Origin of the sequence: Streptomyces sp. NRRL S-350 (assembly GCF_000719705.1) — a bacterium.
In the GTDB taxonomy this organism is placed as follows: Bacteria; Actinomycetota; Actinomycetes; order Streptomycetales; family Streptomycetaceae; genus Kitasatospora.
Window position 1 is genome coordinate 461,374 of record NZ_JOHO01000002.1, and the last position, 56,774, is coordinate 518,147.

The 56,774-nt window shown below is 73.7% G+C and carries 48 protein-coding genes (2 of these 48 only partly in view); 26 read left to right on the plus strand and 22 right to left on the minus strand.

The annotated features are described in order from the left end of the window. Window positions 1–390, minus strand: the 5' portion of a protein-coding gene (locus IF30_RS0103425) for a GNAT family N-acetyltransferase (RefSeq protein ID WP_030231677.1). 237 nt of this gene lie to the left of the window's left edge; 390 of the gene's 627 nt are visible here — the first part of the coding sequence; its start codon is at window positions 388–390; its stop codon lies off the left edge, out of view. 25 nt (window positions 391–415) lie between these two features. Then, window positions 416–1,123, minus strand: coding sequence for a hypothetical protein (locus IF30_RS0103430; protein ID WP_030231681.1), 708 nt, complete (start codon window positions 1,121–1,123; stop codon window positions 416–418). A gap of 530 nt (window positions 1,124–1,653) precedes the next feature. Here IF30_RS0103430 and IF30_RS0103435 point away from each other — a divergent pair. The 7 genes from IF30_RS0103435 (at window position 1,654) to IF30_RS0103465 (ending at window position 8,523) form a co-directional block, all read left to right on the plus strand. Next, on the plus strand, window positions 1,654–2,073 hold the full coding sequence (locus IF30_RS0103435) for an STAS domain-containing protein (protein WP_051709114.1): 420 nt from the start codon (window positions 1,654–1,656) through the stop codon (window positions 2,071–2,073). Between the two features lie 12 nt (window positions 2,074–2,085). After that, window positions 2,086–2,589, plus strand: a complete 504-nt coding sequence (locus IF30_RS0103440; protein ID WP_051709116.1) for an ATP-binding protein — start codon at window positions 2,086–2,088, stop codon at window positions 2,587–2,589. A 146-nt stretch (window positions 2,590–2,735) separates the two neighbouring features. Next, window positions 2,736–3,107, plus strand: a complete 372-nt coding sequence (locus IF30_RS0103445; RefSeq protein WP_051709117.1) for an STAS domain-containing protein — start codon at window positions 2,736–2,738, stop codon at window positions 3,105–3,107. Between the two features lie 425 nt (window positions 3,108–3,532). Next, complete coding sequence (locus tag IF30_RS0103450) at window positions 3,533–5,947, plus strand: SpoIIE family protein phosphatase (RefSeq protein WP_030231690.1); 2,415 nt, start codon at window positions 3,533–3,535, stop codon at window positions 5,945–5,947. Between the two features lie 105 nt (window positions 5,948–6,052). Continuing rightward, window positions 6,053–6,682 (plus strand): hypothetical protein, encoded by a 630-nt coding sequence (locus tag IF30_RS48540; RefSeq protein WP_199807806.1) that lies wholly within the window; start codon window positions 6,053–6,055, stop codon window positions 6,680–6,682. Window positions 6,683–6,768: 86 nt separating this feature from the next. Next, window positions 6,769–7,152, plus strand: a complete 384-nt coding sequence (locus tag IF30_RS47495) for an ATP-binding protein (RefSeq protein ID WP_158834713.1) — start codon at window positions 6,769–6,771, stop codon at window positions 7,150–7,152. Between the two features lie 213 nt (window positions 7,153–7,365). Next, entirely contained in the window at window positions 7,366–8,523 is a 1,158-nt protein-coding gene (locus tag IF30_RS0103465) for a hypothetical protein (protein ID WP_030231696.1), read from the plus strand. 100 nt (window positions 8,524–8,623) lie between these two features. Here the strand turns inward: IF30_RS0103465 and tsaA are convergent, their stop codons facing one another. Continuing rightward, window positions 8,624–9,055 carry a tRNA (N6-threonylcarbamoyladenosine(37)-N6)-methyltransferase TrmO gene (tsaA, locus tag IF30_RS0103470; RefSeq protein ID WP_107054305.1) on the minus strand — a complete coding sequence of 144 codons (432 nt, stop codon included), beginning with the start codon at window positions 9,053–9,055 and terminating at the stop codon, window positions 8,624–8,626. A 220-nt stretch (window positions 9,056–9,275) separates the two neighbouring features. Between tsaA and IF30_RS0103475 the strand changes: the two genes are divergently transcribed. Then, on the plus strand, window positions 9,276–9,974 hold the full coding sequence (locus IF30_RS0103475) for a ribonuclease H family protein (RefSeq protein ID WP_030231701.1): 699 nt from the start codon (window positions 9,276–9,278) through the stop codon (window positions 9,972–9,974). Between the two features lie 121 nt (window positions 9,975–10,095). Further along, window positions 10,096–10,344: a hypothetical protein gene (locus IF30_RS0103480; RefSeq protein ID WP_158834716.1), complete on the plus strand. Its 249-nt coding sequence runs from the start codon at window positions 10,096–10,098 to the stop codon at window positions 10,342–10,344. A gap of 140 nt (window positions 10,345–10,484) precedes the next feature. Here the strand turns inward: IF30_RS0103480 and IF30_RS0103485 are convergent, their stop codons facing one another. Further along, window positions 10,485–11,876 carry a hypothetical protein gene (locus IF30_RS0103485; protein ID WP_030231707.1) on the minus strand — a complete coding sequence of 464 codons (1,392 nt, stop codon included), beginning with the start codon at window positions 11,874–11,876 and terminating at the stop codon, window positions 10,485–10,487. Window positions 11,877–12,135: 259 nt separating this feature from the next. On the opposite strand from IF30_RS0103485, the gene IF30_RS48545 reads away from it, so the two are divergent. After that, the gene (locus IF30_RS48545) at window positions 12,136–12,876 is read left to right on the plus strand and encodes a hypothetical protein (protein ID WP_051709119.1); all 741 of its coding nucleotides are present in this window, start codon (window positions 12,136–12,138) and stop codon (window positions 12,874–12,876) included. A 94-nt stretch (window positions 12,877–12,970) separates the two neighbouring features. Here IF30_RS48545 and IF30_RS0103495 read toward each other — a convergent pair whose 3' ends face one another. Next, window positions 12,971–13,534 (minus strand): hypothetical protein, encoded by a 564-nt coding sequence (locus tag IF30_RS0103495; protein ID WP_030231714.1) that lies wholly within the window; start codon window positions 13,532–13,534, stop codon window positions 12,971–12,973. A gap of 44 nt (window positions 13,535–13,578) precedes the next feature. Then, window positions 13,579–14,379, minus strand: a complete 801-nt coding sequence (locus tag IF30_RS0103500) for a hypothetical protein (protein WP_030231717.1) — start codon at window positions 14,377–14,379, stop codon at window positions 13,579–13,581. Window positions 14,380–14,671: 292 nt separating this feature from the next. Between IF30_RS0103500 and IF30_RS0103505 the strand changes: the two genes are divergently transcribed. Continuing rightward, window positions 14,672–15,475, plus strand: coding sequence for a thioesterase family protein (locus tag IF30_RS0103505; protein WP_030231720.1), 804 nt, complete (start codon window positions 14,672–14,674; stop codon window positions 15,473–15,475). Between the two features lie 124 nt (window positions 15,476–15,599). Here IF30_RS0103505 and IF30_RS0103510 read toward each other — a convergent pair whose 3' ends face one another. Beyond that, window positions 15,600–16,928 carry a radical SAM protein gene (locus IF30_RS0103510; RefSeq protein ID WP_030231722.1) on the minus strand — a complete coding sequence of 443 codons (1,329 nt, stop codon included), beginning with the start codon at window positions 16,926–16,928 and terminating at the stop codon, window positions 15,600–15,602. Between the two features lie 424 nt (window positions 16,929–17,352). Here IF30_RS0103510 and IF30_RS40920 point away from each other — a divergent pair, with 424 nt between their 5' ends. Together IF30_RS40920 and IF30_RS0103520 are read left to right on the plus strand one after the other, a co-directional pair. Beyond that, complete coding sequence (locus IF30_RS40920; RefSeq protein WP_420791115.1) at window positions 17,353–18,684, plus strand: family 2 encapsulin nanocompartment cargo protein terpene cyclase; 1,332 nt, start codon at window positions 17,353–17,355, stop codon at window positions 18,682–18,684. Window positions 18,685–18,744: 60 nt separating this feature from the next. Then, window positions 18,745–19,623, plus strand: a complete 879-nt coding sequence (locus IF30_RS0103520; protein ID WP_030231728.1) for a geranyl diphosphate 2-C-methyltransferase — start codon at window positions 18,745–18,747, stop codon at window positions 19,621–19,623. A 109-nt stretch (window positions 19,624–19,732) separates the two neighbouring features. On the opposite strand, the gene IF30_RS0103525 is transcribed toward IF30_RS0103520, so the two are convergent. Next, window positions 19,733–20,377, minus strand: a complete 645-nt coding sequence (locus IF30_RS0103525) for a dihydrofolate reductase family protein (RefSeq protein ID WP_030231730.1) — start codon at window positions 20,375–20,377, stop codon at window positions 19,733–19,735. A 317-nt stretch (window positions 20,378–20,694) separates the two neighbouring features. Between IF30_RS0103525 and IF30_RS0103530 the strand changes: the two genes are divergently transcribed. After that, window positions 20,695–21,765 (plus strand): phosphatidylinositol-specific phospholipase C domain-containing protein, encoded by a 1,071-nt coding sequence (locus IF30_RS0103530; RefSeq protein WP_030231733.1) that lies wholly within the window; start codon window positions 20,695–20,697, stop codon window positions 21,763–21,765. A gap of 128 nt (window positions 21,766–21,893) precedes the next feature. Then, the gene (locus IF30_RS0103535; RefSeq protein WP_030231736.1) at window positions 21,894–22,244 is read left to right on the plus strand and encodes a 5-carboxymethyl-2-hydroxymuconate Delta-isomerase; all 351 of its coding nucleotides are present in this window, start codon (window positions 21,894–21,896) and stop codon (window positions 22,242–22,244) included. Window positions 22,245–22,321: 77 nt separating this feature from the next. Here the strand turns inward: IF30_RS0103535 and IF30_RS0103540 are convergent, their stop codons facing one another. Further along, window positions 22,322–23,935: an alpha/beta hydrolase gene (locus IF30_RS0103540; protein WP_030231738.1), complete on the minus strand. Its 1,614-nt coding sequence runs from the start codon at window positions 23,933–23,935 to the stop codon at window positions 22,322–22,324. Window positions 23,936–24,084: 149 nt separating this feature from the next. On the opposite strand from IF30_RS0103540, the gene IF30_RS0103545 reads away from it, so the two are divergent. From IF30_RS0103545 to IF30_RS0103555, 3 genes are all read left to right on the plus strand, one after another. Beyond that, window positions 24,085–25,437, plus strand: coding sequence for an MFS transporter (locus IF30_RS0103545; protein ID WP_051709122.1), 1,353 nt, complete (start codon window positions 24,085–24,087; stop codon window positions 25,435–25,437). Window positions 25,438–25,495: 58 nt separating this feature from the next. Further along, on the plus strand, window positions 25,496–26,365 hold the full coding sequence (locus tag IF30_RS0103550) for an SAM-dependent methyltransferase (protein WP_107054306.1): 870 nt from the start codon (window positions 25,496–25,498) through the stop codon (window positions 26,363–26,365). 140 nt (window positions 26,366–26,505) lie between these two features. Next, window positions 26,506–28,140, plus strand: coding sequence for a purple acid phosphatase family protein (locus IF30_RS0103555; RefSeq protein ID WP_030231744.1), 1,635 nt, complete (start codon window positions 26,506–26,508; stop codon window positions 28,138–28,140). Window positions 28,141–28,182: 42 nt separating this feature from the next. Here the strand turns inward: IF30_RS0103555 and IF30_RS40925 are convergent, their stop codons facing one another. The 5 genes from IF30_RS40925 to IF30_RS40930 all read right to left on the minus strand — a co-directional run bounded on the left by IF30_RS40925 (window position 28,183) and on the right by IF30_RS40930 (window position 33,015). Continuing rightward, window positions 28,183–29,733, minus strand: a complete 1,551-nt coding sequence (locus tag IF30_RS40925; protein ID WP_199807808.1) for a cytochrome P450 — start codon at window positions 29,731–29,733, stop codon at window positions 28,183–28,185. A gap of 36 nt (window positions 29,734–29,769) precedes the next feature. After that, window positions 29,770–30,387: a GTP-binding protein gene (locus IF30_RS0103565; protein WP_030231748.1), complete on the minus strand. Its 618-nt coding sequence runs from the start codon at window positions 30,385–30,387 to the stop codon at window positions 29,770–29,772. Further along, window positions 30,368–30,727: a DUF742 domain-containing protein gene (locus IF30_RS0103570; RefSeq protein WP_030231750.1), complete on the minus strand. Its 360-nt coding sequence runs from the start codon at window positions 30,725–30,727 to the stop codon at window positions 30,368–30,370. Before IF30_RS0103570 ends, IF30_RS0103565 begins: the two co-directional genes overlap by 20 nt. A gap of 63 nt (window positions 30,728–30,790) precedes the next feature. Continuing rightward, window positions 30,791–31,177, minus strand: a complete 387-nt coding sequence (locus IF30_RS0103575; RefSeq protein WP_199807809.1) for a roadblock/LC7 domain-containing protein — start codon at window positions 31,175–31,177, stop codon at window positions 30,791–30,793. A 17-nt stretch (window positions 31,178–31,194) separates the two neighbouring features. Next, window positions 31,195–33,015, minus strand: a complete 1,821-nt coding sequence (locus tag IF30_RS40930; protein ID WP_420791116.1) for an ATP-binding protein — start codon at window positions 33,013–33,015, stop codon at window positions 31,195–31,197. Window positions 33,016–33,452: 437 nt separating this feature from the next. Here IF30_RS40930 and IF30_RS0103585 point away from each other — a divergent pair, with 437 nt between their 5' ends. From IF30_RS0103585 to IF30_RS0103595, 3 genes are all read left to right on the plus strand, one after another. Then, window positions 33,453–34,388 (plus strand): class I SAM-dependent methyltransferase, encoded by a 936-nt coding sequence (locus tag IF30_RS0103585; protein ID WP_078891094.1) that lies wholly within the window; start codon window positions 33,453–33,455, stop codon window positions 34,386–34,388. Further along, the gene (locus IF30_RS0103590; RefSeq protein WP_037898735.1) at window positions 34,372–34,929 is read left to right on the plus strand and encodes a GNAT family N-acetyltransferase; all 558 of its coding nucleotides are present in this window, start codon (window positions 34,372–34,374) and stop codon (window positions 34,927–34,929) included. The genes IF30_RS0103585 and IF30_RS0103590 overlap by 17 nt, the downstream gene beginning before the upstream one ends. Window positions 34,930–35,104: 175 nt before the next feature. Then, a complete protein-coding gene (locus tag IF30_RS0103595) occupies window positions 35,105–35,902 on the plus strand; it encodes an alpha/beta hydrolase (protein WP_107054307.1) in 798 nt (265 codons plus the stop codon). A 137-nt stretch (window positions 35,903–36,039) separates the two neighbouring features. Here IF30_RS0103595 and IF30_RS0103600 read toward each other — a convergent pair whose 3' ends face one another. From IF30_RS0103600 to IF30_RS0103635, 8 genes are all read right to left on the minus strand, one after another. Next, window positions 36,040–38,814: a helix-turn-helix transcriptional regulator gene (locus tag IF30_RS0103600; RefSeq protein ID WP_030231768.1), complete on the minus strand. Its 2,775-nt coding sequence runs from the start codon at window positions 38,812–38,814 to the stop codon at window positions 36,040–36,042. A gap of 289 nt (window positions 38,815–39,103) precedes the next feature. Next, window positions 39,104–40,123, minus strand: coding sequence for an NADP-dependent oxidoreductase (locus IF30_RS0103605; RefSeq protein WP_030231769.1), 1,020 nt, complete (start codon window positions 40,121–40,123; stop codon window positions 39,104–39,106). A gap of 185 nt (window positions 40,124–40,308) precedes the next feature. Next, a complete protein-coding gene (locus tag IF30_RS0103610) occupies window positions 40,309–40,932 on the minus strand; it encodes a hypothetical protein (protein WP_030231771.1) in 624 nt (207 codons plus the stop codon). 177 nt (window positions 40,933–41,109) lie between these two features. Further along, window positions 41,110–42,168: an LLM class flavin-dependent oxidoreductase gene (locus IF30_RS0103615; RefSeq protein ID WP_030231777.1), complete on the minus strand. Its 1,059-nt coding sequence runs from the start codon at window positions 42,166–42,168 to the stop codon at window positions 41,110–41,112. Window positions 42,169–42,455: 287 nt separating this feature from the next. Beyond that, window positions 42,456–42,845, minus strand: a complete 390-nt coding sequence (locus tag IF30_RS0103620) for an SCO5389 family protein (protein WP_030231778.1) — start codon at window positions 42,843–42,845, stop codon at window positions 42,456–42,458. A gap of 111 nt (window positions 42,846–42,956) precedes the next feature. Continuing rightward, window positions 42,957–44,501 (minus strand): MFS transporter, encoded by a 1,545-nt coding sequence (locus IF30_RS0103625; protein ID WP_051709124.1) that lies wholly within the window; start codon window positions 44,499–44,501, stop codon window positions 42,957–42,959. A 272-nt stretch (window positions 44,502–44,773) separates the two neighbouring features. Beyond that, a complete protein-coding gene (locus IF30_RS0103630; RefSeq protein ID WP_078891095.1) occupies window positions 44,774–46,405 on the minus strand; it encodes a ricin-type beta-trefoil lectin domain protein in 1,632 nt (543 codons plus the stop codon). Between the two features lie 119 nt (window positions 46,406–46,524). Beyond that, window positions 46,525–47,631: a ricin-type beta-trefoil lectin domain protein gene (locus IF30_RS0103635; protein WP_030231784.1), complete on the minus strand. Its 1,107-nt coding sequence runs from the start codon at window positions 47,629–47,631 to the stop codon at window positions 46,525–46,527. 523 nt (window positions 47,632–48,154) lie between these two features. Between IF30_RS0103635 and IF30_RS0103640 the strand changes: the two genes are divergently transcribed. The 5 genes from IF30_RS0103640 to IF30_RS0103660 form a co-directional block, all read left to right on the plus strand. Further along, window positions 48,155–50,389: an alpha-L-fucosidase gene (locus IF30_RS0103640; RefSeq protein WP_030231786.1), complete on the plus strand. Its 2,235-nt coding sequence runs from the start codon at window positions 48,155–48,157 to the stop codon at window positions 50,387–50,389. A gap of 273 nt (window positions 50,390–50,662) precedes the next feature. Beyond that, window positions 50,663–51,166, plus strand: a complete 504-nt coding sequence (locus IF30_RS0103645) for a peptidase inhibitor family I36 protein (protein ID WP_158834719.1) — start codon at window positions 50,663–50,665, stop codon at window positions 51,164–51,166. A 184-nt stretch (window positions 51,167–51,350) separates the two neighbouring features. Then, window positions 51,351–55,067, plus strand: a complete 3,717-nt coding sequence (locus tag IF30_RS46320; protein WP_158834722.1) for an RICIN domain-containing protein — start codon at window positions 51,351–51,353, stop codon at window positions 55,065–55,067. Window positions 55,068–55,271: 204 nt separating this feature from the next. Further along, the gene (locus tag IF30_RS0103655) at window positions 55,272–56,549 is read left to right on the plus strand and encodes an ABC transporter substrate-binding protein (RefSeq protein ID WP_051709126.1); all 1,278 of its coding nucleotides are present in this window, start codon (window positions 55,272–55,274) and stop codon (window positions 56,547–56,549) included. Window positions 56,550–56,635: 86 nt separating this feature from the next. Further along, a protein-coding gene (locus IF30_RS0103660; protein ID WP_234322575.1) for a carbohydrate ABC transporter permease crosses the window boundary here: on the plus strand, window positions 56,636–56,774 show its beginning. Its footprint extends 713 nt past the window's final position; the window shows 139 of its 852 coding nt (coding positions 1–139); it begins with the start codon at window positions 56,636–56,638; its stop codon lies off the right edge, out of view.

Genomic DNA, 56,774 nt, shown 5'->3' on the forward strand with positions numbered 1-56,774 from the left:
GACCAGCGCCGCGGCAGCCCGGGTGGCCAGGCCGCGCCCGGTGACGGCGGGATGGAGCCAGTAGCCGATCTCCAGGACGTCGTCCGGGCCGTCGTCGCGCCGGTACAGCCCGCAGGCGCCGACGATGGCACCGTCCAGCACCACCGCGAAGGCGAAGTCCCGGCCGTTCGCCCAGCACTGCGCCCGGGCGGCCAGGTACTCGGCGGTCTTGGCGCGGCTGTGCTCGGCCACCCAGGGCATCCACGGCCGCAGGTGCTCCTGCGACTCCTCGATGACGGTGAATAGCTCGGGCAGGTCCGCCTCCCCGGCGAACCGGCGCAGGGTCAGACCGTCCAGCACGATGACGGCTTGGGGGCGTGCCGGGGGTTCCGGCCGTTCCAGAGGTTCCATCAGCAGAGGATCGTCCGTACCCGGTTCACCCGGCAAGCGGATTAGGCGGCCGCGGCGGCCGGGACGGCGGGGGCGGCTGTGGGGGTTCGGCGGGCGGCGACGGCTGTCCGGGCGTCGGCGGCCAGGGCGGGCGGCAGGCGGCGCGGGTGCGGGCGAGGTGGAGCGCGGTCCCGATTCCGGCCGCAGAGGTGGCGACGACGACGAGAGCGGCGTCGAAGAAACCGACCATGGCGAGGTCGAAGCGACCGCCGGTGGCGGCCGCCGTGAACTCGGGGCCGACCAGGCCGCCCGGATCCTCGGTGACGCTGACCCGCTCGCCCACGGTGTCCCAGACGCCGCAGTCCAGCGACCCGCCGCGCCCCGGGGCGTCCTCGTAGCGCACCGAGCAGTGGTAGGCCGTCGTCTTGCCGTGGCTGACCCGTACCCCGGTGACCGTGCCCGGGTGGATGACCCCGCGCATGCCGAGCACCGTCGCCTGCGCGGTCCTCATGCTCAGCAGCGGCACGCCGATCACCGGGGCGAGCACCAGGGCCATGGCCAGCAGCCGCAGCCAACGCGCCTGGCAGAGGCTGAGCACGGCGTAGACCAGGCCGGCGAATCCGGTGAGCACCACGACGAGCGAGGGCACCAGCAGCCACGGCCCGAAGGCGCCGAGCGCTCCGCCGAGCGGCAGCAGGAGGGCGGCGGCCGGGATCCACAGGGCCGTCAGCAGCGGACGCCGGGGCCAGGGCACGTCGTCCGTCCGGCCCCGGGCGGCCGTTCCCGAGCGAGACGAGCCCGGGGCGGGTGATCCCGGACGGGGCGGCCCAGGGCGGGCCGGGCGCGGCGTGGCCCGCCCGGTCGTCCAGCGGGCCCTCCGGCCCGCCCCCTCCCGGCCGCGCCGGTGCCGGGGGCCGGGCGCGGGCGTCTGGCTGGATGTCATGGCGAGAGATCCTGCCAGGCCGCCCCGACGGTGGCGCCGCCCCCCTCGGGCCGGTGCGTCCCGACGCGCGGGGTGGTGGCGGCGCCGGGCCGGCGGCGCCCCGCCGGGATCGGCCGCAACGACTCCGGCGCCCGCGGATTCCATCCGCGGCGGCGGGGCAGACGTCGGGCATGGACGACCGGTGCACGGTGCTTCCGGCCGTACCCGGGCGGGTCGGCCCCGGTACGGCCGTCCGTGCGACCCGGCCGGGGGCGCGCGATCATGGTCACGACGGCGCCCCGCCGTCCCGAGCGGAGCGGGAGCGAGCCATGCCACGGCCATCCGAAGAACCTTGCGAGCCCATGCCGGAGGGCGAGGCGGACCCCCTGCACGTCGCGGTCGACGACGTCGTGCTCGACCAGGACGGGCCGGTGCGGGTCGTCACCGTGTCCGGGGAACTCGACCACGACACGGCGGACGGGCTGCGCACCGCGCTCGCCCGACCGCTGGAGGGCGGCGTCCGGCGGCTCGTCGTCGACCTCGCCGACCTGCGGTTCTGCGACTCGACCGGGCTGAACATCCTGCTCCGCGCCCACCTGGACACGGAGGCCGCCGGGCTGCGGCTGGACCTGGCGGGCCCCAGCGCCACCCTGCTGCGACTGCTGGCGATCACCGGCGCGGACACCGTGCTGCGCATCCACCCCGACCTCGCCTCGGCCCTGGCGGCACCCGAGGGCCCCGCCGGCCCGCTCGGCCCCGCCGCCCCGACCGAGCCGGAGTGAAGGAGGGCGGCCGTGGACGGTGCCGGGAGCGGTGCGCCACCCGGAGCGGAGCAGACCAGACGGCTCGTGCTCGCGGGCAGTGCCGGAGCGGTGCAGCGCAGCCGCGACTTCAGCCGCCAGGCCCTGCTGTCCTGGCACTGGCTCCCGGCCCTGGACGCGGACTGGCAGGCGGTGGTCGAGGACGTCCTGCTGATGGTCTCCGAGCTGGTCACCAACGCCTGCCTGCACGCCCCCGGCGGCCCGCGCGAGCTACGGCTGCGCTGGGACGGCGCCCGGCTCCGGGTCGAGGTGGCCGACGCCAGCCCCGTCCCGCCACGGCTGCGCCCGTACGCCGACCCCGGCCGACCGGGCGGGCACGGCCTGAGGGTGGTGGACCGGCTCGCCCGCGGCTGGGGATCCCAGCCCGACGACGGCGGGAAGCTGGTCTGGCTGGAGGTTCCGGCCCCGCGGGTTCCCGCCCCCGCGGACGGGCACGGGGAGCGGTCCGGCGGCCCCGAGGGCTTCGGCTGGGACTGACGGGCCCTTCCCCTCGACTTCGTCCCCCGACGGGCGTTTCCGGTTGCCCGTACGGGAAAGCCGTGCCCGCGAAGGCGTCGACGGGCGGGGGGCACCGGGTTCCCGCCGCCGTGAGGCCCCGGCCGGAGCGAGAGGAACCCGCCACCATGACGAAACGCCCGCCGACGCCCGGGGCTCCGCCCGCCGACCGGACCGAGGGGCTCACCGTCGAGGCCCGCCCCTGGGCGCTCGGCACCGCACTGGCCCTGTTCGGCGAACTGGACCTGGACTCGGTCGCCGACCTGCGGGCCGCCGTCGAGCGGGCGCTCGCCGGCCCGGCGACCGTGATCGTGATCGACTGCGCCGGGCTGGAGTTCTGCGACTCGACCGGGCTCAGCGCCCTGCTCCGGGCCAAGGCGCGGGCCGAGGCCGACGGCAGCCGGATCGAACTGGCCCGCCCCCGGCCGCTGGTCCTGCGCATGCTCGAACTCACCGGTGCCACCGACGCCTTCGCGATCCGCGAGAGCGTGCCGGACTGATCCGGGCCGGCCCGCGCGGGCCGGAGCGTCCGTGCCGGGCCGACCGCGCCGCCCGGCACGGCTCCCGCCTGCCGCGCCGGAGCCGGCGGTGGCACAGTGGGAGCAGGGCGACGGACCTGCCGCCCGCGGAGCCGAGGGTGCCCGGACGGCGCGCCCCGGCGGTCCGAGCGACCCGGGCGGTGGACGGATGGACGAGCACCCCGCAGCCGGTGCGGCGCCGGTTCGGGCCGTGACCACGGCGTGGGCCGCGCCCGGGGCCTGGGCCGTGCCACGGGCTGGGGCGTTCCCGCGCTCCGGGCTGTTTCCGCGCTCCGGGCCGTCCCCCCGGTGTGGGCCGTTCCCCCTATGTGGGCCGGGACCGCGGTGCCTGCCGTGACCGGCGGCCGCCGACTCGGGACGGCCGTGCCCCGGACGCCGGGGCCGTCGTGACCGCCCCGCAGGAGCCCGCCGACCGCACGGCCCGGGCCCTCGCCGAGACCGTCCGACGGCTGACCGGCGCCGCCGTCCGGGCGCACGCCGAGGCCCGGGCCAGGGCCGTCGTCGACCTCGCCACCGGCATCCTCGCCGAGCGGCTCGGCCTGCGGCCCGTCGAGGCCGCCGCGCACCTGGCCCGGCTGGCCCGGGAGGCGGGTGTGCCCGTGGTGGCGCTGGCGGCGGAGGTCGCGGGGCTGCCGGAACCGGACACGGGAGCCTCCGTGGTCGAGCCCGGCGCGAGCAGGTCCGTCGGGAACGGGTCCGTCGGGAACGGGTCCGGGGGGAACGGCCTCGGGGGGAGTGGGGTGGTCGGGGCGGGGCGGGCGCGGGCTTCCGACGCCGGGGCGCCGGTCTCGCCCGCACTCGCCGCCGTGCCCGACCTGCAGCGGGCCGTCGAAGCCGTCCTGGAGCAGACCGGCGCGGCCCTCGGCGCCCGGGCCGTCGCCGTCTGGCAGCGGCTGCCCGGCGGTGCGCTCGCCCTCGCCGCGCAGGCCGGGCTGCCCGCCGACGAGGCCGCCGCCTGGGCCCGGGTGCCGCCCGGCGTGCCCACCCCGGCGCAGCGGGTCGTCGTCGGCGGGGCGGACCTGTGGCCCGGCGAGCCCGGGACGGAAGACCCCTCCGTCGGATCCGGCGCGGCCAGGGCCGTCCTCCTGCTACTCGACCAGGGCCGGCGCCTCGGCGCGCTGGAACTGATCTGGACCGAACCCGCCCCCCAACTCGGCCCGCCCCAGCGCCGCGGGCTGTACGCGCTCGCCGACCTCTGCACGACCCTGCTCGCCCCACCCCCGGGCGGGGCGACGGACGCGGTGGCGGGCCGAGGGCCGGACCCGTCGGCCGACCCGCCGCCGGACGACGAGACCGCAGGCCTCCTGGCGGGGCTGCTCACCCCCGCCCTCCTCCTGGACCCCGTCGTCCGGGACGGCCGAGCCGTCGACTTCACGATCCGGCGGGTCAACGACCGCTTCCGGGACCGGCTCGACCGCCCCCGCGGCGCGCTGGAGGGCGCCTCACTGCTGGAGACCTTTCCGGTGGCCTGCGCCGCCGGCCTGCTCGACCGCCTGGCCCGCGCGTACGAGACCGGCACGCCGTCGCCCGCGGAACGGGTGCCGGTCTCGCACCCGCGGGACGCCGGACCCGTCACACCCCCGGCGGACGTGCTGCTCACCGTCGCCCCGCTCGGCGGCCGGCTGCTGGTGTGCTGGCAACCGGACGACGAACGCGCCGAGGAGGACGAGCGCACCGCCCTGCTGCGCCAGGCCCAGCGCCTCGTCCGGGTGGCCGGGTTCGAGGAACGCCCCGCCGAGGGCCTGATCCGCTGGGGTGACGGGCTGCGCGAGCTCTTCGGGCTGCCGCCGGAGGCTTCGCCGGTGCCGCTGGACCGGCTCGCGTGGCACGCCCACCCGGACGACCGGCCCGCGATCCGGCGCCTGCTGGACAGCGTCCGGCACCGCCACCGCACCGCCTCCGCGGTCGTCCGCCTGGACCGGCCGGACGGTACCCACCGCTTCACCCGGGTGATCGCCGAGCCCGTCGTGGACGGCGCCGGGCGGCTGACCGCGATCCGCGGCGCCTACCACGACGTGTCCGTCCAGCACTGGACGGAGGTCGCGCTCGGGGCCACCCGGGAGCGCCTGGCCGACAGCGAGCAGGAGTCCGCCGAGCGCGCGCAACTGGCGCTGCGGCTCCAGCAGGCCATCCTCCCGGCGGCGCCGCCCCCGCTCGGCGTCACCGGCCTGCACGCCGCCGTCCGCTACCGCCCCGCCGCCCAGCGCGACCGGGTCGGCGGCGACTGGTACGACGTGCTTCCGCTGCCCGACAAGCGGATCCTGCTCGCGGTCGGCGACGTGGCCGGGCACGGCGTCGGCGCCGCCACCGGGATGGTCGCGCTGCGGCACGCCCTGCGCGGCCTCGCGGTGACCGGCGCCGGACCGGCCCGACTGCTGGGGTGGGCCAACACCGTCGCCCTGCGCGAGCCCGGGCAGGTCACCGCGACCGCCGTCTGCGTGCTGCTCGACCCCGTCAGCGGCGAGCTGTGCTGGGCCCGGGCCGGCCATCTGCCGCCGATCCGGCTCGGCCCGGACGGCGCCCACGTGCTGCCGCTGCCGCACGGCGTGCTGCTGGGGGCCCTGGACGACGCCCGGTACGAGGAGCACACCGCCCGGCTCGCCCCCGGGGACGTCCTGCTGCTGTACACCGACGGGCTGGTCGAACGCCGGGACCGCCCGGTCGAGGAGTCGATGGACCAGCTGCTCCGCGCAGCCGGCGCCCCCGGCCCGGACCTGGAGCAGTACCTGGACCGGCTGCTCGACCTCAGCCCCGCCGACACCGACGACGACACCTGCCTGATCGCCGTCCAGACCGAGTAGCACCACGGGCCGTTACGGTCCGCCGGGCCCGGGTAGGCGCGACCCGTCGGGGGGCCTGGAACGGGATGGAAGGGATTCCCAATGGTGCTCCTAGGACTACTGCTGATGGCAGCGTCCGGTGCCTTCATCGGCCTGCTGATCGCGGACAACCTCTCCGGCGGACCCGACTACCAGGCGACGGTCCTGGGCCACGACCTGGTGACGCTGAACAGTCTGGGCGTCTTCCTCTCCGGGGTGGCGCTCGCGCTGCTCTTCTGCCTCGGCCTCGCGCTGATGAGGCCGTTCCGGCGGTCGGCACGGCTCTCGCGCGCGGCCGCGCCGGAGCGTTCGGCGCGTCCGGCCCGCCACCGGGCCGGCCACCGGGAGGCCGAGCCGGTCGAACCGGCGGAGCCCGTACGGCGTGCCGCCCCGGCGGAGGGCGCCACACCGGGCCGCCCGGACGCGTCCCCCGGCCAGCGGACCGCCGGCGATCGCGCCTACGACGACCGCGCTTACGAGGACCGCGCTTACGAGGACCGCGCGTACGACGAGCGGACGTACGACGAGCGGGCCTACGGCGAGCGCGCGTACGACGCCCGGGGGTACGACGCACCCCGGTCCGGTGCCCCGCTCTCCTCCGGCGCCCCGCTCTCCGACGAGGCGGGCGCGCGAGACGAGGACCAGGCCGCAGGCCCGACCGACCGGGAGACACCGACGGGGTGGGGAGGCCGGATCCGCCACCGGTTCGGACACTGACCCACCACCCGTGCAGCACGCGACGGAGGAGGAATGATCACATGGCCGGGGCCGGGGCTGGGGTCGGTGCACGGGCCGGACAGCGGGTGCCGCAGACACTGCGTCTGCCACTGGCGGACCGGCCCGGCGCGGCGGGCGAGGCGCGCGCCGTCACCGCCCGGTTCCTGGCCGACGTGCCGGACCGGGGCGTGGTCTCCGACGCCGTCTTGCTGGTCTCCGAACTCGTCGGCAACGCGCAGCGCCACACCGCCGGCCCCGGCGCCCTGCTGCTCGTCCGGGACACGGAGGCGCTGCGCATCGAGGTCACCGACACCAGCCCCCGGCCGCCGGTGCCCCGGATGCCTTACGAGTCGAGCGCACCGGGGGGCCTCGGGCTGTTCCTGGTGATCCGGCTCAGCCGCGCCTGGGGCTGGCGCCCGGACGGACCGGGCAAGACGGTCTGGTGCGAACTGCGGCTGCCCGCCCGGTGATCGCAAGCCGGGCCACGGACGGAAACCGGTCCTCCCCGTCCCGTCCCCCCGGTCCGCCCCGTCCCGTCCGCGCGCCGTCGGTGTCCGCGGTGCCCGGCCGGGTACCCGCCCCGAGCGAGCCGCCCACGCCAAGCGCCTTCCCGGCGACCGCCCCGCGCCAAGCCACCCTCGCCAAGCCGCCCCCGCCAAGCCCATCGACCACGGGAGGCCACCATGGACCTCGCGTTCCTCACGCCTCTGCTCGACCGGCCCGGACCCTGGGCCACCGTCTACCTCGACACCTCCCACACCACCGAGGACGCCGTCCGCCGCCGGGCCCTGATCGACCGCGCCGCCGTGCACCGGCTGGCCGAAGCTGGCGCCGACGAGGCCACCTGCGGGGCCGTCCGCGACCACCTGGCCGCCGAACCGGCCTCCGGCTCACCACCCGGGCGGGCCCTGTTCGCGGCGGACGGAGAGGTGGCCCTGGACGTCCCGCTCGCCGTCTCCCCGCCCGACGTCACCGCCACCTGGGCCCCACTGCCGCACACCGGCCCCCTGGTCGGCCTGGTCGACGACAACGCGCCCACCTGCCTCGTCGCCGCCATCGACCGCACCGGCGCCACGCTCGAACGCCACGAACTCGGCCGCCGCGCCCGCATCGACACGGTCGACACCCCGCAGTGGCAGGGCCGGGGCCACCGCGCCCCACCCGCCGACCGCTACGAATGGCACTACCGGCACCGGGTCGAGGACACCTGGGACCGCACCGCCGCCGTCATCGCCGACCACCTCGCCCGGGCCTGGCCGCAGAGCGACGCCCGCCTGCTCGTCCTCACCGGCGACGCCCGCGAACGCCGGGCCGTCCACGACCGGCTGCCCCGGCCGCTGCAAGCGCTCACCGTCGAACTCGACGGCGGAGCCCGGGGCGCCGGGGCCACCGGCGAAGCCTTCGACCGGCGCCTCGCCGAAGCCTGGGACGACCACCGCGGCCGCCACCTGGCCGAAGTCCTGGACGCCTACCACGCCGCCGTCGGCCGCCCCGGCGGACAGGGCACCGACGCCGCCGGCATCCGGACCGCGGCCGGCCCGGCGGCCCAGGGCATCCCCGCCGTCGTGAGCGCCGCCCAGCAGCATCAACTCGCCGCGCTGCTCCTCCAGCCGAGCGGCCACGACCCCGAACGCCCGGTGTGGACCGGCCCCGAACCCGACCACATCGGCGTCCACCGGGCCGACCTGCGCGGCATGGGCGTCGCCCACCCGGCCCAGGCCCCCGCCGCCGACGCCCTGCTGCGCACCGCCGCGGCCTCCGGCGCCGAGGCACTCGTCGTCCCGGACGCCCTCCCCGGCCCGCCCGGCGGCCTGGGCGCCCTGCTCCGCTGGGCGGCCTGACGCCGCCCTTCGGTGCGCCTTTCGGTGCGCCTGCCCACCGCACCGCCGTTACCGCGGCCGGTGCCACCGCTCGTCCCCCACTCGTGCCACCGCCCGCCCGCTACCGCTCGCCGACTCCCGGTAGGACCGGCTTCACGTCCAGCACCGGGGTGCCGTCGATCGCCTCCAGTCCGCTGACCCGCAACCGCAGCCCGTCCACCGCGAGGACGGTGACCCGGTGCAGGCCGATGGGGTTCGGCCGGTCCGGCGAGCGGGTGGCGAACACCCCGGTCTCCGGCCGGGAACGGTCCCCGCGCGGATGCACCGCCAACACCTCCCGGTCCGCCTGGTGGAGCCAGGTCAGCAGCAACACCTCCTGCCCGACCGCCAGGTCCGCCAGCGCCCGCCCCACCGACGCGTCGAACACCAGCCACGCCTCCGGCCCGCCCTCGTCCCCCTGCCGGGGCGCTCCCGCCCGCTCGACCAGCGGCGACTCCTCCCGCCCGATCACCCGCACGTCGAAGCCCTGCCGCTGCCGCCGTCCGTCCTGCATCGCGCCCTCCGTGCTTCCGAACCTCCGCCCGGCAAGCACCGTAGCGGGCTCCGATCGTCCGCACGCGCGGCTCTCCCGGGGCGGCTGGTACTGCGACACCACCGGCCGGGGCGCGCCGCTGCGGGCACGCCTGCCGTTGCTGCCGCCACCCCTGGGCGGCCGACCGGCGTCGGCTGACCGACTTTGGCTCCCGGCCGTCCGACCAGGCATGATCGGGGGCATGGTCGAACGAGTCATTGCAGCGTGTGACGGAGCAGCCAAGGGCAACCCCGGTCCGGCGGGCTGGGCCTACGTGGTGGCGGACGCCGCCGGGGTGCCCCAGCGCTGGCAGGCCGGTGCGCTCGGGCACAGCACCAACAACGTCGGCGAACTGACGGCGCTGCAGCGGCTGTTGGCGGCAACGGACCCGGCGGTGCCGTTGGAGGTGCGGCTGGACAGCACCTACACCCGCGACTCGGTGACCAAGTGGCTGAAGGGCTGGAAGCGAAACGGCTGGAAGACGGCGGCCGGGAAGCCGGTCGCCAACCAGGAGTTGATCCAGGCGATCGACGCGCTGCTGGAGGGGCGGGACGTCGTCTTCGTCTACGTACCGGCCCACCAGGTCGACGGTGACCCGCTGAACGCCATCGCCGACAAGGCCGCCAGTGACGCGGCCCGTACGCAGAAGGACGCCGCGGGCACCGCGGCGGACCTGCCCGAGCCCGACCCGGCCGCCACCCCGAAGGTGCGCAGCACCCGGTCCGCCGCCGCTGCCGCCACCGGCGGCGCCGCGAAGCGCACGTCCTCGGGCGGTTCCCGCACCCTGGCCGCCCGCTTCCCGGGCACCTGCCCGTGCAGCCGCCCGTACGCCAAGGGCGACAAGATCACCAAGGTGGGCGGCAGCTGGGGCCACCCGGAGTGCGCGGCCGCCCACGCCTGACGGGCCCGCCTGACCGGGCCCGGCCGACCGGCGCGGCCTGACCGGGCCGCGCTGAGTCGGCCGGGGTCCTCGTCCGTACACCCTGGTGTGAGGGCCCCGGGCGGGGCGGGAGGTGGTGGCGGTGATCATCTCGGAGACGGCGGAGTTCCATGTCGGGGACCAGGTGCGGGTCTACCGCGAGTCGTCCTACGCGTCGGTCGAGAGCGCCGTCGTGGTGGACGCCCCGGCCGACCGCAGCCTGCGGCTGGAGTTCGCCGACGGCCACCGCAGCCACCTCCGCTCCGGCCGGGTCGAACTGTCGACCGGCCGGCGTGCGCCCGCATCGGACACCTGCCCGGACTGCCGACCGCGCACCAGACCTGACGACTGACGTGGCAACTGACGTGGCAATTGCCCCGACAGCGGCGCCGACAGCCGACCCGGCACCCGGCCGAGCGCCGACCGAACGCCACCGGCCGACCGCTGAGGCGGCCGGCCGGTGGCGTCGGAGTCGGGCGGGGAGGTACGGGCTCAGCCCTCCTGCGTCAGCTCCTTGATGTCCTCGAAGCTCATGCCGAACGCGTTGAAGGAACGTGCCTGCTGCTCCGGCACGCCGAGCCTGGCGAGTTCCTTGAGCTGGGCGTCGGTCAGCGGCGCCGCGGTCGCGCCCGGCTGGGCGCCGCCCCCGTGCGCGGGGGCGCGGCCGCCGGGGCCGCCGGGGCCGCCGGGGCCGCCGGCGAGGCCGAGTACCGCCTTCATCAGGTCGTCGCTGGTCAGCTTGGCCGCGCCGGCTGGGGCCTGGACGTCCGGGGCGGACTGGTCGAAGGTGAGCTTCACCGGGAAGTTGACGCCCGGCTCGACCTTTTCCTGCAGCTGGGCGAGGTCGAAGGTGGCCGAGGAGAGCGAGCCGTTCTTCAGGTAGAGGTCGAGGCCGACGTTGCGGTCGGGGATGTCGCTCGGCGCCTTGGTCGGGAACTTCTCGAACTGCTGCGGGAACTTGTCCGCCACCGGCTTGACGGCCTTGAACACCTCGTCTGCCAGGCGGCGGGCCGGGGCGCTCATCCAGATGTGCTCGGTGCCGTCCTTCGTGCCCTTGTCCTCGTACGTGACGGTGCGGCCGAGCACGTCCTTCAGCGAGTTGAGCAACTGCCTGGCGGCCTCCGGGTCGGCGGTCGGCGCGGCACTCGGGGAGGCCTTGCCGCCCTGGTTCTTCTTCGCCGCGTCGGCGAGTTCCTGGAGGTCGAGCGCGACCCACTTGCCGGCCAGCACGTCCTTGACCGCGCCCATGTCGGCGGGCAGGCCGCGGGCGGCGTCGTCCACCTGGGACGGGTCCTCGCCGGTCAGCTTCACCAGGCCCTTGGCGTCGACGTGCAGGTAGCCCTGGGCGTCGACCTGGCGGTACTCCAGCAGCGCGGTGCCGTTGCGGTCGGAGAGCACGTAGGAGACGCGCACCGACTTGTCGAGCGTCAGGTCGTTGCTGCCGCCGTTGCCCGCGGCGCTCTTGAAGGCCTCGATGTCCTTGAGCGGCTTGTCGGCGGAGATCGCGACGGAGAGCGCGAGCCCGGACATCGCCTTGGCGCTCTTCTCGTCCATGCCGTGGTCGGCGCCCTTGCCCCCGGTGGCCTTCGTGAAGGCGACGATCTGCTCGGGGGTGGCGTCGACGGAGAGCCTGAATCCGGCCGACTTGCCGTCACCGACCTTGTGAAAGGCCTTGGAGACCTTCTGGGCGGCCGAAAGCTGTTCGACGGTGCCGCAGGCGGTGAGACCGGTGGCGAGGACGGAAGCGGTGACGACGACGGGCGTCGCGCCGCGAGCGGCCCGGCGGATGGCGGTGTTGATGGTGCAACTCCTGTATGACTGGGCCCGATCGGTCGACCGGGCCTTCCCTCCCCTGTGGCGAGCAGCGCCACAGCGCCCACACATGTGATCACATCATCAGCAAGACGGCATGCGATTATTTGCCCCGAGCTTTAACAGGTCTGGCCGAAAACGCCCGACAATGGCCGGATCCGTACCGATCCGCCGACGTCGGAAGTCAGCCGGGCGGCCCGGCGGAACATGGCAAAAGCTTTGCCGGGAGAAGCCGTTCGGGGCCCGTCGGCCTCATCGTCGGCTGCTAGCCTCAGCCGATTTCCCGCCGAGCAAGGTCGGCGGACACGATGGGGTAAGAGGTACCGAAAGCATGGCAATACGCCGGGCCAAACAGAAGGCGCAGGTCGTCGAGAAGCTCTCCCAGGTGGCTCCGCCGGGGGAGACCTTCATCGCGTGCGTGCACGTGGAGACCGGTCCGAGCCCGTGGCTCAACGCGGTCTTCGACGAGGTGCCGCTGCTGGGCCTGATCGTCGCACTCACCCGTCGGTTCTACTTCCTGACGCTCACCAACAGCTCGGTGGTGGTGAACTCGGCCAGCCGCTGGACCAACCGCCCCGGCGACGTGGTCGCGGTCTTCCCCCGGCACGCGTTCCCGGTCAGCCGGGTCAAGCGGGCCACCATCTGGAGCTCGATGTACCTGCAGCTGCCCAGCAGCGCCAAGCCGACCCGGCTGAACGTCCACCGCTACTGGCGGGCCGAGATGGACCAGCTCAGCGCGGCGTTCCCGCCCGGCTCGATCGACCCGACCTCGCAGCCCTTCGAGCTCGCACCGGCGGGCCAGCCCTACCCGGCGCAGCCGGGCCAGCCCTTCCCGCAGCAGGCCCAGCCCTATCCGCCCCAGGGCCAGCCCTATCCGCCCCAGGCCCAGCCCTACCCGCCGCAGCCCCAGCCGCAGGCCTACCCGGCGGCGCAGCCGTACCCGCAGCCTTACCCGCCGCAGGGACAGCCCCAGCCGTACCCGCCGCAGCAGGCCTACCCGGCCCCGCAGGCCCAGCCCTACCCGCCGCAGCAGCCGTACGGCGGCCGGGCGGGCTACCCGGGCCAGGGGTGACCAGGCCGCAGCCGGGCTGAGCGCGCGCCGGCCCCGGCTCCCGTTCGGGGAGCCGGGGCCGGGCCGTTCCCGTGCGGTGCCGCGGTTCGCGCGGCTACAGGACGATGACCACGAAGCCCACGGCGCAGATGACGACCGTGGCGAGCACGCCGATCACCATGGGCGTCAGCCGGTCCCGGAACTGCTTCGGCGGCTTCACCCGCTGCGTCGGGTGCGTGCTGTACTCCCACCAGTTCACCACCCGCTGGACGTTCACGTCGAAATCCGCGGCCGGGTAGATCGGGCTGGTCGCCAGGCCCGGCAGCGAGCGGCGCCGCCCGTCGGTGAGGAAGACCCGCGCCGCGTACGACGCCGTGCCGTTGGCCTTGGTCTCCCGCACGTCGACCCAGCGGACCTCGTGCCAGGGGTAGGTGCGGCCGGCGCCGACGCCCCAGCAGACGGTGACGCCGTCGGCGCCGACCCGGCTCCAGGACCGCCAGCTCAGCGTGAAGGCCAGGCCGGCGGCCGCGACCGTCCCGAGGACCAGCCAGACGGTGCTCAGGGTGCCCAACCTCCGGGTGCCCAGTACCAGTTGGACCGCGATGACGAGGAGCAGCGGGAGCAGGTTCGACCACGAGGGCCGGAACAGGTCTTTCCCCCGGAAGATCAGTTCGTTCACAGGCCGCACCCTACGCCCGCGCCACCGGAGCGGGTTTCCCCGTGCTACGTGCCGCCCTTCGCACCGCCCGCGACGCCGCCCTTCCCGCCCGCGACGCCGCCCTTCCCGCCCGTGACGCCGCCCTTCCCGCCCGTGACGCCGCCCTTCCCGCCGCCCTTCCGACCGGCCGTCCCCGCCGACTCCCGGAGGGTGCGCCGGGCGGCGCCCAGGGTGAGCAGGCCCCAGAGGACGGCGAGCACGGCGGTGGCGTAGACGCCGCTGCCGCGGAAGGAGAGGTCGTCGTCCAACGAGGCCGGTGGCGCCCAGCCCGCCGGGTCGACGAGCACGTTCATGGTCTGGCCGACGTCGTACGTGCCCGAGCAGCCGAAGCCGCCGACCTGGGGGTGGGGCAGCGGCTGCCCGTCGGCACGGCGCAGGTCGCAGGTCCAGCTGACCCTCCCGCTCCTGTCCTTGGCGCTGTGGGCGCCGGTGACCACCACCGCGGTCCGGACAGCGCGATGAGCCATGATCTGCGCGCGGATGCTGGTGGTGGGGAGCGCCAGCAGCAGCACGCCGACCAGGACGGCCGGCCAGATCACCCAGCCGCGGGCCCGGACGAACCCCATCCCGATGAAGCCCGCCGAGAGCACGAGGAACGCGGAGACCGTGCAGAGGACCTGGTAGTCCGGGTTGGTGGCGATCGCCAGCAGACCGACCATCAGCACCGGGGTGAGCAGCCCGACCAGCCAGGCCGTCCGGCGCACGGCCCGCGGCGACGACTGCGGCTCCGCCCGCCGCCGGACCCGCTTCGGCGGCCGGACCACTCCCTCCGCGAGCGGTCTCTTCTGCTTCTTGCGGCCTGCCATGGCGTTCCCCCGTCCGGTGGTGCGTCCCCGTGCCTGCGCCAGTGTGCCCCCGGGCCCCGACGCCCGGTAGGGCGGGTGCCGGATCTCCGCGCGGGATCACGCGGTTCACCGCGGTGCGCGGCGTCCCGGGCCCCCGCGCACCGACCGCCGGGGGCGGCGGGTGTGGAATGCGTCACCGTCACGTTCCGGAGGCGGTTCGGCCGCCTACGATCCTGAACGCCGAGGTCGGGCGCCGTCGTACCACGGCAGCGCCTCGCCCGGTGCCCAGCGATCGGCCCGAGGAGAAGCGCACGTGACCACCCCCAACGCCGCGCCCGACAGCTACTACCAGCGCACCGGCGAGCACAGCTACAAGCCCACCCTCCAGGCCCAGGGCGCCTGGCACCCCGACGAGCAGCACTTCAGCCCGCTGGGCGGCCTGATCGTCCACGCGATCGACCGGTACCGGGCCGGCCGCCCCGGCGAGGGCCTGGCGCTGGCCCGGATCAGCTTCGACATACTCGGCCTGATCGCCCTGGAGGAGTTCGAGATCACGGTGGAGACCGTCCGGCCCGGGCGCACCATCGAGCTGGTCGAGGCCACCGTGGTGCTCGGGGGACGCGCCGTCGTCCGGGCCCGGGCCTGGTTCCTCGCCGAACTCGACACCGCCGCCGTCGCCGGCACCCACGACGAACGGATCCCGGCGCCCGAGGAGTTCGAGCCCTGGGCGATGGACGGCGAGTGGGGCGGCGGCTACATCGCCTCGGTCGACGTCCGTCGCCGTGGGACGGCCCCCGGGCGGGCCGCCGCCTGGATCTCCACGGCGGTGGAGCTGGTCGCCGGGGAGCCGAGCAGCCCGCACGCGTCCTTCGTCGCCCTGGTGGACACCGCGAACGGCATCGCCGTCCGGCAGAGCCCGGCCGAGTGGATGTTCCCCAACACCGACCTGACGATCCACCTCCACCGCCGCCCCGAGGGCCGCTGGACCGGCCTGGACACCCGCGTCAGCTTCGGCCCGGCCGGGCACGGCGTCACCAGCACCGTCCTGCACGACCAGAACGGCCCGGTCGGCCGCGCCGAGCAGATCCTCACCGTCCGTCCGCAGCAGGGAAGTTGACGGCGCGGGCGGACGACGGCCAGGGCGCCTGAGAGCCCGGGCACCCGGCAGCCCAGGTGCCTGACGGTCCCGCCGCCCGGCGGCCCTGCCGCCGACTGCGGCGGGGCCGCCGGAGCCCGGCGCGTCAGCCGGGCAGCGAGTCCATGAAGGAGCTGACCGAGAAGACCGCCCGGCCCGGGCCGGGCGGTCCGTAGCCGGGCGGCGAGGAGAGGCCGAACTCCTCCAGGGTGGCGCGGTAGGTCCGCAGCAGCCGGATGTGGTACTCCAGCGGCGCGCCCTGCGGGTTGGCCTTGCCGAGCGGCGTGGTGGGCTCGGGGCACCAGGTGGTGAAGCGCGGGACCACGCCGTGGGACATGAAGAAGCGCAGCCCCTCCTCGGTGGAGGCGATCGCCTCGTCGACCGTGGTGAAGCCGAAGGGCTCGGCCATCTCCACGCCCGCGACGAAGTTGGGGATCACGTTCTCCGGGCCGAACACCTCGGTGGAGTCCAGGATCCGGCGGTGCCACTCGTCACGGCCGACGTAGCGCTCCTTGCCCGGGCAGTAGAGCTCGAAGAGCCGCCTGTCCCACACCTCGAAGTTGGGGTGGTAGATCCGCACGCCGTAGTCGTGGAAGCGCTGGACGTCGTCGCGCGGCAGCGCCTGCGCCACCACCTTGCCGATCCAGCGACCGGGGAAGCGCTCCTCGATGGCCTTGGCGTACTGGCCGTAGAAGTCGGCTTCGTCCCGGCCGCCGATGTGCGAGGTGATCGCGCCGCCGGTGAGGGTGTACGCCTGGGAGACGCGGGCGGTGTCGTGCTCGTCGATCAGCGCGAGTGCCTCCAGCACCTCCTCGACCGGCTTGACCCCGGTGTACGGGCGGCCGGCGGCCTTGTGCTGGCGCCAGTTGTGGTTGATGTCGCAGTACTGGCACTCCTCCTTGGCGCCGAAGTACTGGCAGACCCGGAACACGGTGAGGTAGATCAGGTAGCCCCACTGGATGGTCGGGGCGACCTCCATCACCGACTTCCCGTTGGCCAGCGTGTGCCGGTAGTAGTCGGGCATCGGCGGCAGGCCGATGTCGGCGATCCGGGTGCCGTCCAGGTGGAGGCCGAGCGTGCCGTCCTCCCCGGCGCCGACCCGGTAGGGCGAGTCGGGGTTCACCCGGACCGACACCACCGTGCGGCGCAGCCCGTACGGGCCGCCGGTCAGCACGATCTCCTCCGGCGGCCGGTTGAGAGCGGCGGCGCCCAGCTCCGGCAGGGTGCGGTGGTCGAAGGAGAAGATGAAGTACGACTTCGGCTTGACGTCGCCGCTCCCGGCCGCGCCACCGGCGGCGCCGCTGAGCGCGGACTCGTCGAAGGCCATGCCGCCGCGCAGCAGGTCCTCCTTGATCACCGCCTCCCGGGGTACCTCGGGATAGCGCTCCATGAGTTCCTCGACGAGTGCGGTGCGGCTGCGGGCCTGGCTCTCCATGCGATGGACTTCCTTCCTGGCCCCGGTCCCTTTCGGTGCCGAGCCCATTCTTCTCCCCCTTATGCGGCCGGTCGGGTACCGGTCCGTGCGCGTCGTGCACCGGTCCGTGCGCGGGTCGGGTACCGGTCCGGGGCGAGGCGGCCGGGCCCGGGACACGGGGGAGTGCGGAGGGTTGACGCGAGGCGCGGGGGGTGTCGGGCGGGCCGAGGGGGCCGATGCCGGGCGGGGAGCCCGGTGCGTGGGGGTGGATCGATGCATGACAGGGACGCCGCCAAACGCCGTCAGCCAAAACGTTCACCCTATCGGGTGTAGAAGATCGTCCGTTGCGATCCGGAACCGCCCCGCGCGCCTACGGTGGGGACCGAGCGAGTCGGTGCCGAGGCGCCTCGACTCCCCTTCGCGGCGGCCGGGATGACGAGCCGTCATGTCGACCGATCCATCTCAGAGGAGGCTTCATGCCCCTGCGTGTCAGACCGGACTCACCACCCGGGCCCGCGGCCGCCCCGGCGGTGGGCCCATGAGCTCCCCGGCGGTCGAGCGGCTCCTGGGCGGGCCGACCGGACTGGGCACCGCCGGGCTGCAGTTGAGGCCGCAGGCGCCGGTGCCGGAGGCCGTGGTCCCCGACGTCCAGGTGCCGCCCGTCAAGGCGCCGCCCGTCCAGGCGGCGCCCGCACTCCCCACACTGCCCGCGTTTTCCGTACCGCCTGCGCCGCCCGGGGCGGGCGTGCTCGGGGCGGCTGCGGCCGCCGACGCGCCGAGCAGCGGCAAGCCCAGGACCGGCGACCCCATCCCCGGTCTCTACCACCACCCGATCGCGGAGCCCGACCCGGCCCGGGTGGAGGCGCTCAGCGTGAAGATCAAGGCCTGGGCGATCGACGAGATCGAGCTCTACCCGCCGGAGTGGGAGAAGGACTTCGACGGGTTCTCCACCGGGCGCTACATGGTGGCCTGCCACCCCGACGCGCCGAGCATCGACCACCTGATGCTCGCGGCCCGCCTGATGGTGGCCGAGAACGCGGTGGACGACTGCTACTGCGAGGACCTCGGCGGCTCGCCGGTCGGCCTGGGCAGCCGCCTGCTGCTCGCGCACACCGCGCTCGACCCGCTGCACACCACGCCGGAGTACCAGCCGGCCTGGGAGGCCTCGCTGTCCGAGGACCCGCCCCGGCGGGCGTACCACTCGGCGATGCAGTACTTCACCCGTGCCTCCACGCCCTCGCAGGCGGACCGCTTCCGGCACGACATGGCGCGGCTGCACCTGGGGTACCTGGCCGAGGCCGCCTGGGACGAGACGGACCACGTGCCGGAGGTGTGGGAGTACCTGGCCATGCGCCAGTTCAACAACTTCCGCCCCTGCCCGACGATCACGGACACCGTCGGCGGTTACGAGCTGCCCGCCGAACTGCACGCGCTGCCCGCCATGCAGCGGGTGATCGCCTTGGCCGGCAACGCCACCACGATCGTCAACGACCTGTACTCGTACACCAAGGAGCTGTCCAGCCCCGGACTGCACCTGAACCTGCCCGTGGTGATCTCCGAACGCGAGGGCGTCTCGCGCAAGGAGGGCTACCTGAAGGCGGTCGGGGTCCACAACGACCTGATGCGTGCCTTCGAGGCCGCGGCGGCCGCGCTGGCCGTCGCCTGCCCGGTGCCGACCCTCGTACGGTTCCTGCGCGGTGTGGCCGCGTGGGTCGACGGCAACCACTACTGGCACCAGACCAACACCTACCGCTACACCCTGCCCGACTTCTGGTGACCGCCCCCGGTGGCGGCGCCCGTTCCCGGTAACCCTTCGTAAGAACTTTGGAGTTGAACCATGTCCCTGACCGACGACCTCACCACCCCCGGCAACGCCATCCCCGGCCCCGCGACTCCCTACCAGGGTGACATCGCACGCTACTGGGACCACGAGGCTCGCCCGGTCAACCTCCGCCTGGGTGACGTCGACGGCCTCTACCACCACCACTACGGCATCGGCGAGATCGACCAGGCCGCCCTCGGCGACCCGAGCGACAGCGAGCGCGAGAAGAAGGTCATCGCCGAGCTGCACCGCCTGGAGTCCGCCCAGGCCGACGTCCTGCTCGACCACCTCGGCGACATCAGGACCGAGCACACCCTGCTCGACGCCGGCTGCGGCCGCGGCGGCTCGATGGTCATGGCCCACCAGCGCTTCGGCTGCCGGGTCGAGGGCCTGACCCTCTCCACCCAGCAGGCCGAGTTCGGCAACAAGCGCGCCGCCGAGCTCGGCATCGGCGACTTCGTCCGCTCCCGGGTCGCCAACATGCTGGACATGCCGCTGGAGACCGGCTCCGTCGCGGGCTCCTGGAACAACGAGTCCAGCATGTACGTCGACCTGCACGACCTGTTCGCCGAGCACTCCCGGGTGCTGAGCGTCGGGGGCCGGTACGTGACCATCACCGGCTGCTGGAACCCGCGGTACGGCCAGCCCTCGAAGTGGGTCTCGCAGATCAACGCCCACTTCGAGTGCAACATCCACTCCCGCCGCGAGTACCTGCGGGCGATGGCCGACAACCGCCTGGTGCCGCAGGCCGTCATCGACCTGACCCCGGACACCCTGCCCTACTGGGAGCTGCGGAACACCACCTCGCTGGTCACCGGCATCGAAGAGGCGTTCATCGAGTCCTACAAGGACGGCTCGTTCCAGTACGTGCTGATCGCGGCCGACCGGGTCTGATCCGCCGGCGACGTGGGACGGCGGTGGAACGGCGGCCTCCTCGCACCCGCGAGGAGGCCGCCGCCGTCCGTCCCCCGCCGGGGCGCCGCCCGGCCTGGCGCCCGGGCGCCTAGCGCCGGGTGAAGGTGAGATGCGTGACGCCGCTCGGGCTGGTCACCGCCTCCGTGCGGAAACGCTGCTCCAGCCCTTCGAGCCCCGCCCAGAGCGGCTCGCCCCGGCCGAGGACGATCGGCACGACGACGACGTGCAGGTGATCGATCAGGTCGGCCTCCAGGAAGGCGCGGACGGTGCTCGGGCCGCCGCCGATCCGCACGTCCTTGCCGCCGGCTGCCTCCCGGGCCCTTCGCAGTGCCTCCTCGGGGGTGGCGTCGAGGAAGTGGAACGTCGTCCCGCCCTCCATCTCCACCGACGGGCGCGGGTGGTGGGTGAGCACGAACACCGGGGTGTGGAACGGCGGGTTGGACCCCCACCAGCCCTTCCACTGATCGTCCTGCCAGGGGCCGCGCTGCGGGCCGAACTTGTTGCGGCCCATGATCTCGGCCCCGATGCCGTCGCCCCAGGTGCGGGCCATCGCGTCGTCCACGCCGGTGTCGCCGCCCTCCCCGCCGTGCATCAGGCGGAACGTCCGGGTGGCGAAGAACCACTTGTGCAGCCGGTCGGTGGCGTGGCCGAACGGCGCGTCCAGGCTCTGCCCCTCGCCGGTGCCGTACCCGTCGAGGGAGATCGAGAAATTGTGGACCCGGACCAGGGACATGGGCTTCCTCCGCCGCTCGGCGCCTCGGTGCGGCCGGACCGCACCTCTTTCGCGGGCCACGCTAACCCGAGGGTCGGACACTCTGACGTTCCGGCATCGGCGCTGGCGTGGCGGAGGCGGGGCGGGCAGCGGCAGGGGGAAGCGTGGGGGGAACTGCGAGAGGTGGCTGCGACGGAGGAGGGGTACGGCGGAGAAAGCAGCGCAGCCGTCACGCTATCGTCGTGCCTTCTTCACGCGGAGCACGCCCTGGACGGCGATGCTCCGTCAGGCTGCCCGGGAGAGGGCGGCCGCCACGTTCCGAACCTCGGGGGGTTCCCATGAAAGCACGCCGTACCCTGACCGGATTCCTCGCTGCCGGGCTGCTCGCCGGCGCGACGGCGCTGTTCTCGACCGTCCCGGCGGACGCCGCCCCGAGCGGGACGGGCGACCTGCCGTTCGGCGGGGCCACCACGGTCGGCCTGCACAACACCTACGACCCGGCGGCCTTCCCGTACCTCGCCCAGGCGCTGGACACCGGCACCGGGATGATCGAGCTCGACCTCTGGCCGGACGTCGTGACCAAGGAGTGGAAGGTCAGCCACTCCAACCCGCTCGGCAACGCCAACAACTGCACGGCCGCGAGCACGCCCGCCCAGCTCTACGGCGGCGGCACCAACAAGAACCTGGAGAACTGCCTGGACGACGTCCGGGTCTGGCTCGCCGCGCACCCGGCCGCCGGGCCGCTGGTGATCAAGCTGGAGCTCAAGCCGGGCTTCTCCGCCAACCTGGGGATGGGCCCCGACCAGCTGGACACGCTGATCGCCCGGCACCTCGGCTCCGCCGTGCTGCGCCCGGCCGACCTGCTGGCCAAGCCCGGCGGCGGCTCGTACGCGAGCCTCGACGAGGCGGTGCGGGCGGGCAACTGGCCGAGCCGGTCGGCGCTGGCCGGCAAGGTGCTGCTGTACGCGATCCCGGGCACGGTCGAGCTGGGCAACCCCTTCGACACCCTGCACACCGACGTCGAGTACGGGCGGCACCTGCGCGACCTCGCGTCGGCGGGCCGGATCGGCCAGGCGCAGCTGTTCCCGTCCGTGCTCGGCGCCGCGGCAGGGGATCCGCGCGGCCGGTACACCGGCGCGGACGCCTCGATCCGCCCGTGGTTCGTGGTCTTCGACGGCGATGCCGCCACCTACGTCAACGGCGTCGACACCGCCTGGTACGACAGCGCGCACTACCTGCTGGTGATGACGGACGCCCACAAGGTGGCCCCGGAGATCAGCGGCACCGACCCGACGGCCGAGCAGGCGCGGGCCCGCACGGAGCTGCTGGCCGAGGCGCACGCGAGCATCGTGTCGAGCGACTGGCGCAAGGTGCCGGCGGTGCAGTCCCTGGTGCTGCCGCGCGGCTGACGCCGCCGAGGCCCGAGCGGGGGCTGCCAGGCCCGGCCCGGCAGCCCCCGCTCGGGCCCGGCCGGGCGGTCGGCGCCCGGGCGCGGTAGCGTTCGGCGCCGTACTGTCCGTCTCCCCGGGAGGTTCCCGTGCCGCAGATCCTGGTCGACCACTCGGCCGGACTCGACTTCGACCGGGCGGCCCTCGCCGCCGAGGTCCACCAGGCCGTCACCGAGGTGATCGACACCACCGTGGCCGACTGCAAGACCCTCTTCCGTACCGCCGCGCACCACCGGGCCGGGGACGGCACGACCGGGGAGGGCGTCGTCCTGGTCGAGGTCAAGATCCTGGCGGGCCGCACCACCGAGCAACGCGCCGAGCTGACGGCCCGGGTCCTCGGCGCGGTCCGCGCCCGGATCGCCGGGCCCGCCGCCATCGGCGTCCAGGTCACCGAACTCGACCGGGACACCTACCGGTTCGTCCACCACCCCGGGCACTGACGCCCGGGGCCCGGGCGTCAGTGCGCCGTGCACCCGGTTCGTCGGCCGGGTGCACGGCGCACGGGGTTCCGCGGGGATCAGTCCGTCGGGCAGTGCGTTCCCGCCGTCGGCACGGTGCCGTCCACCAGGAAGGTGTCGACGGAGGCGCGGATGCACTTGCTGGCGCGGTACGCGGTGTGGCCCTCGCCGTCACGGGTGAGCAGGACGGCGTTGCCCAGTTCGCCGGTGAGCTTCTCGGCCCACGCGTAGGGGGTGGCCGGGTCTCCGGTGCTGCCGACGACCACGATGGGCGCGGTGGCGGCGGACTTGACGGCGTGCGGCTTCTCGGTGGAGCGGAACGGCCAGATCCGGCAGTCCGGGTCGAACAGTGCCGAGAGCGGGTCGTGCCTGCTGACCAGCGGGGCCTTGGCGGCGAGGTCGGTCAGAGCGGCCTGCAGCTGGTCGCCGGCCGGGGCGTCGGTGGCGCCGTCGGCGCAGTGGATGGCGGTGTAGGCGTCCGGGGAGCCCTGGTAACGCCCGTCCGTGTCCCGGCCGTTGTAGCTGTCGGCGATGGCGAGCAGGTCGTCGCCCTTGCCGCGCACCATGGCCCAGCCGAGGGAGTTGCGCAGCCCGGCCCAGGCCTTCTCGCCGCCGTAGAGTCGGCTGATCACGCTGGTCCAGGCCGCGCTGGAGGTGAGGGTGCGGCCCTTCGCGGTCTTCAACGGCTTGTCCTTGAGACCGTCGAGGAAGTCGGCGAGCTTCTGCGGGGCGAGGCCGGCGTCGGTGCCGAGCGGGCACGGGTCCTTGGTGACGCAGTCGGCGGCGAAGGCCTTCAGGGCCCGCTCGAAGCCGGCCTGCTGCTCGATGTTGTGCTGCACCAGGGGGGTGGAGGCCGAGACGGCGCCGTCCAGGACGAGCCGGCCGACCCGGTCCGGGAACTCCTCGGCGTACAGCGAGCCGAGGTAGGTGCCGTAGGACATGCCGAGGTAGCTGAGCTTCTGGTCGCCGAGGGCGCCGCGCAGGACGTCCATGTCCCGGGCCGTGTTGCGGGTGCTGACGAAGGGGAGCACCTGGGCGTACCTGGCCTGGCAGGCGTCGGCGAGCTGCTTGCCGTGGTCGGCGCCGGGCGCGTCGGTGTCGAGCCAGGTGTCCCGGGCCTGGTCGTCGAGGCAGTTGAGCGGGCTGGTGCCGTCCACGCCGCGCGGGTCGAAGCCGACGAGGTCGTAGCGGTCGTGCAGCGGGCCGTCGAAGCCCTTCGGGTCGAACTCGACCATCTTGACGCCGGAGCCGCCCGGGCCGCCCGGGTTGAGCAGCAGCGAGCCGATCCGCTGGTCGGGCTTGGCGGCGGGGTTGCGCACGACGGCGACGTCCAGGCTGCCGGTGGCCGGGGCGGTGTAGTCGAGCGGCACCTTGAGCGTGGCGCACTGCAGGGCCGCGGTGTCCTGCTTGTTCTGCGGGTCCTTCGGGCAGGTGGCCCAGGCGAGTTGCTGGCCGTAGAACGGCTGGAGGGCGGGGTCGGCGGCGCCGGTGGGTTTGGCCGTCGGGGTGGGGGCCGGGGCGGCGCTCGGTGTCGTGGTGGCGGCGTCGGCGGCGGTCGTGGGCGCGGCCTTGCCGGTGCCGCCGCCGCTGGTGCAGCCGGCCAGTAGGAGGGCGGCTGCGGTGACGGCGGTGACGGCGGCGGGCACGGCGCGCCGCGGGGTCCTGGCGATCATGGAATACACCGCACACAAATATCACCCGATGGTCACATCGGTCACATGGGTATTTCGACGAGCCCGCCGGAAACCGCGCCCCGGGGCCGGCCGACCGGGCTCGGGGCGATCGATTCCGCCGCACCGCGGACGAATGCCATGCTGAGGCCATGACAGAAAGCAGTGCGATCGCCCCGACCCGCCGCCGGTCGGAAACCGGCGGCCGGCGCAAGGAGTTGGCGGCGGCGACGGTCGGCTCGGTGGTCGAGTCCTTCGACTGGAACATCTACGCCGTCCTCGCGCCCTACTTCGCCGCCGACCTCTTCGGCCACGGCGAACACGGGATCGGCGGCATGCTCGGCGCGTACGTCACCTTCGCGGTCGGCTTCGTGGCCCGCCCGATCGGCTCCTACCTGATCGGGCGGCTGAGCGACACCCGGGGCCGGCGCTTCGCGCTGAGCCTCGGCATGGCGGTGATCGCCGTCGCGAGCCTCGGCATCGCCGCCGTGCCCGGCCGGAGCACGATCGGGGTCTGGGCGGCGGTGCTGGCCGTCGCCGCGCGGGTGGTGCAGGGGCTCGCCTTCGGCGGGGAGGCGCCGAGCGTGGCCGCGTACGTGACCGAGACGGCGCCGCCCCGGCACCGCTTCGCGTTCAGCTCCGTCTCCTACGGCGGGATCATCCTCGGCTCGCTGCTCTCCTTCGGGGTGCTCACCCTGCTCATCCACACCATCGGCAAGTCCGGCCTGGAGAACGGCGGCTGGCGCTGGGGCTTCGTGGCCGCCGCACTGCTCGGACTGGCCGCCGTCTGGGTCCGCAGGGCGGCGCCGGAGAGCGAGGAGTTCCACCGGGCCCGGGCGCGCGCCGCGGCGAACGGCCGCCCGCCGTTCCTGCGGACGCTCCGCGAGCACCGGTGGGCGGTGCTCACCGTCTTCCTCAACACCCTGGGCGGCACCGTCGGTTACTACTTCGCCCTGGTCTACCTGCCGCAGTACGCCGCGGCGTACCACGTGATCGGCAAGGAGGAGGCGGCCTCCTTCATGACCGTCGTGCTCGGCGTGGTGCTGGTCACCATGCTGCTCACCGGAGCCGCCGCCGACCGCTTCGGCCTGCTGCCGGTGGCCCGGCTCGGGTTCGGCCTGCCGATCCCGCTGGTCGGGGTGCTGCTCGCGGCACTGCGCCAGGGCTGGCTGCCCTTCCAGGTCGTCGCCGTGCTGCTGGGGATGCTCGTGGCGACGGTGCTCGGCACCCTCAACGTCTTCACCGGCCTGCTGTTCCCGACCGAGGTGCGAGCGGTGGGCCTCGGCGTGGTCAACGCGGCCACCATCGCCGCGTTCGGCGGCACCTTCCCGCTGCTCGCCGAGTGGTTGGGCGACCGGCACTGGCTCGGCGTGATCCCGGTGTACGTGACGGTCTGCACGACGGGCCCGGCCCTGGCGCTGCTCACGGCCGTGAAGGTGCCCTCCTTCGCCGCCGCCGTCCGGGGATCCGAGGCCGGCGCCCGCCGTTCCCCGGGGTCGGCCTGACGGATGATCACCGGCTGTGGTTGAGTGGTCGGACGATCGCCGAACGGGGAGGGACAGCGTGCACACCGACGCACCGGATTCCAGCGGGTCCGACAGCTGGCTGACCGAAGCGGGATTCGAGGAGCCGCCGCAGGTCGACCTGCGCACCGACCGGGCGCACTCCGCCCGCGTCTACGACTACCTGCTCGGCGGCAAGACGAACTTCCCGGCGGACCGCGAGGTCGGCGACCGCGTCCTCGCCGACCTGCCCGGCGCGCGCGAGGGTGCCACCGCCGCCCGCGCGGTGATGCACCGGATGGTCCGCCGGCTCGCGGACGTGCACGGCATCCGCCAGTTCCTGGACGTCGGCACGGGCATCCCCACCGCGCCCAACCTGCACGAGGTCGTCCAGTCGGTCGACCCCGCCTGCCGCGTCGTGTACGTCGACAACGACCCGATCGTGCTCGCCCACTCGCGCGCGCTGCTCACCAGCACCCCCGAGGGCCGCACCGCCTACGTCCAGGGCGACCTGCGCGACCCGGAGCGGTTCCTCGCCGACCCTGCGGTGGCCGCCACCCTGGACCTCGGCCGGCCGGTCGGACTGACGCTGATCAACATCGTCCACTTCCTCTCCGACGAGGCCGCGCACCCGCCCATCCGCAAGCTCCTGGACGCCCTGCCCGTCGGCAGCTTCCTGGCGTTGACGGCCGGCACCCCGGACCCCTCGCCGGAGCAGGCCGCGATCGGCATCCGCCGCTACGCCGAGGCGGGGATCGAGGTGCACCTGCGGTCGCGGGAGGGCGTCGAGCGCTTCTTCGCCGGGCTGGAGCCGGACGAGCCGGGTGTGGTCCTGGCCGACCGCTGGCACCCGGAGCCGGGCGAGGCGCCCGCCGGGGGCCCGACCGGGGCGGCGGTCTCGGTGTACGCCGGACTGGCCCGCAAGGTGTAGTCCGCCGGGTGGGAGGCAGTACTGACGCTGCGCCGGATTCAGGACGGGTCCGGCCGGAGTCTGCCAAAACGATCGTCTGCACGTGAACATGTCATTAGAGTGACTGCCCGTCGAATCCCCCACTCGACAGGCGGAGTGTCATGACCATCGCACGCAGGTCCATCCTCAAGAGCACCTCGGCGGCCGGAGCCGCCCTCGTCGCGGCCGGCGCGGCTGCCGCCCCACCGGCAGCCGCCGAACCGGCCGACGACGCACCCACCAGCCCCCTCCTGCAGACCACCCCGCACCGCGCCGGCACAGCCGGCGTGACCGGCCTGCACCTGCAGTTCGGCACCGACCCGGCCACCGAGATGACCGTCTCCTGGCTCACCCCCCAGTCCGTGCGCCGCCCCCAGGTCCGGTACGGCTCACCGGACGGCGGCCTCGGCCGCGTCGTCCAGGCCGAGACCCGCACCTACCGGGACGCCCTCGACCAGGTCGAGATGTACGTCCACCACGCCCGGCTCAGCGGCCTCCGACCCGGCACCACCTACCTCTACAGCGCCGGCCACGACGGCGCGAACCCCGAGGGCGGCAGCTTCACCACCGCCCCGCGCGGCCGCGCCCCCTTCACCTTCACCAGTTTCGGCGACCAGGCCACCCCGAACCTGCGCCGCCTGGTGGCCTTCCCGGACGGCATGCCCTCGCCGCTCGGCAAGTACCCGCTGTACACCAGCAGCCAGGTCGGCACCCTGAACTCCGCCGACATCGTCGCCGCCGTCGAACGCGTCGGCCCGCTGTTCAACCTCGTCAACGGCGACCTCTGCTACGCCTCCTACGGCGGCCGGCGCGGCCAGAGCCGCACCGCCACCTGGGCCGACTGGTTCATCAACAACAGCCGCTCGGCCCGACTGCGCCCCTGGATGCCGTGCGTCGGCAACGGCGAGAACGAGAGCGGCAACGGCCCCCTCGGCGCCCTCGGCTACCAGACGTACTTCTCGCTGCCGGACTCCACCGCCTCCTCCGACGAGGAGACCCGGGGCATGTGGTACGCCTTCACCGTCGGCTCGGTGCGCTTCATCAGCCTCGCCAACGACGACGTGGCCATCCAGGACGGCGGCGACCGCTACCTCCGCGGCTACTCCGGAGGCGCCCAACAGCGCTGGCTGGAACGGGAGCTGCGGGCCGCGCGCGGCAGCCGGGCGATCGACTGGATCGTGGTCTGCATGCACCACCCGATGATCTCCAGCTCGATGCACGGCGCCGGCAGCGACCTCGGCATCCGCGAGGCCTGGGGCCCGCTGTTCGACGCGTACGGGGTCGACCTCGTGGTCACCGGCCACGAGCACTACTACGAGCGCTCGCACGCCGTCCGGGGCACCCTGCCCAACGACACCCGCACCCCGGTGCCGACCGACACCCGCAAGGACCTGATCGACACCGGGCGCGGCACCGTCCACATGGTCATCGGCACCGGCGGCAACGCCGCCACCACCCAGGACGACCTCTTCCCCGACCCCAAGGGCCGGGTCGTCGTCGCCCTGGAGGAGAAGCCGCGCCCGCCGGCCCCGTACCGGCAGTCCATCTGGCTCACCGAGGACGCCCCGTGGGCCGCGCACCAGGACCGCACGCACACCCACGGCTTCGCCGCGTTCGACGTCGACCCCGGCGACCGCCGCGGCGGCACCACCACCATGCGGGTCACCTACTACACCTTCGACGGGCCGCACGGCGACCTCACCCCGGTGGACACCTTCACCCTGCACCGGAGCCGGGCGGACGCGCGCGAGAACTGACGAGGAAGGCCGACCCGCGGGCCCCGCGGCAGGGCGGTGAACTCAGCGGCGGAAGATGCCGGTCAGCACGTCCCACCAGCTGCGCCGCTGCGCAGGGACCGACGGGGCGGTCCGGGCCGCGGCCCTGGCCGCCCGCGCGGCCCGTTCGGCCTGCGTCGCCCGCTCCGTCTCCGCCGCCCGCTCCGCCGCCACCGCGGCGGCCCGCTCCGCCTCCGCGACGGAGACCGGATCCGGGTCGATGTCGCGCGGGGTGAACTCCACCGGCAGCGCCGTCAGGTGCCGGGAGATCCAGGCCGAACTCCAGGTCAACTCCTCCTCCGGCACCGCGAGCCGGACGTCCGGCAGCAGGGTGAGCAGGATGTCGATGCCGGCCTCGGCGACGTGCCGTCCGATGTCCTGCCCCGGGCACTCGTGCGGACCGGCACCGAAGGACAGGTGGGAGCGGTTGCCGTACAGCGGGGCGGCCGGGTCGGGCCGGACGACCGGGTCGACGTTGCCGGCCGCGAGCCCGAGCAGCAGCAGGTCCCCCGCCTTGATCCGCCGGCCGCCCAGCTCGGTGTCGGCCGTCGCCCAGCGGCCGGCCACCAGCGACATCGGCGGGGAGTCCCAGAGCACCTGGTCCAGCGCCTCGCCCAGGGTCATCTGGCCGCCGGAGAGGTGAGCGCGGAAGCGCGGATCGGTGAGCACCATCTTCAGCGAGTCGGCGATCAGGTTGACGGTGGTCTCGTTGGCCGCGAGCAGGACCACCCGCAGGTGCTCCATCACCTCGTCCTCGGTCAGCCCCGCCGGGTGCGCCAGCAGACGGCTGGTCAGGTCGTCGCCCGGCGCCTCGCGCTTGATGGCGATGGTCCGGCGCAGACCGGCCACCACGTACTCGTTGCTGGCGATGGCCGTCTCGGTGCCCTTCATCAGGTCCCGGGCGGCGGTCACCAACTGCGGGCCGTACTCGTCCGGCATGCCGAGGAGCTTGGTCATCACCAGCATCGGCAGGTGCTCGGCGAACTGGGTGATCAGCTCGGCCCGGCCGGTCGGGCCGACCACCTGGACCAGGTCGGTGGTGAACCGGCGCACGTGGCGGCGGATCCCGCGCCGGTCGAAGCGGTTCAGGCCGTCCAGGACGGCACCGCGCAGCCGGCGGTGCTCGTCGCCGTCCGCGAAGACGCAGATCGGCTGCCAGGCGATCACCGGCATCAGCGGGGAGTCCATCGGGAGTTCGCCGGTGCGGAACGCCGTCCACAGGCGGGAGTCGCGGGAGAACAGCGAGGGAGTGCGCATCGCGGTGATGTTGGCGCCGTGGCTGAGGACCAGCCAGGCCCGGTGATCGCCGTGCAGGAGCACCGGGGCCACCTCGCCGTACTCGGCGCGCAGCTTCTCGTACAGGGCCGCCGGGTCGGCCTCGGCCTCCGGACCGTACAGGCGCCGCAGGCCGCCGGGGCCGATCGGGCCGATCCGGTCGTCCGGGTCGTGGTCCGGCCGGCCGGGGGGCATCGGGTCGTGGCCGACGGGGCCGGGGCCGATCGGGTCGAAGCCGCGGCCGTGGGCCGGGCAACCGGGCGGCGGGGTCGGAGCGGCGTCGGGGAACGGGCTGGTCACAAGGTCTCCGGTCACAGGGTTCGGGTGGGCGGGGCGTCAGCCCGCGGGTGGGGCGGCGAGCTCGTACAGGTAGTGCATCAGCGTCATCAGGGTGTCCCGGCTGGACTCGCGGCTGCGCGCGTCGCAGGCGACGATCGGCACCTCGGGCGGCAGGTCGAGCGCCCCCCGCAACTCGTCGAGCGGGAAGGCCGGCGCCTCGGGGAAGCCGTTGACGGCCACCACGAAGGGCACGCCCCGCTCCTCCAGCCGGCCGATCACCTCGAAGCTGACCTCCAGGCGGCGGGTGTCCACCAGCACCACCGCACCCAGGGCGCCCTCGAACAGGCCGTTCCAGAGGAACCAGAACCGCTCCTGCCCGGGGGTGCCGAAGACGTAGAGCACGAGCCTGTCGCTGATGCTGATCCGGCCGAAGTCCATGGCCACGGTGGTGGACGTCTTGAGCTCGACCCCGGTCGGGTCGTCCACGCCGACCCCGGCCTGGGTCATGGTCTCCTCGGTGGTCAGCGGGCGGATCTCGCTGACCGAGCCGACCAGCGTCGTCTTGCCGACGCCGAAGCCGCCGACGATCACCACCTTCACCGCCGTGGTCACGGTGTCCGGCAGCAGGTCCGCGCCGGCCGGCCCCGCCACCGTGTCAGAGCCGCTGAAGTCCATGGATCACCGCCTCCAACAGGGCACGGTCGGGGAGTTCCGCCGCGGGGACGGCGGCGCGGGCCTCGATCAGCCCGTCGTCGAGCAGGTCCGCCAGCAGGACGGTGACCACGCTCGTGGGTAGTTCCAGGTAGGCGGAGACCTCCGCCACCGAGAGCGGGGAACGGCACAGCCGCAGGATCGCGGCGTGCTCGGGCTGCAGGGCGGGGGTCGGCTCCGCGAGGGAGACGATCAGGGTGACCAGGTCGAAGACGCCGGGCCCGGACGGGCCGCTGCGACCGCGCGTGATCACGTACAGGCGGTCGGGCTCGGGGCCGTCCCAGCCGCCCTGTTCTGCCGTCATGCAACCGCCTCACTGTGCTCGTTCATGTGCCCGTCCCGCCGCTGCGCCGGGCCGGGGGCCGGCTCACGCGACCACCTCGGGGTTGCGCGGGGGCGTGGACAGGTGCTCGCCGATCCGGGCGACCAGGTCGCGCATCTGGTGGCTCACCAGCCCGGCGTCCACGCCCTCGTCGGCGAGCACCGCGAGGTAGGCGCGGTCACCGGCCGCCATCAGGTAGAAGTAGCCGCCGTCGACCTCGATCACCACCAGCCGCATCGAGCCGTCGCCGTGCGGGAACTCGTGCCCGACCGCGCCGGCCAGGCTCTGCAGCCCGGCGCAGGCGGCGGCGAGGCGGTCGGCGGTGTCCGGGTCGGTGCCGTACTGGGCGATCCGCAGGCCGTCGGCGGACAGCACGATGACGTGGCGCACGCACGGAACGCTGTGCGCGAGGTCGTTGAGGATCCAGTCCATGTTGCTGCGGTGCGGAATCACTGCTCGCCTTTCCCTGCCGTCTCTTCACTGGTGCGTCCGGGACCGGTCGGTCCGGCACTCGTGGGCCCGGCCCCGGCGGGCGCGGAGCCGGCCCGCCAGGCCTGGCCCGGTTGCCCGGGAAGCCCGGCCCGGCCCGGCTGCCCGGCCTGCGCGGCCTGTCCCGGCGGCGTCGCCGGCCCGGCCTGCGCGGCCTGTCCGTTCTGCGCCGTCGGGCCGACCTGCCCCGGTTGCCCGGCGGACGGCGCCGGAGCGGTGCCCTTGATGCCGTCCATGAACGCCTCCAGCCACAGGCCCGGCTGCTTCGGCTCCTTGCCCGGGCGGGGGGCCTGCGCCGTCGGGCCCGCCACCGGCCCCGCCGTCGGGCCGGCGGGCTGCGCGGTGCCGCGCGGGGGTGTGGCGAAGGCGGCCCGGCCGGTCGGCCGGTGGCGGCGGCGTTGCGGCAGGCCGTTGGCCGTGCGCTCGGTCACGATCACCTCGTCGTCGATGCCCCCCGAGGCGGCGGCCGCCGAGGCGGACGACCCCCACGGGGTGGTCGAACCGTAGGACGGCCCGACGCCGGCCGAGGTCGTCCGCGCGCCCCACGGGCGCGCCGGGGCCGCGTGCCGGGGCGGGTTCGGCGGAAGCGGGCGGGGGCCGGAGAAGGCGCCGATGCCGTGCGCCCGGCCGGTCGGGGGAGCGGTGGTGAGGAGTTCCTGCGGCACGACCAGCACCGCACGCACCCCGCCGTACGCGGAGCGGCGCAGCGAGACCTGGAAGCCGTACGCCTGGCAGAGCCGGCCGACGATGGCGAAGCCCAGCCGGGGGGACTCGGTGAGGTCGTCGAAGTCCTTGGAGACCATGGCCTCGCGCATCGCCCGCTCGGCGCGGGCCGTGGCCTCGTCGGTGAGGCCGAGGCCGCCGTCCTCGATCTCGATCGCCATCCCGCTCTGCACCTCGGAGGCGCTGAGGTGCACGTGGGTGTGCGGCGGGGAGTAGCGGGTCGCGTTGTCGAGCAGCTCGGCGACGGCGTGGATCAGCGGTTCGACGGCCGGGCCGGTGACCGAGATCTGGGCCACCGGGTGCAGGTCGACGCGCTGGTACTCCAGGATCCGGGACATGCCGCCGCGCAGCACGCTGTAGAGCGCGATCGGCCGGGTCCACTGGCGGCCCGGGCGGGCGCCGGACAGGACGGCGATGCTGTCCGCGAGGCGGCCGGTCAGCGCGTTGCCGTGGTCCAGGCGCAGGAGGTCGTCGAAGACCGCCGGGTCGTTGCCGTGCCGGTCCTCCATCTCCCGCAGGTCCTTGGCCTGCCGGTGGATGATCGCCTGGACCCGGCGGGCGATGTTCACGAAGGCGCGCTCGGCGGAGTCGCGCCGGCTCACCTCGTCGTCGACGGCTACGGCGATGCCGTGCGCCACGGACACCAGGGACTTGCGGAACCGCGGGGAGACGGGCGCGTTCTCCTGCTCGATCGGGTCCAGCAGGATGTCGATCGAGTACCCGTACCGGGCCCCGGCGACCACCCGTGGCAGCTCGACCTTGGCGAGCCGGTCGAGCTCGGCCTCCTGCCCGGCCAGCCGCCGCTGCAGGTCCTCCGCCTGCCGGGCGCTGCGGTCCCGAAGCTCGGTCAACGCCCGCCCCCGGCGCGCGGACTCGGCGGCCACCACGGCCACCAGCACGGTGCCCGTCGCCCCGCACCACAGCACCCCGGCCCGGGCCCCGGCGGACACCACCACCGCGGCCACCGCCACGGCCGCCGCCATCACGGCCGTCGGCAACAGCCAGCCGAGCAAGGGCGCAGGGCGCCGTCTGGCGCGTGACGATCCAGGTCGAAGCATTCAGCATCCTCAAACGATCGGAACAGTACGGGGACGGACGGCGACCGGCTCCGGCGGCGTGGTGCTGCAGCATAGCCAAGTTCAGGACAACCCTGACCGAAACTCAAAAATACTGCCTGTCAACCGACTTGTGGCAACTTGCCGGACATGCCCGACATCCCGCACACCAGTCCCACCCCAGGCGACCCGCCGCCCTGCCACCAGGCTTCTCGCCCTCACCGCCCCCGTGCCGCCAACCCGCCCCGGATTCCCCCATGCGAACGGTTTCCAGCCCAAGCGCCCCCATCGGCGGCCGAGTTCGTGCTAAGGCGGGGCCGTCGAAGCCCCGCGATCACTCGTGCGGGGGACGAACGGGGGCGGGCTGAAGGCAACACCTGTTGCTGTCGGGAGCAACGTCCGTTGACGGACCGCCGTGGGTGCCCCTACAGTGCCGGGCCATGGAGACGGACGATCTTGGTCGGCGGGTGGCGGACGACGTGGCCGGTGGGGGCGGGTTGGCGGGGGTGCGGCGGTTGTCGGGGGTGATCGCCGCGTTGGAGGAGCGCCGGACGGGGCTGGTGGAGGAACTGCGGCGCGGGCGGGAGGCGACCTGGGAGGAGATCGGGCGGGCCTGCGGGATGACCCGGCAGGGGGCGACGCGGCGTTGGGCGGGGCGGCTGCGGGCGCGTTCGTTCGGTGTCGCGGCGGCCTCCTACCAGCACGGGCGGCCGGGTTACCCGCAGGCGCTGATCGGTGCGGCGGTGCCCAGGGAGGCCCGGAAGGTGCTCGATCTCGGCGCCGGGACGGGCAAGTTGACCGGGCTGCTGGTCGAGGCGGGCCTGGACGTGGTGGCGGTCGAGCCCGACGCGGGGATGCGGGCGCAACTGGTCGCCGCGGTGCCGAAGGCCGCCGTACGGGCGGGCTCGGCGGAGCGGATCCCGCTGCCCGACGGCAGCGTGGACGCCGTCGTGGTGGCGCAGGCCTGGCACTGGTTCGATCCGGCGGCCGCCGTGCCGGAGGCGGCCCGGGTGCTCGCCCCCGGCGGAACGCTCGCGCTGGTGTGGAACGTCCGGGACGAGTCCGAGCCGTGGGCCGCCGAACTGGGCGCGCTGATGCACCGTTCGACGAACCAGCGGATCGACACCTGGCCGGCCGTCCCGGCACCCTTCGGCGCGCCCGAGCGGCTGGAGATCCGCTGGGAGCACTCCACCACCCGGGCCGGGATCGTCGACCTGGTCGCCTCGCGCAGCTACGTCATCGCGCTGCCCGACGCCGAACGGGCCCGCCTGCTGGCCGACGTCGAGGAACTGCTCGCCACCCACCCGGACCTGGCCGGCCGGGACGCGATCGCCATGCCGTACCTGACGAGGTGCACCCGTGTCCGGCTCGGCTGAGCCCGTCACCGTCCGCCGCCTGGGCCGTGCGGACGCCGAACCGTACCGGGCCTTCCGGCTCGCGGCCCTGCGCGAGACGCCCAGCGCCTTCACCTCCGCCTACGCCGAGGAGCGGGCCAGGCCGATGGCCGCGACGCTGGAGCGCCTGGCCGAGGCCGAGGACGGTCCGGGCGCGCTGCTCGGGGCCTTCGACGCAGCCGGCACGCTGGTCGGCACGGCAGGGCTGAAGGTGCCGCGGCGCAGCCAGGAGCGGCACAAGGGCACGCTTTACGGCATGGCGGTGGCCCGCGGCGCCGGCGGCCGGGGCATCGGCGGCGCGCTGGTGCGGGAGGTGCTGCGGACCGCCGTCGCGGACGGGCGGCTGCGCCAGGTGCTGCTGACCGTCTCGGAGGGCAACGAGGCGGCGCTGCGGCTCTACACGGCCTGCGGCTTCGAGGTGTGGGGCCGGGAGCCGGCAGCCGTCCTGGTGGACGGGCTGCCGGTCGCGAAGCTGCACATGGTGCGACTGCTGGCCGCCGGGCCGACGACGGCCGGACGCTGAGACTTCCGCTCGCTGCGCCGGGCCGTGGAGACGGGTGCGGGCGGCGGTGTCGGCCCGGCGCGAGGCCGGGTGGCAATTAAGTCATTCGACTGTATCGGAGCCGCGGTTCCCGGCAGATCCTGGCAGGGTGCCCGCGCGTCTGTGCTGGGCGTTCGTCATGGCAGGAGGCCCTGAAGTGCCCGCAACGCCCGTCGTGTTCGTCCATGGAGCGTGGTTCCACGCGCTGTGCTGGGAGGCGTGGGCCCACCGCTTCGCGGCCCGGGGCTTCTCCGTCCTGGCGCCGGGCTGGCCGGGCGAGCTCTCGACGGCGGCCGAGGCGCGCCGCAGCCCGGAGCGGCTGCCGGACCTCGGACTGCGTGCGCTGACCGGGCACTTCGCGGGCGTCGTACGGTCGTCGGAAAGCCCACCGGTGCTCGTCGGGCACTCCGTGGGCGGACTGGTCGTGCAGCAGCTCCTCGCCGACGGCCTCGGGCTCGCGGCCGTGGCGATCGCCTCGGCGCCGGTCAACGGGGTGCCGCTGCCCGGCCCGCTCGCCGGGCGCGGCCTGCCGTCGGCCGGCGGCGGCCAGGCACAGGTGCCGGTCTCCGCCCACCGGTTCCGGCAGCTCTTCGCGAACACCTCGGACACGGAGGGGGCCGCCGAGCTCTACGACCGGTACGCCGTCCCGGCCCCGCATCGGCTGCTCACCGAGGTCGGTGGCGGCGGCCCGTCGGGCCTGACGGCCGTGGACGTGGGCCGACGGGCCCGCGGGCCGCTGCTCCTGGTCTCGGGCCAGGAGGACCGGCTGGTGCCCGACGCCGTGACCCGCGCCGTCTACAAGCAGTACGGCGATTCGACGGCGGTTACGGAGCTGAAGCAGTTCGCGGACCGCAGCCACACCCTGGTCGTGGACAGCGGCTGGCGCTCGGTCGCGGACCACGTCCTCGACTGGCTGGGCCGGCAGGGCATCGGCGCCGACCGCCGCAGGAGGTGAACCCCCGGCGGAGCCGAGCCGCCGCCTGACGCCTGCCGCCGCCTGACGCCTGCCGCCGCCTGACGCCTGCCGCCGCCTGCCTTCGCTCGCCACCGCCACCGACCGCCTGCCGTCCCGGAGGACCGCGCCGCCGCGCCTCACCCGGGCCCGGCGGCGGGGGTGTTGCTGCCCAGGGCGTCGCGCAGCGCGGCGCGGGAGGTGATGCCGAGCTTGGGGAAGACCCGGTACAGGTGCGAGCTGACCGTCCGGGGCGACAGGTGCATCCGCTCGCCGATCTCCTTGTTGGTCAGGCCGCTCGCGGCGAGGTCGGCGATCCGGTGCTCCTGCCAGGTCAGGGTGGCCAGGTGGGCGGAGGAGGCGCGGGTGGGCATGCCGGAGATCCGCAGTTCGGCCCGGGCGCGTTCGGCCCAGGCGGTGGCGCCGAGCCGTTCGAAGGCCTCCGTGGCCAGGGTCAGCGGCCTCCGGGCCGCCGCCGGGCCACGGAAGAGCCGGGTGCGGTAGCCGTGGGCGAGCCGGATGCGGGCCAGTTCGAACGGGAAGCGGACGGCGTCCGGAAGGGTCTCGACCAGTTCGAAGAGTTCGTCCGCACTCTTCGCGTCGGCGGTCGTCATCGCCAGCGCGCCGTAGGTGACCAGTGCGAGTCGCGGCGAGAGGTCGGGCAGCCCGGCGTCGCGGGCGGCGACGGCGTGGCGGCGGGCCTGCTCGGTGCGCCCGGTGTGCAGGGCGGCCTCGACGAGGTCGAGCAGCGTCCGGGACGCCTGGTGGGCGTAGGGCGTGAACGTGCCCGGGGTGGTGATGCCGATCGCGTACAGGTAGGCGGCTTCGAAGTCGCCCTCGCTGAGCGCCGCGAGCGTGCCGACGGAGTCCGCGATCTGGATGAGGAACCCGACGCCGCGCGGGCGGGCCCAGCCGTCGACGGCGGCCTGCAGTTCGCGGGCCCGCTCCACCTGTCCGCGCATCGCCGCCAGCAGCGCGAGGTAGGCGCGGCTGTGGTGGGCGAAGAGCGCGTGGTCGTGGTCGGTCGCCAGCTCCAGGCTGCGCAGTCCGGTCCGTTCCGCGTCGTCCCACTCGCCGACGGCCAGTTGGTCGAGCATGACCAGGTGCAGCATCGTCATCCCGGCGGACTTAGCTCCGGTCGCGACCTCGCGGTCGACGGTGCGCTGCAGGTACGGCCGGACCGGCCCGAGCACGTCCAGGTGGTAGGCGGCGACGCCGAGGCGGGTGACGTCCCAGGGGTCGAGGTGCGCCCGGCCGGCGAACGCGGCTTCGAGTCGTTGCGGTACGCCGGCGCCGTGCCGGACGACGTCGCTCCAGGCGTCCCGGTAGATCAGCGAGCGCGTGGGGACCAGGCCGCCCAGCCGCTCCAGGAAGGCACGGACCTCCTGCCAGGCGGCGGCGTCGCTCGCGTACTGGCAGATCGCCAGGAGCAGGTCGATCAGCCGCGTGACGGTTTCGTTCGCGGCCTGCGCTTCGTCGTCCTGCGGACCGTGGCTCTGCAGGGCGTCCGTCCGCAGGGCGTCGATGACGGCCATGATCTGGCGCCGCGAGGAGTGCACCTCCCCGTCCTGGTACAGCGCCAGGTAGGCGGCGACGAGCGCCGCGGCGGGCGATTCGCCGCGGCCGGGCACGGCGTCGGCGTGGGCCAGCCGCTGCGCGCGGTCGAGTCGGCCGGTCTGACCGGCGAGGTAGGCCGCGTCGCGGAGCCGCCTGGAGCGGTTCGCGTGGTCCTCGCTGAGCTCCGCGGCGCGGGCCAGCCAGGCCATGGCGGCGACCGCGCCGCCGCGCCGGGTCGCGGATTCGGCGGCGGCCTCCAGCTCCGCGGCGACCCGCTCGTCGGGGTCGACCGTCGCGGCCGCCAGGTGGGTGGCCCGCCGCTCGACGTCGCCCTGGTGGAAGCGGGCGAGGGAGGCGTGTGCCGCGCGCCGCTCGTTGGGGGTCGCCAGCTGGACGACGGTCGAGCGCACCAGCGGGTGGCGGAAGACGAAGTCGCCGCTGACCGGGTCGGTGTCCAGCAGGCCGCGGAAGGCCGCCTCGTCGGCGTCGGCCATCCGGTACCGGGCGCCCAGGGTGTGGCCGACCGCGGGGCCGGCCTCGACCCCGTCCAGCGCACCGCGCAGGAGTTCCGCCCGCACCTCCGTGCTCAGGGCCTCGATGCGGGTGCCGTAGACGTGCTGCAGGCGCCGCGGCAGCGGGACGCCCCGGTAGTCGGACTCCCCCTCGGCCCCGGAGGCGGGCCGGCTGCTCAGGTAGGGCGGCAGCTCCAGCAGGGCCAGCGGGTTGCCCTGGGCCTCCCGCAGGACGACCCGGCGCAGCTGCGGGTGGAGGCCGGGGTGCTGCCGGTCCAGCAGTTGTTCGGCCGCGTCCGGCGACAGGGTGGGCACGAACAGCTCCGGGAGGCCCGCGGTGTCGAGCCGCGAGGGGATGTCCGAGCGGAGCCCGACGAGGAGCTTCACCGAGCCGCCGCTCAGCCGGCGCCCCGCGAAGCCGACGACCTCGGCGCTGGCGGTGTCGAACCACTGCCCGTCGTCGAGGGCCAGCAGCAGGGGCTTCTGCGAGGCCGCCAGGGACAGCAGGTCGAGGACCGCGATGGCGAGCGCCATGACGGACGGCGGCTTCTCGTGGCTCCGTCCGAACACGACGTCGAACACCCCGCGGTAGCCGCTGTCGAGCCGGCCGATCTGGGGGAGCAGCGGGTGCAGGAGCTGGTGCAGGCCGGCGAAGGGCAGGTCGGACTCCGCCTCGACACCGGTCGCCCGGATCACCCGGTGGCCCGCGCCGGCGGCGAGTTCGGCGGCGCGGTCGAGGAGCGAGCTCTTGCCGACGCCGGTCTCGCCCTTCAGGACGAGCGACTGGCCCTGCGGGGCCGTCACGAAGGACGACAGTGCGTCCTCCTCGGACCGGCGGCCGACCATCGTCCGTGCCGTCCCGGCCGGCTCGTTCACGCGCTCCCCCTACGACTTGCGACTGCGGCGCACGGCGAGCCGTGGGCTGCCGTGTCCTCCCGTCAGTTTCCCACGGCCGGAGGGGCCTTTCGATCATGTTTTCAGCCGAGGTCGGCGCCGGTTCCCCCCTGCCCCCTCCGGTGCGGTGCGCGCGCCTGGGCGGGGTAGGGGCAGCGCAGGGGAGGGCGGCGCCGGGGGCGGGCGGGAGCCGGAGAGGGGAGCAGCCGGCCGGGGCGAGCCGGCCGCCGCCGGAGTCCGCTCAGCCGAGGCGGAGCACCAGCTTGCCGGTGTTCTCGCCGCGGAACAGCATCTGGAAGGTCTCCGGGAAGTCGTCCACGGTGCCCTCCACCACCTGCTCCTTCACCCTGATCCGGCCGTCGCCGATCCAGCCCGCGATCTCGGCGGTGGCCTCCGGGTACCGGCGGGCGTAGTCGAACACGACGAAGCCCTCCATCCGCGCCCGCCGCACCAGCAGCGACAGGTAGTTGGCCGGGCCCTGGACGGTGTCCTCCTCGTTGTTGTACTGGCTGATCGCCCCGCAGACCACGACCCGGGCGTGCGTCGCGAGCCGGGTCAGCGCGGCGTCCAGGATCGGGCCGCCGACGTTGTCGAAGTAGACGTCGATGCGGTCCGGGGTGTGGGTGCGCAGCGCCTCGCGGACGTCCTCGGCGCGGTAGTCGATCGCCGCGTCGAAGCCCAACTCCTCGGTGAGCAGGGCGCACTTCTCGGGGCCGCCCGCGATGCCGACCACCCGGCAGCCCTTCACCTTGGCGATCTGGCCGACCATGCTGCCGACCGCCCCGGCGGCGCCGGAGACCACCACGGTCTCGCCCTCCTTGAGCGCCCCCACCTCCAGCAGGCCGAAGTAGGCGGTCATGCCGGGCATCCCGAGGGCGCCGAGGTAGGTGGACAGCGGCGCGAGCGCGGGGTCGACGGTCAGTGCGCCCTTGCCGTCCGACAGCGCGTACTCCTGCACCCCGAAGGCGCCGACCACGTGGTCCCCGACCTGGAACTTCGGGTGGTTCGACGCGACGACCTCGACCACCGAGCCCGCCCGCATCACGTCGCCCAACCCCACCGGCGGCAGGTACGACGGCCGGTCGTCCAGCCAGCCGCGCATCGCCGGGTCCAGCGAGAGGTAGCGGGTGCGACCCAGGAACTCCCCGTCCCCGGGCACTGGCACCGCCTCGCTCACGTGCGCCCAGTCCTCGGCCCGGACTTCCCCGACCGGCCGCCGGGCGAGGCGGATCTGGCGGTTGGCTCCGGCGTCTGCGGTCATGACGTCTCCTGGGTGCGCACTCGGCTCTGGAACTCGACGAGTCCGATTCTAAGCAAGCGCTTATTCATATGACCAGCGGCAGTCGGGCACCCGGATGCGTCGGGCACCTCGATGCGTACGGCCCCAGCGGTGATCGGGCCCAGCGGTGATCGGGCGGAGCGGTACCCGGCCCCGCGGTGTCGGACTCAGTAGCGGTCGGCGAGGTGGCCGTAGCCGCCCGCGTGCCAGACCATGCGGCGGAACTCCGGGAGGCTGAGGGCGGCAGTGCTGGGGCCCGCGGCGGGCGGGAAGTGGACGGTGCCGCAGCGGGCGCAGTACCAGGCCCGGGCCCAGAGCTGTTCGGCCCGGGGGCGGCCGGCGAGTTCACGCCCTGCCGACGCGCTGAGCAGAGCCGCCGCCAGGAAGAGCGCGGCGGCGACGACCACGGCCACGACGGGCAGCTCGACGGGGACCTCGAAGGCGGAGTGGCTTCCGACCACGGCGGTGTCGCCGTGGTCGTCGTTGAACTGACGGGCGACGGTCCCGGCGATGAACGTGAAGCCGGCGACCAGGAGCGCGGCGACCCCCATGGCCACCGCCGTGCGGCCGGGCGGCTGGTCGCGGATCGGCGCCGGAGCGAGGGCCCGGGCGAGGTCGGAGACGACCTCGCGGGACTGGTAGTGGTCGTTGCCCTGGGGGTACCGGGCGGTCGTCCGGCTGCGCCCGGCGTGGTAGACCGCCGGAACGCTGCGAACCTGGTCGGTGAGCCCGCAGCTGGGGCAGGGGTGCAGGGTGCGCGGCGGTGCGGGTACGGCGTCGTAGGGCCCCATCGGGTCTCCCCCCGTGTCGGCGTCCGGCCGGGGCGGCCGTCTCCGTACCGGAGGGGGACGCCGCCCCGGGTGCCGTGGTTGCGGTGAACGCCTTCCGGTTACCCGGCGGTTGGGGTTCCCAAGCGGGGACGGCCCCTCGGGTCGGTCCCTCGGAGCGGTCCCGCGGCTCGCGGCCGGTCAGCCCTCGGCGGCCGGTCGGCCCTCGGCGGCCGCCGAGGGCTGCCAGCCGAGCGCCGGTCCGAGCCGGGTCGCGAGGTCGGTGAGGATCTGCACGTAGTCCCGGTGCTCGAAGCTGAACGGCAGCGCGAAGGCGACCTCGTCGACCTCCCGGTACCCGGCGTGGGCTTGCAGCCGTTCGACGAGCTGCTCGGTCGTGCCGACCAGGTCGGGGGCGAACAGCAGCCGGGCCGGGCCCTGTGGGGCGAGGGTGCGCGGGGTGCGGGAGCGGGCGTACGCCTCGTACTTGGTGCGCTGTTCGGGGGTGGCGGTGTCGGTGGGGATGACCACCAGGCCCTGGGAGACCCGGGCGCGCTCGCCGTCGGGGTGGCGCTCGCGGAACGCGCGGATCTGGTGGGCCTGGACGGCGGCGAAGTCCGGTGCCACGTCGTCCGTCTCCGCCTTGACGACGCTGCTGGTGAGCAGGTTGAGTCCGTGTTCGCCGGCCCAGCGGGCGGAGTGCAGGCTGCCGGCGCCGTACCAGAGCCGGGAGGCGAGGCCGGGGGAGTGCGGCTGGACCCGGCGGGAGTACACCTCGATGCCCTCGGTGCCGGCGAAGCCGGAGGCGTCCTCGCCGCGGACGAGGGCGAGCAGCCGTTCGGCGCGGCGGTGGCTGAAGTCCTCGTGTTCGGCGGTGTCGGGGTAGAGGGCGCCGCGTACGTGCTCGTAGTGGACGGGCGGTCCGACGCTGAATCCGGGTTCGAGCCGGCCGCCGGAGAGGACGTCCACCGTGGCGAGGTCCTCGGCGAGCCGCAGCGGGTTCTCCCAGCCGAGCGGGGTGACGGCGGTGCCGAGCCGGATGCGGCTGGTGCGCTGGGTGGCGGCGGCGAGGACGGCGACGGGGGAGGAGATCCCGTACTGGAGGTGGCGGTGGCGGAGCCAGGCGCTGTCGAAGCCGAGTCGTTCGCCGAGGGTGATGAGGTCCAGGGTGGATTCGTGGCCCCGGCGCGGGTCCGCCTCGTCGAAGAGCCCGATGGTGAGGAAGCCGAGTTTCCGCAGCTGGCGAGGGTCCGGCGACATGGTGAGCGGCTCCGCGTGGTGAGGCGGCCGCCCGGGGGAAGGCCGGGCGGGTGGTGCCCATCGAACGTACGCAGCCGCCGCACGCTTCGACAAGATCGGCACGGGATCCGGTCACCGGACCGCAACGGGGCGCAACACGGCGCTACGTGCGGGGCCCCACCCGGCCGGGTGGGGCCCTTACGGCAAGCGCCCTTACGGCAAGCGCCCCCTTGCGGCAGCCGCCCCGTAAGGCAGCCGTCAGCGCCCACAGGTGGCCCTGGCCGTGGGCAGGGCCACGGCTGGGGCCGTCAGCAGCTGCGCAGTTCCGGGCTCTGGTTGCGGATCTGGTTGTGCAGCGAGGTGAACTCGCGGTACGCCTCGCTGTCCTCGGAGCCGGGGCGGAACGCGCCGACGCGGTGGCAGTTGACGAAGGCGAGCTTCACGCCGAAGTGGTCCTCCAGGCTGCCCCGGATGGCGTTGCTGGCCAGCGCGCGCAGCAGCTGGGCGCGCTCCTCGTTGCTGGGCGTGGTGTTGTCGGTGGTGAACTCGCCGTCACCTGCGGCGAGTTCGGTGCTGAGACCGGCGACGACCCGGTAGGCGTAGGGGAGCGAGGCGCGGACGGTGTCGAGGAAGGCGGCCTCGTCGACGCGGCCCTGCCGGGCCTGGGCGAGGAGGGCGGGGGAGACGTCGAGCGACATGGAGGTCCTCTTTCGGGAGTGCGTGGGCCTCGGTGGGCAGCAGCCACCGCCATGGTTATCGAAGATGAAAACCATTACGGTGAAGACTCTCCCGGCCGTCCCGACGACCTGTCAAGTGCCGTCCCCCGCAGGGGTGACCTCCGTCGGCGCCGGCACCCGGCGGACCTTGATGACGAGCGCGGCGATCACCACGGCGAGCGCCGCGAAGACCAGGCCCATCTGGAAGGCGGCCGCGATGCCGTGCACCAGCACCTCCGAGGAGTACGGCGCGGGAAGGCGGCCCGTCGCCCTGACTTGCTGGGCCTGCTGCGGCGTGGCCTGCTGGAGGAACTTCCCGACCTGCTGCCGGGCCTCGTTGCGGCTGGCCGTGCCGTACACCGTGACCAGGATCGACAGGCCCAGCGAACCACCCACCTGCTGGGTGGTGTTGAGCATGCCGGTGGCGGCGCCGGTCTCGTGCGGGGCCACCCGGGAGACGGCGGTCAGCATCACCGGGACGAAGATCGAGCCCATACCGAAGCCGAAGAGCAGCGTCGGCCCGAGGATGCCGCCGACGTACGTGGTGTCGAGGTCGATCCGGCTCGCCCAGGCGACGCCGGCGAGGACCAGGACCGAGCCGGTGAGCAGGAACGGCTTCGGGCCGTACCGCAGCTGGTTGCGGGCCGCGAACTGGGCGGCGGCGATGATGGCCGCACTGATCGGCAGGAAGGCGAAGCCCGCCCGCAGGGGGCTGAACCCGAGGATCTCCTGCACGAACAGGGTGATGAAGAAGAAGATGCTGAACATCGCCGCGGCCACGCAGAGCATCAGCCCGTACGCGCCGGAGCGGTTGCGGTCGCGGAAGAGGTGCAAGGGGGTGATCGGCTGCGGCACGCGCCGCTCGTTGAGGATGAAGGCCGCGAGCAGTGCGACGGCGAGGCTGAACGCGGCCAGCGTCACGGCGTCCGTCCAGCCGTGGTCGGAGGCGCGGATGAAGCCGTACACCAGGGAGACCATGCCCGCCGTGGCGGTGAACGCGCCGATCAGGTCGAAGCGCCCGGGGTGGCGTTCGGACTCGTTGATGTACAGCGGCGCCAGCAGGGCGATCGCGATGCCGATCGGCACGTTGACGAAGAACACCCAGCGCCAGGACAGCCAGGACGTCAGCATGCCGCCGAGCAGCAGTCCGATCGCCCCGCCCGCGCCCGCGACGGCGGAGAAGACGCCGAAGGCCCGGTTGCGCTCCGGGCCCTCCTTGAAGTTGGTGGCGATCAGTGCCAGCGCGGTCGGCGAGGCGATCGCGCCGCCCAGCCCCTGCAACGCTCGCGCGGCCAGCAGCCAGGCGGAGGACTGTGCGACCCCGCCGAGCAGCGAGGCCGCGCCGAACACCAGCACGCCGACGACGAACACCCGCCGGCGACCGAGGATGTCACCCGCCCGGCCACCGAGCAGCAGCAGCCCGCCGAAGGTCAGGGTGTAGGCGTTGATGACCCAGGACAGGTCGGTGGTGTTGAACTTCAGCGCCTGCTGGATGTGCGGCAGGGCGATGTTCACGATCGTGATGTCGAGGACGACCATCAGCTGGGTGGCCGCGATGACGGTGAGGGCTATCCCTGGGTGCTGGCCCCGGCGTGCGGTCGCGGGCGGAGCCGTGGCCAGGGCACGCGAAGTGGCCATGGCAGGTTCCCCAATGGCTCGGGGGCGAACGGCGGGAGGGGGACGGATTCGTTCGCCACCACCGACAGTAGACCCGGGAGATAGGGAACACAACCGTTCATTACGGACAAGTAGCGGGGAAGTGGCGGACGAGCGGCGATTTCCGAACAACCGCCCTCCGTGAGGGCGGGAGGGTTGCGACGGGTGGGATGTCATATCCATGTCAACGACCTTCCGGGAGAGGTGACCGTGCCGGGAGCTCGGCGAGCCCCCGGCACAGCGTGTCCCCGCTGCTACCGGTGCCACTTCTGGTTGGTGCCGCCGTTGCAGGTCCACAGCTGGACGAGGGTGCCGTTGGCGGTGGAGGCGCCGGAGGCGTCCAGGCACAGTCCGGACAGGTTGCTGGTGACGGTGCCGTCGCTGTTGACGTTCCACTTCTGGTTCGCGCCGCCGTTGCAGTCCCAGATGACGGCCTTGGTGCCGGGGGAGGTCCCGAAGCCGTACGCGTCCAGGCACTTGCTTCCGTAGACGCGCAGTTCCTTGGCCGGGGTGAGCGACCACTGCTGGTTGCTCGCGCCGTTGCAGTCCCAGATCTGGGTCTGTACGCCGTTGGCGGTGCCGGCGTTGGGCACGTCGAGGCAGCGGTCGGAGCCGGTGCCGCGCAGCACGCCGCCGTTGCCCGTGCCGCCTCCGCCGCCCGGGTTGGTGCCGGTGCCCCAACCCCACTGGAGCCGGTCGAGGCCGGACTGGTTGGTGACGGTCAGGGAGGGGTTCGTGCCGCTGCCGTTCAGGGAGGTGATGGCGCACGAGGCGTTCTCGCACGGGCCCGGTCCCTGCGTCTGGGCCGCCTCCTTGACGCCCGTCCACAGGACGGAGCCCATGCCGAGGCTGCGCACGGTGTCGGTGATGGCGTAGAGGTAGGACAGGTCGTTGTTGCCGTCCTTGGGGCCGTTGTAGTCGACGCCGGTGTTCATGGGGACGCCGAACTCGGTGAGCAGGGCCCGGTCGGCGTGGCCGCAGAGGTTGTTGGTGAAGTCCTTGACCCAGTCGGCCTCGGTGGCGTGGCTGTCGCCGAACATGCCGTAGATGTGGATCGACAGGAGGGTTCCGGACAGCCGGGAGTCGGAGCCGACGGCGCACAGGTTGAGGTCGGCCGAGAAGCCCGGCACGATCACGTGGCCGCGGGGGACGTCGGGGTGGCGCGCGAGCCAGTCGGCCTCGAAGGCGGTGAGGTCGGTGGCGTTGTAGCCGTAGGGCTCGTTCATGATGTCGAAGTAGAAGTTGCTGCGCGCGCCGTACTTGTTGATGACGGTGTCCCACATCCGGTTGAAGGACGCGACGTCACTGACCTTCCCGTTCTGCAGCCAGGGCGCGACGATGACGTTCATGCCCAGCGCGGTCGCGGCGTCCGGTGCCGCGGTGTAGCTGTTCCACCAGGCGCCTGACGTGGTCGCCGAGTTGAAGCCCAGGCGGACGGTGTTGGCGCCGAGTGCCTGGAATCCCTTGAGGATCGCCGTGGACTTCGCGTACGTCGTGGCGTAGTCGTCCGAGGTCGACAGGCCCACGGGGACGTTGGGGCCGGTGACGAAGTTGTCGTTGGGATCGGCCCAGTTCACTCCGTGGAACTGGCTGGTGGCCGATGCCGCCGGCGCTGCCGACGTGGCCGGTGCTGCCGATGCCGCCGGTGCCGTCTGCGCCGGCGACGCGGCCTGCGCCGTGCCGGCCGTCAGCAGCCCCGACAGTGCCAGGGCCGAGACCGTCAGGCCGGCGATCAGGCGCCGGGAGGCGCGGAGGCGGCGGCGGACGGTGGACGGCCGGTGGGCCGGGCCGGCTTCGGCGGTCGCCGCCGCCTCCGTCGGCGCCTCGCCCGTCGCCGTACGTTGATCTCGCCGACGGCGGGGGAGGCGTGTCGTCGTGCTGGCCATGCGGGCTCCTCGGGAGTCGGGACGGACTGGCAGCCGGCCGGTCGGCCGGGCAGGCATGCGGCCCCGCTCCGCCCCGCGCTCCCGTGCGCGGCGCGGGGCGGGGCGCGGCAGCGCGAGGGTCATCCGGCGACCAGGGCGGTCCACTGCTGGTTGGCGCCCCCGTTGCAGTCCCACAGCTGGAGCTGCGTGCCGTCGGTGCCGGAGTAGTTCGGGTCGTCGAGGCAGCGCCCGGAGACGGGGTTGCGGTAGCCGCCGTTGTAGGGCTGCCACACCTGGTTGGCGCCGCCGGTGCAGGCCCAGGTCTGCACCTTGGTGCCGTTCCCGGTGCCCGCGCCCGCGGCGTCCAGGCACTTCCCCAGGGAGCGCAGGGTGCCGTCGGTGTACGCGGACCAGAGCTGGTTGGCGCTGCCGCCGCAGCTCCAGATCTGGACGGACGTCCCGTCCGCGGTGCCGGCGCCGTTGATGTCGAGGCACTTGCCGGCGATGCCGGAGTGGACGGGGGCGGCGGCGGGGGCCGGGTTCCTCAGCCACCCGGCGTTGTCCGCGGCCTGGATGCCGCGGTGGAAGGCGTCGGCCATCTTCCGGTAGCCGGCGTCGTTGGGGTGCAGGGCGTCGGCCAGGTCGGCGGTGGTCAGGCTGCTCATGTCCACGTACCCGACGTGCTTGCCCGCTGCCTGCGCGCTGTTGACGATGCCCGGCACGGCCTGGTTGTACGCCGACCGGTACTGCTCCTCGCCGGGGCTGGTCGACACGATCAGCGAGGCGACCAGCACGGTGGCGTCGGGGGCGGCGGCGGTGATCCGGTCGACCAGCGACTTCAGCCGGGCGGTGGCGGTGGGGACCTGGTAGTTGCCGTTGAGGTCGTTGGTGCCGATCTCCAGGGTCACGACGTTCGGCCGGTACCGGGTCAGCGAGGCGTCGGCCAGGGCGGCGATCTGGTCGATGCGGTATCCGGAATGGCCTTCGTTGTCGGGGTCGGCCATCGAACCGTTGCGCCCCGTGCCGACGAAGTCCGCCGAACGGCCGTCCGCCGCCAGCGCGTTCCACAACGGGCCGCGGTAGCCGTCGCCCGTGCTGCTTCCCACGCCCCAGGTGATCGAGTCACCCAGCGGCATCAGCCGCAGGGGCGGGGCCTGCGCGGCGGAGGCAGGCGCCGCGCCGGTCGCCACCGCGCCGAGCGCGGCAAGGACGAGCGAGACGAGCAGTACCGTCCATGGCTTTCTCATCGGGGGTCCTTTTCTGTCCGTGAGCCCTGTGGCGGGCGTGGCCTGGTGCGCCTTCGGGCCCTGATGTGTGAGCGTTCACAAACATGCCGTCCGAGATGCGCTCGACCCGCCCGGCGTCGTGCGGGGAGGCGGGCCTGACGCCCCGTCCGGCACCCCGCCTCGTAGAGATATCACGCTCGCACTTGAGCTGAACATCCCATGGATGCGAAAAAGGTGAGAGTCGGTTGGATGTTCGAAAACCCAGAGGATCACCAGAATCCTGGGCATCGAAACCAACTTGCTCGGTCGCCTCGGTTCCGTGCCGGTCTCCATACATCCCATGTATTGCCCGTGGCGGCTCGTCCTGTCAGAAGCCTTGACAGTAGCCATGGCGCTGTCAGAATCGGCTGCACCTCATTGTGATCGCTCACATTTCTGGCCTCCCACGATGCAGGGCGTTCCGAGCCGCACGGCCCCGCGCCACCTGGGCATCCGGTGTGGCGGACCGGGAAATCCACCATGCTCCATGACGAAGGGTCAACCCATGGCGATCAGCAGGCGTGTGTTCCTGTCAGGTGCCGCCGGAGTCGTCGCCGCCGCGACGGCGGATCTCACGCTCGGCACGGCGACGGCGCTGGCAGCTCCGTCGTCGTACTCGCCCACGTGGGCGTCGGTGGACCAGCATCCGCCGGCGCCGGAGTGGTTCCAGGACGCCAAGTTCGGCATCTACTTCCACTGGGGTGCCTTCAGCGTGCCCGCGTTCGGCAGCGAGTGGTACCCGCGGAACATGTACGTCGCCGGGAGCGGCGAGAACAAGCACCACACCGCCACCTACGGGGATCCGTCGGTGTGGCCCTACAACAACTTCGTCGACGGGGCGCGCGACAAGGCGGGCAACTGGGTGCAGTTCGCGCCCAGGCTCGCCTCCCAGGGCGGGAACTTCGACCCGGACGCCTGGGCGCAGCTGTTCGTCGACGCGGGCGCCAGGTTCGCGGGCCCGGTGGCGGAGCACCACGACGGCTTCTCGATGTGGAACAGCGCGGTCAACGAGTGGAACTCGGTGCAGCGGGGGCCCAAGCTGAACCTGCTGCAGCTCTTCCGCGACGCGATCCGGGGCAAGGGCCTGAAGCTGCTGGTGGCCATGCACCACGCCTACAACTTCAACGGCTACTACGACCACGTGCCCGCGCAGCCGACCGCCAGCCTGCAGAAGCTCTTCGGCCAGCTCGACACCGCCACCGAGAACCAGCTCTGGTACGCCAAGCTCAAGGAGGTCGTGGACCTGGCGCAGCCGGACATCCTGTGGGAGGACTTCGACCTCTCCAAGGTCGACGAAACGCAGCGGCTGAACTTCCTGTCGTACTACTACAACCAGGCCCTGAGCTGGGGTCGGGAGGTCGTGGCCACGTACAAGGACGGCTACGACAACAAGGGCGAGGTCTTCGACTACGAACGCGGCGGCCCGGCCGAGGTCTCCGACCCGTACTGGCTGACCGACGACAGCATCAGCAGCTCCAGCTGGTGCTACACGGTGGGCATCGGCTACTACTCCACCGCGCAGATGCTCCACGCGCTGATCGACCGGATCAGCAAGAACGGCAACATGCTGCTCAACATCGCCCCCATGGCGGACGGGACGATCCCCCAGGGCCAGAAGGACGTCCTGCTGGGCATCGGCGACCACCTCAAGCGGTTCGGCGAGTCCCTGTACGGCACCCGCGCCTGGACGGTCCACGGGGAGGGGCCGACCAAGATGGGCGGCGGGTCCTTCACCACCCCCGTGGCGGGCACGAACAAGGACTTCCGGTTCACCCGTGACAAGTCCGGCACCGTCCTGTACGCCACGGTCCTGGGCTGGCCCGGGAGTTCCACGACCCTCACCACCCTGGGCAGCGGCCGCATCGACCTCGGCTCGCTCACGTCCGTCCAGCTGCTCGACTCGAAGGCGGGCACGTACATCGGCCTGCCCGCGCCGACCCAGGGCGGCGACGGCCTGCACATCACCCTGCCGTCCGCCTCGGCGCCGTTCGGCGCCCTCGCCTACGTGCTGAAGTTCACCTTCTCCGGACCGATCCCCGTCCTCAGGCCCGGGGGCAGCGGCGTGGTCACCGCGTACGGCGACATCTCGTACGCGGGCGCGGCGGCCGGGCTCGTGCTGGGCGACTACACGGCCGCCGGACTCCAGAGCGCCGGACTGGCGCCGCGCACCATCTCCTCCCTGCGGATACCGGCCGGCTACCAGGTGATCGGCTACTCCGGCGACAACTACTCCGGAACCGCCTGGACGTTCAGCGCGGACGACCCCGACCTGCGCACCACCGGCAACAACGACGCCATCACCTCGCTGAAGGTGACCTTCAATCCGGCCACGTACTTCCGGATCGGCAACGTCACCGACGGCCTGGCCCTGGACAGCGGCGGCAACGTCGCCTACGGCAGCAACCTCAAGCAGTGGACCTGGGACGGCAGCACCAACCTCCAGTGGCAGGCCGTCGACCTCGGCAACGGCTACTACCGCCTGGTCAACCGCACCAACGGCATGGTCGCCGACGGCTGGGGCGCCACCACGAACGGGGCACCCGCCCAGCAGGCGACCTGGAACGGCGGCACCAACCAGCAGTGGCAGATCACCGACCGCGGCAACGGCCGGTACAGCATCGCCAACCGCACGACGGGCCTGGTCCTGGACGGCGGCGGCCAGGTGGCGGCCGGCTCCGTCACCAAGCAGTGGACCTGGGACGGCAGCTCCAACCTGCAGTGGACGTTCACCGCCCAGTAGCCCGCCGCCCGCCGCCCAGTAGCCCGCCGCCCGCGCCGGTGCGCGACGCGCTCGGCAAGCCGGGCTCCGGGACGACCCGTACACGCCCCGACGACACCCACGTCGTCGGGGCGTGTCCGTCGGAGCCCGCGCCCGGCTCGCACCCGACCCGAGATCGAGGCTCAGTCGGAAGCGACGGAATTCAGCAGTCATATGACTGATGCCCCTGCGTCACGCTCCGGCACATCCTCCTTGTGCGACGGATCCGGCCCCCGGGCCCGCCGCGCAGGAGAAATGCCATCCCGCCCGTACCGCAGTTACGGGCCGACCTCGAAAGCGGGTTCCACCGTGGCCCTCACCTCGTTCAAGTCGGCGGCCGCCGCCGTCTCGACCGCGCTCGCCGGCGCGGCGCTGCTGTTCACGGCGGCCCCGGCGTCCGCGGCGAACCCGCCGTACGACGGCTGCCCGGCCTGGGCCCTCTGCCTGTACCAGCACGAGGGCGGGACGGGCTCGAAGGCGGTCGTCACGCCGCCGCCGGCCGGCGGCAACGCGGCGATCGTGCGGCTCACCCAGGTGCACTTCCTGAACGGCGAGCTCGCCGACAACCAGGTCACCTCCTGGATCAACAACTCGCAGTGCTCGGTGAAGTTCATGGACGACCCGTACGGGGAGCTCCACCCCTCCGACCTGGACTTCACCGCGATGTGGAACTGGGGCGCGAAGGGCGACTACGGCACCGGAACCTCCAAGTACTACCTGAACGACCGGATTTCCTCCCTCCAGTTCTGGTGCCCGTAGCGGCAGGGCCGGCCCCGAGGGCGCGGCTCCCCGCCGGATCCGCTCCGCCCACCACTGCCCCCGGCACCCGCGAGGAGCCGGGGGCGTCCTCGTGCGGTCCGCACTCCTCCCCACCCCGGCACCGGAACCGTCCGGTGCCACGGGGTGCCACCCGGTGCCACCCGGTTCCACCGAAGGAAAGCCCATGAAACGTCTTCGACCAGCGGCCGCGCTCTTGTCCGGCCTGCTGCTCCCCCTCGCACTGCCCACCCCCTCCCCGGCCGCACCCGCGATCGGCGCGGCCCCCACGGCGGCGTCCGCACCGGTGACGGCCGGTCCAGGCGCGGACGGGCCGGATCTGAGCTACGCCAACCGCACCTCCCCGCCCCCCGGCCTGCCCGACTGGTCCGGCGCCGGCTACCGGGGCGGCCAACCGCTGCCCGGTGACGGCGACCTGACCGGCGACGCGGCCTGCCGCATCACCCCGGACCAGCTCGCCGCCAAGTACGGCGTACGGCCGGACGACGGGGCCGACGACACCACCGGGCTGCAGCGGGCCGTCGACGACGTCAAGGCCAACTGCTCGCCCAACGCCGGCTTCAACCGGCTCTCGCTCATCTCCCTGCCGACCGGGCGGATCGACGTGTCCCGGCAGATCTACGTCGACGCCGACTTCCTGGTCCTGCGCGGCCAGGGCTCCGGCGACGGCGGTACCCGGGTGGTGTTCCGGCCGGACGCCAACACCCGCTACGACACGCTCGTCAACGGCCGCTGGGACCAGGACGGCATGAAGGCCGGCAGCGGCAGCGACGTCGGCACGGGCGGCTGGATCTGGCCGGGGCGCGGCCTGTTCCGGGTGCAGACCCGGGACGTCGCGGACCGTTACCAGGACGACTGGGCGGCGGCCCCGACGAACCGCAAGGACATCTTCGAGGGCAGCGTCAACCAGCACTGGGCCTCCGGCATCAAGGTGGCCGCCTCGGCCGACGACCCCGGCTACTCGGCCCGGCAAGGGCAGAACGTCGTCCGGCTGGACGCGAAGGCCGACATGAAGAAGTTCGCGCTGGGCGGCTACGTCTGGGTGGGCGCGGCCAACAGCGTCAAGTTCTACGAGCAGCAGGGCGTGTCCGACCGCAGCCAGATGGACAACCTGCACATGCGCCAGCAGATGTTCCGGGTCAACGCCCTCGACGCCAGCGCCAGGACCGTCACCCTGGACCGCCCTCTGGAGTGGGACCTGCCGGTCGACTCGACCTCGGACGGCTCGCCCGCACTGGGCGACAAGCCCTACCCCAGCAAGGTCACTCCGCTCAAGGTGGTCCAGGGCGTCGGGTTCGAGGACTTCGCCTTCACCCAGGAGATGAACGGCCTGCCCAGGCTCGGCGGCGGCAGCTACCAGCTGACCCCCGACCAGGCCGTCCACAACTACGGCAACATGGCCCCCGAGTACGCGATGCACGGCATCGTCTTCAAGTGGGCCGCCAACGACTGGGCGCGCGGACTGAAGGCCGAGATGACCGGCTCCCACCCGGTCGTCACCGAGGACGCCCGCAACCTGCAGATCGAGCGCAACAGCTTCGACGGCGCCTGGAACAAGGGCAAGGGCGGCAACGGCTACCTGCGCGGCAGCCGCGTCTGGGACTCGCTGTACGCCTACAACCTCAGCCGCAACCTGCGCCACTTCACCTTCCAGTGGTCGGCCAGCGGCAACGTCGCCTTCCGCAACGACCTCGACTCCGACCTGAACCTGCACGGCGGTTGGGAGCACGACAACCTCTTCGAACAGAACACGCTGAGGGTGCCCTACGAGCACCGCTCGGGCAGCTGCCAGACCAACTGCGGCGGCGAGGGCGGCGAGATCGACGAGGGGACGTGGTACCCGATCTGGTGGGCGGCCGGCCCCAAGGCGGTCAAGTGGTCGGGCTCCTCGGGGCCCCAGAACGTCTTCCACGACAACACCCTGATCAAGCAGACGACCCCGGGCGGCCCGTTCGAGCCCTACTCGCCCTACGGGACGCAGCCCGGCACCGCCTTCCAGTTCGGCTCCGCCAACGGCGACCCGAGCCGGTTCCAGCCGCTGGGCCAGGACGGCCAGGGGATCCCGGACTGGACCGGCCGGGAGACCCTGGACTACACCGGCAAGGGAGTCGTGCCCCTCGACGTGGGCAAGCGGCCGTCACTGTTCCTCGCGGACACCGGCGGCGGCATCGACCCGCGCGACGGCAGCAGCCGCCGGGTGGCCACCTGGAACATGCAGGGCGCGAACACCCCCGAGTCGAACGGCAACAAGTACAGCAACGACCTGCCCCAGCTGTACGGGCGCACCGGCGGACGGGCCGACGCCGACATCGTCGCGCTGCAGGAGGCCGGCGCCCCGCCCGGCGGCGCCGTCTTCCAGCAGAGCATCAGCACGCCCAACATCCACTACTTCACGGACGACGGCCTCCACACCATCCCGGTGCAGGAGTACCGCATCGGGAGCGCGGGCCGGCCCGCCGGCTGGCTGTACTGGCTGCGCACCGACACCAGCTCCGAGCAGTGGGGCCGGGTCAACCTGGCCGTCTTCAGCCGCACCCGGGTCGCCCCGCAGAACGTGTACGTCGCCCGGGAGGGCATCCTCGGCAACCGGACCGACTCCCGGCCCGCGCTCGGCATCAACGTCGACGGCGTCGCCTACTTCACCGTGCACGGATGGTCGGGCAGCGGCAACGACGACCCGCAACTGCTGCGCAACATCGGTGACCAGATGTCCGCCGCAGGCCTGCCCTGGATCGCCCTGGGCGACTACAACCGCAGCCCGGACAGCATGCGCGCCGCGGTCGGCACCGACCTGGTCGTCCACGCCCAGGGGCTGCCCACCCACCCCACGGACCGGGTCGGCACCGGCACCCCGGCGGTCCTCGACTACGCGGTCGCCCCTCCCAGCGGCGGACCCCTGTCCCAGCCCACCGTCGCCGGGATCTCGCGCGTCGGCATCAACTCGTCGGACCACTACCCCGTCGTGTACACCCTCAGCGGCCTGCCGACCCGACCGGCGGTCACGCAGTCGGTGACGCCGACCCTGTCCACCCAGATCGTGCTGCGCAGCGCCGCCACCACCAACGCGGCCTCTCCCACCAGGACCAGCCACGTGGTCAGCGACCAGCCGGTCAACCAGGCCAACGGCTCCTCGCAGGTGTTCACCGTCTCGCCCGACCTCGAACACAGCGGCTACTACCGCCTGGCCAACACGAGCGCGCCCTACGTCGGCCACTACCTGGGACAGGAGGGCGGCGCCCGCGACGCGCGAGCGGTGGTCTGGCCGAGCGAGGCGGTGGACCAGCTCTGGGCGCCGGTCTACCAGGGCGACGGCACCTGGACCCTGCAGAACTACCTCACCCGGCAGTTCCTCACGGACGTCAACAGCAGCCAGGCGCTGGCCGGTCGCGACTACGACGGCGCGGCCGACCAGCGCTGGTTCCTCCAGGACCCGCGCGAGGTCACCGGCGTCAACGAGATCGTCACGACGGACAACGCGGCACTCTCGGTCGACGACCTGAGCACGGCGCCCCACCCGGTGTACCTGGCCCCGGACTCCCACCGCAGCACTCAGCAGTTCAGCGCGATCTCCGCCGGGCAGAGCGGCTCGGACCACTGCTTCTACCTGGTCAACGAGGGGCAGTACGTCAACTCGACGGCGGCCCACCCGGGGCAGCCCCTGAACGGGAGCCTCGTCACCATGGGCGGCTTCCGCCCCAATGACGACGGCTACCTGTGGTGCGCGACACCCGACGGCCCGGACGGCACCCTGCTGACCAACCACACGGCCTCCGACGAGCGCCTGAACCTCACCCGTGCCGAGGCGTCCGACGAGACGGCGGTCGGCAGCGCCGGCTCCGGTGCCGCCAAGCTCCACTGGAGGTTCCTGCCGGTCACCCGGTGACCGCGCATCGACCGCCGCCACCGTGCCCCCTGCGCGCCCGCAGGGGGCACGGTGGCGTTCCGGGAGTCGTGACCGCGCGGTGCCGGGCGGCAGGCGACGGGCCCGGTTCGTCCGTTCGGATGGCGGGCGGCGCGGCACGCCCGGGGCCGCCCGGGGCGGCGGGCTAGGGTCGGCGGGCCGGTCCGCCCCCACCACGGGAGAACGATGCCGAGGATCCCCAGAACCCGCTCGCGGTGGACGCGCGCCGCCGTCGGGCTGGCCGTGGTCGCGTCCGCCCTGACGGGCTGCGGGGGCGGCTCCCAGGCCGGGCCGGTCACCCTGCACTGGTACAACTTCCCGGACGACTCGGGGGCCCTCCAGCAAGCCGCCGACCGCTGCGGGCAGCAGTCCGGCGGCCGCTACACCATCCGCTACGACAAGCTTCCGCGCGGCGCGGACGGGCAACGCCAGCAACTGGTCCGCCGGATGGCCGCGCACGACGCCGGCGTGGACATCCTGGGCCTGGACGTCACCTGGCCCGCCGAGTTCGCCGAGGCCGGCTGGATCAAGGAGTGGACCGGGGCGATGCGCGAGCAGGGCACCGCCGACACGCTCGACGCGGCGGTGAAGACCGCGACCTGGCGGGGCCGGCTCTACGCCGTGCCGTACAACTCCAACACCCAACTGCTCTGGTACCGCGACGACCTCGTACCCACCCCGCCCAGGACCTGGGCGGAGATGCTGGCCCGGGCCGACGAGCTGGCCCGGCAGGGCAAGCCCCACCTCGTGGAGATCCAGGGCGCGCAGTACGAGGGGCTGACGGTCTGGTTCAACACGCTCGTGACCAGCGCGGGAGGCACCGTCCTCACCCCCGACGCACAGGCCCCCTCGCTCGGGGCGCCGGCGGTCGCGGCCGCCACGGTGATGCACGACCTGGCGACGTCGGCGGCCGCCGACCCCTCCCTGCCGAACCAGATGGAGGACCAGAACCGGCTCGCCATGGAGTCCGGCACCGCCGCCTTCGAACTCAACTACCCGTTCGTCTACCCCTCGATGAAGGCCAACCAGCCGCAGCTGTTCCCGCACTTCCGCTGGGCCCCGTACCCAGCCGTCACCCCCGACCGCCCCGCCAGCGTGACCATCGGCGGGATCGACCTCGCGGTGGGCGCCTACAGCCGGCACCCCGACCTCGCCTTCGAAGCCACCCTGTGCCTGCGCAACCGGGACAACCAGCTCACCAACGCGCTGAAGGGCGGCCTCCCGCCCTCGCTGCGCAGCCTCTACCAGGCGCCCGAACTCACCGGGAGCTACCCGTTCGCCGCCGAGGTGCTGGCCGCCCTCGACTCCGCGAGCATCCGGCCGCAGACCCCCGCCTACCAGAACGTGTCCATCGCCATCTCCCACACCCTGTCCCCACCCGCCGGCATCCGCCCGGACCAGGACGTGGCCGACCTCCGCGGGCAGATCCAGGACGCCCTCGGCTCGAAGGGGCTGATTCCGTGACACCGTCCACCGGAGCCCGCGACGCGGTCGCCCGGGGCCCGGCCGGCCAGGCCGGCCCCTCCCGCGGCGCCCGCCAGGAACGCCGCCTGGGCCTGCTGCTCTGCGCCCCCGCGGTGATCGTGATGCTCGCGGTCACCGCCTACCCGATCGGCTACGCCCTCTACCTGTCCCTGCAGCGCTACGACCTGCGCTTCCCCGAGCAGGCGCACTGGATCGGCCTCGCCA

What these genes read in the sequence shown, in the direction of transcription:
- IF30_RS0103435 (WP_051709114.1), top strand. Translation starts at nt 1,654, where the DNA reads ATGCCGGAGGGCGAGGCGGACCCCCTGCACGTCGCGGTCGACGACGTC.
- IF30_RS0103445 (WP_051709117.1), top strand. Translation starts at nt 2,736, where the DNA reads ATGACGAAACGCCCGCCGACGCCCGGGGCTCCGCCCGCCGACCGGACC.
- IF30_RS48540 (WP_199807806.1), top strand. Translation starts at nt 6,053, where the DNA reads ATGGCAGCGTCCGGTGCCTTCATCGGCCTGCTGATCGCGGACAACCTC.
- IF30_RS0103465 (WP_030231696.1), top strand. Translation starts at nt 7,366, where the DNA reads ATGGACCTCGCGTTCCTCACGCCTCTGCTCGACCGGCCCGGACCCTGG.
- tsaA (WP_107054305.1), bottom strand. Translation starts at nt 9,055, where the DNA reads ATGCAGGACGGACGGCGGCAGCGGCAGGGCTTCGACGTGCGGGTGATC.
- IF30_RS0103475 (WP_030231701.1), top strand. Translation starts at nt 9,276, where the DNA reads ATGGTCGAACGAGTCATTGCAGCGTGTGACGGAGCAGCCAAGGGCAAC.
- IF30_RS0103485 (WP_030231707.1), bottom strand. Translation starts at nt 11,876, where the DNA reads ATGTGTGGGCGCTGTGGCGCTGCTCGCCACAGGGGAGGGAAGGCCCGG.
- IF30_RS48545 (WP_051709119.1), top strand. Translation starts at nt 12,136, where the DNA reads ATGGCAATACGCCGGGCCAAACAGAAGGCGCAGGTCGTCGAGAAGCTC.
- IF30_RS0103500 (WP_030231717.1), bottom strand. Translation starts at nt 14,379, where the DNA reads ATGGCAGGCCGCAAGAAGCAGAAGAGACCGCTCGCGGAGGGAGTGGTC.
- IF30_RS0103510 (WP_030231722.1), bottom strand. Translation starts at nt 16,928, where the DNA reads ATGGAGAGCCAGGCCCGCAGCCGCACCGCACTCGTCGAGGAACTCATG.
- IF30_RS40920 (WP_420791115.1), top strand. Translation starts at nt 17,353, where the DNA reads ATGTCGACCGATCCATCTCAGAGGAGGCTTCATGCCCCTGCGTGTCAG.
- IF30_RS0103520 (WP_030231728.1), top strand. Translation starts at nt 18,745, where the DNA reads ATGTCCCTGACCGACGACCTCACCACCCCCGGCAACGCCATCCCCGGC.
- IF30_RS0103525 (WP_030231730.1), bottom strand. Translation starts at nt 20,377, where the DNA reads ATGTCCCTGGTCCGGGTCCACAATTTCTCGATCTCCCTCGACGGGTAC.
- IF30_RS0103530 (WP_030231733.1), top strand. Translation starts at nt 20,695, where the DNA reads ATGAAAGCACGCCGTACCCTGACCGGATTCCTCGCTGCCGGGCTGCTC.
- IF30_RS0103540 (WP_030231738.1), bottom strand. Translation starts at nt 23,935, where the DNA reads ATGATCGCCAGGACCCCGCGGCGCGCCGTGCCCGCCGCCGTCACCGCC.
- IF30_RS0103545 (WP_051709122.1), top strand. Translation starts at nt 24,085, where the DNA reads ATGACAGAAAGCAGTGCGATCGCCCCGACCCGCCGCCGGTCGGAAACC.
- IF30_RS0103555 (WP_030231744.1), top strand. Translation starts at nt 26,506, where the DNA reads ATGACCATCGCACGCAGGTCCATCCTCAAGAGCACCTCGGCGGCCGGA.
- IF30_RS0103565 (WP_030231748.1), bottom strand. Translation starts at nt 30,387, where the DNA reads ATGGACTTCAGCGGCTCTGACACGGTGGCGGGGCCGGCCGGCGCGGAC.
- IF30_RS0103570 (WP_030231750.1), bottom strand. Translation starts at nt 30,727, where the DNA reads ATGACGGCAGAACAGGGCGGCTGGGACGGCCCCGAGCCCGACCGCCTG.
- IF30_RS0103575 (WP_199807809.1), bottom strand. Translation starts at nt 31,177, where the DNA reads ATGGACTGGATCCTCAACGACCTCGCGCACAGCGTTCCGTGCGTGCGC.
- IF30_RS40930 (WP_420791116.1), bottom strand. Translation starts at nt 33,015, where the DNA reads ATGCTTCGACCTGGATCGTCACGCGCCAGACGGCGCCCTGCGCCCTTG.
- IF30_RS0103585 (WP_078891094.1), top strand. Translation starts at nt 33,453, where the DNA reads ATGGAGACGGACGATCTTGGTCGGCGGGTGGCGGACGACGTGGCCGGT.
- IF30_RS0103600 (WP_030231768.1), bottom strand. Translation starts at nt 38,814, where the DNA reads ATGGTCGGCCGCCGGTCCGAGGAGGACGCACTGTCGTCCTTCGTGACG.
- IF30_RS0103605 (WP_030231769.1), bottom strand. Translation starts at nt 40,123, where the DNA reads ATGACCGCAGACGCCGGAGCCAACCGCCAGATCCGCCTCGCCCGGCGG.
- IF30_RS0103610 (WP_030231771.1), bottom strand. Translation starts at nt 40,932, where the DNA reads ATGGGGCCCTACGACGCCGTACCCGCACCGCCGCGCACCCTGCACCCC.
- IF30_RS0103615 (WP_030231777.1), bottom strand. Translation starts at nt 42,168, where the DNA reads ATGTCGCCGGACCCTCGCCAGCTGCGGAAACTCGGCTTCCTCACCATC.
- IF30_RS0103620 (WP_030231778.1), bottom strand. Translation starts at nt 42,845, where the DNA reads ATGTCGCTCGACGTCTCCCCCGCCCTCCTCGCCCAGGCCCGGCAGGGC.
- IF30_RS0103625 (WP_051709124.1), bottom strand. Translation starts at nt 44,501, where the DNA reads ATGGCCACTTCGCGTGCCCTGGCCACGGCTCCGCCCGCGACCGCACGC.
- IF30_RS0103630 (WP_078891095.1), bottom strand. Translation starts at nt 46,405, where the DNA reads ATGGCCAGCACGACGACACGCCTCCCCCGCCGTCGGCGAGATCAACGT.
- IF30_RS0103635 (WP_030231784.1), bottom strand. Translation starts at nt 47,631, where the DNA reads ATGAGAAAGCCATGGACGGTACTGCTCGTCTCGCTCGTCCTTGCCGCG.
- IF30_RS0103640 (WP_030231786.1), top strand. Translation starts at nt 48,155, where the DNA reads ATGGCGATCAGCAGGCGTGTGTTCCTGTCAGGTGCCGCCGGAGTCGTC.
- IF30_RS0103645 (WP_158834719.1), top strand. Translation starts at nt 50,663, where the DNA reads ATGCCATCCCGCCCGTACCGCAGTTACGGGCCGACCTCGAAAGCGGGT.
- IF30_RS46320 (WP_158834722.1), top strand. Translation starts at nt 51,351, where the DNA reads ATGAAACGTCTTCGACCAGCGGCCGCGCTCTTGTCCGGCCTGCTGCTC.
- IF30_RS0103655 (WP_051709126.1), top strand. Translation starts at nt 55,272, where the DNA reads ATGCCGAGGATCCCCAGAACCCGCTCGCGGTGGACGCGCGCCGCCGTC.